The following is a 57,671-nucleotide window of genomic DNA, read 5'->3' as shown; positions in this document are numbered from 1 at the left end:
GCGGGCCGCCAGCTGATCGACGGCGCGCCGGGCGGATTCGGTGCGGCGTTGCAGGTCGGCCAGCAGCTGGGCGGCCTGCTCGGCCGCGGCGGCGGCGGTTTGCGCTTCGGCTTTGGCGGCGGCATGCGCCTCTTCGGCCTGTTGCGCCTCGGCCGCGGCGGCGGCGACGGCTGCTGTGCGGCTTTGGATTTCGGCGAGCAGGCGCGCGCGCCCGTCGTGCGCGGCGGCGGACGCGGCACCGGTCGCGGCGGCCGCCTCGGCGACCAGCCCGGCCTCGCGCGCCTGGTTGGTGAGCTCGGCGATCCTTTTCGCGGCGGCCTGCGCGGCGAGCAGCCGGGGGCCGACGGCGGCCCGCTGCTGCGACAGCTCGGCGACCTGCTCGGTCAGCTCGGCGTGGCGGCGCACCCGGTCGTCGACCTCGGCAACCGCCGCAACGCATTGCGCCACCGCGGCCTCGGCGTCGGCCAGCCGCGCAATGGCGGCGGCCCACTCGCCGGTGGGGCGCCCCGTGGGGGTGAAGTAGCGGCCGTACTCGGCGTCGATGCGCTCGATCAGCAGCGGCTCGGTGCCCTGCAGCGCGGCGGCGGCCTGGGAGCTCGAGGCCGCGACGTCGAGCGCGCGCGACAGCGCGTCGCATCCGGACAGATCCACCGCCGCCGTCGACGTGGCCTGCAGCACCCGCTGGGCGTGCCACAGGTCGTTGTCCACCGTCTCGGCCAGCATCGCGCGGACCCGTTCGTGGGCCTCGTCGCCGGTCAGCTGTTCGCGCCGCGGCGCCAGCACCGTCAGCTCCGTCTCGCATTTCTTGTGGAACCGTTTGCGATAGACGAAACGATAAGGTCCGCAACTCATTTCGGCGCTGACCTCGGAACCCACGTCGCTGTGGGTGGGCTTGACCTGCTTGACTTCCTTCTTGGTGGAGCGGTCCCGCGATTCCAGGAGCAAATCGAGCGCCTCGATCATCGACGTCTTGCCGATCTCGTTGGCGCCGCTGACCACCACCACACCGTGGTCGGGAAACTCGATCTCGCGGTGCGCGATGCCCCGGTAGTTCCTCAGGGCGAGGCGGTGCAGCTTCACGCGGCCCCCCGATCGGCCAGCCGCAGCAGCAGCGCCAGCGCGGCCTGTGCGTCGGCGGCGGACGCGGCGTCGCCCTCCCGCGCGGTGACCACCAGCTCGTCGACGGCCGCGGCGGCGAACCCGCCGATGCCGAGGTCGGTGAACTCGCCGTCGGCGGGCACGACCGCCAGGTCGGTGTGGCTGTCCCAGGTGCGCAGGTGGGCGAACAGGCGCGCGTACCGGTCCAGGCACGCGTCCAGCGCCGCGCGGTCGGTGACCGTCAGCGAGCCGGTCAGCGCCAACCGCACCACGGTCCGGTCCTTGTCGGTCATTAGGTCCAGGTTCATGTCGAGGTCGGCGATGTCGCGGCTCGTGTCGACCTGGCGGTGCAGCGTGACAAACCGCCAGCGGCCGACGTGCCGGGATTGCACGGTGACGTTGCCGCCGTCGACGTCGACGACGAGCACGTGACCGGGGTCCGATTCGACGTCGTCGAAGTTGGTGACCTCCGGTGAGCCCGAGTACCAAACCCGGCCGCTCTCGCCGACCTGCGTGCGAGAATGCTTGTCTCCCAAGGCCACATAGTGCACCAGGCCGCGGTGGAGTGCGTCCTCGAGCGTGGCGAGCCGGATCAGTGAGGGCTTGTCGCGGTCGGGATCCAGGACGTCGACGCCGCCGTGGGCGACGAGGATCCGGGTGACCGGGCCCGCGGTGAGGCCGTCGAGCACATCGGCCACCAGGTCGGTGGTCGGCGCCTTGGACCGCCATGGCGCCGCGACGATCTCGAGCCCCGGCCCGACTTCGTGGACCCCGGCCCGGTCGAGCACGACGACGTTGTCGGGCCGTTCGGCGGTGAACAGGGCGCTGGTGTACACCGACGACGCGTCGAGCGGGTCATGGTTGCCCGGCAGCAGGTAGACCGGAATCCCGATGGCGCGCATGGCTTCCAGGGACTGGCCGATCACCTGCGGGGCGAGTTGATTGTGTTCGAAGACGTCCCCGGCGACGACGACGAACTCGGCGCCGACCTCGGCCGCCAGCGCGCCGAGACCGGCCACCGCGTCGCGGCGGGCGGCCGAATACCGCGGCTGGGCGTCGCCGGCGAGAAAGTGCCGGGTCATGCCCAGCTGCCAGTCGGCGGTGTGCAGGAAACGCATCCCGGCGGCCCCCTTTCGAATTCGTGGGTATCAGGGCACCGGGAAGTCTAGGTTCGGGTGCCGACAAGACGCGGGACGTCGCCCGGCACGTCTCGTGGCGCCGGGAATCTTTAAGAAAGTTAAGCAAACAGGGGCTCGGCTGAGTAGCTTCGGTAACTGTCCTGGGGATGTCGGGGGCGAGCGAGGATGGAGCCGCGGATGTCGCTGGTGATTGCAGCGCCCGACGCCGTTGCCGCAGCGTCGGCGGATTTGACCGGTATCGAGCAGGCCATCAAGGAAGCCTCCGCGGCGGCGGCTCCCTCGACGACGGGCATTGCCGCCGCGGCCGGCGACGAGGTGTCGGCGGCCGTCGCGAACCTCTTCGGCGACGTCGCCGAGGAATTTCATGCGCTGACCGCGCAGACGACGCTGTTTCATTCGCAGTTTGCGGGCACGTTGGGCGCGGCCGGAGCCAGCTACGCCGCCGGCGAGCTCACGAATGTGTCCCTGCTGATCAAGGGGCTGGAGCAGCAGTTCTTCGACGTGGGGTTCTTCTCACCGTTCACCTACCTGACCGGGCGTCCGCTGTTCGGTGAAGGCGCCGTCGGGCCCGCCGTCACCGGGAGCTCGGGGCCGGGTTTCCTCGGCAGGCTGCTCACCGAGTTCTTCAACGGAACCCTGGCGAGCCAGAGCGCCGGCGTGTATCAGGGGACGGGAACGCCCGGCCCGGTCACCGGGGTCCGGGAGGGCTTCTCCTACCTCAACCTCGCGGTGGGTCCCAACGGGTATGACGCCCCGGCGCGCTGGTATTTCCCGACGCAGGCGGACGGCACGGTCAACGCTCGCGGCGTCATCTACCTGCAGCACGGCTTCCTGGGGACGGGCGGCTGGTACGGCACTCTGGCCACCGCCCTCGCGTACGGCACCGACAGCATCGTGGTCGTCCCGACCGTGTCGTCGATTCCGTTGCCGATGGGCGCCTGGCTGGGCGGCACCCAGATGCACCAGGCAGTGGGCTCGTTGTTCCTGGGTAACGAGGCCGCGCTGAACCTCAGCGCAAACCAGGCCGGCTATCACGGCACGCTGCCGCAAAACTTCATGATCACCGGGCATTCCGCCGGCGGCGGCCTTGCCACGCTCGCCGCCGGCGACTACGTCGCGGACCTCGGGACGAACACCGCCAACAACCACCTTCTCGGTGTGATCATGTTCGACGGGGTGGCAAATGACTCGTCGGCCTTCGCGGCGGCGATCGCCAACCTGAAGACGTTGCACATCCCCGACTATGTGGTGGCCTCGCCGCCGCAGCCGTGGAACGCCTACGGCGCCACCACGAATCAGCTGGTCGGTCTGTACCCGGGGCAGTTCACCGGCGTCGAACTGCTCAACGGTTCGCATGTCGACTCGCTGCTGGGCAACAAGCCCCTGATCGACTTCGTTTCGCAGCTGGCCACGTCCTTCTCGCCGGCCGGCGACACCCAGGCCGTCTACACCCTGTCCACGGGCTGGATCAACGACATCTATTCGGGGCATGGCCCGCTGAACCCGCTCTACGGCCTCTACGGGACCACCGGCGGCTACGTGCCCCCCGGCGGTCAACTTATCGGTCTGGGCCCGGCCACCGGGACCGTGCTGCCCGTGTAGGGACCACTGCAACCTTCAAATCCCCTGTGTCCGTTCACGTCTGACGGTGCCGGCCACCTCTACTCGGTGTCAACCTTCCAATCCGGGCAGGCCGTTCGCCCCCAAGAGCAGCGCTTTCCCGCCGGCCCCGCCGGCGGCGATGAGAAGGGCGGCGCTGTTCCCGCCGTTCCCGCCGTTCCCACCGTTGCCCACCAGTCCGGAGGCGCCCCCGTTGCCGCCGATCCCGCCGGCCCCGCCGCCGGTGTCGCCACCGGCGCCACCGGAGCCGCCGAAGCCGAAAAGGATGCCGGCATTGCCGCCGGCCCCGCCGACGAGGCCGAACCCGCCGGCGCCGCCGGCACCACCCGCGCCATGCAGGAAACCGCCGTGACCCCCGGCCCCGCCGTCGCCGCCGTTGGTGGTCGTGCTCGCTCCGCCGACGCCCCCGGTGCCGCCGTTGCCGAGCAGTCCGGCAGCCCCGCCGGCGCCGCCGTTGCCGGTGTGGCCGCCGCTACCGAATCCTCCGGCCCCACCGGTGCCGCCGTGGCCGACCAGCAATCCGCCGGCGCCGCCGGCACCGCCGGTGCCGCCGACGAGACCGGTGCCGCCACCGCCACCGACCTGGCCGAACCCGCCGGCGCCCCCGGCGCCGCCGACGCCGAACAGCCCGGCAGCCCCGCCGGCGCCGCCGGCCCCAGTCATGGCCGACTCTGTCTCCGAGCCGGTGCCACCGGCACCGCCGATGCCGAAGAGCAATCCGCCGGTCCCGCCGTTACCGCCGTTGTTGCCTCCCGTCCCGGTACCACCGGCTCCCCCGATGCCGAACAACCCCGCGGGCCCGCCACTTCCGCCGACACCACCGAGATCCGCCCCGGCGTGGCCGCCGGGGCCGCCGGGGCCGCCGTTGCCGAACAGCAACCCGCCGGCCCCACCGTTACCACCGGCCAGGTGGGTCCCGCCGCCGGCCGCGCCGGCGCCGCCGTCGCCGATCAGCCACCCGCCCGGCGCGCCGTTTGCCCCACTCAGCGGCGCCGCGTTGGCGCCATTTCCGATCAGCGGGCGTCCCGTCAGCGACAGGAAAGGCGCATTGATCAGACCGAGCAGATCCTGCACCACCGCCGCGGCCGGATTGGCTGCAACGGCGCCGACATTGGCGGCCTCCGCGCCGACGTAGGAGCCGGCCCCTGCGGTCAACGCCTGCACAAACTGCCCCTGAAACGCCGCCGCCTGCGCACCCAGCGCCTGAAAGCTCTCACCGTGGGCGGAGAACACCGCTGCGATGGCCGCCGACACCTCATCCTCAGCCGCGGCCACGATCCCCGTCGTCGGGAAGGCCGCGACCGCGCCGGCCGCCTTGAGTGCGGAGCCGATGGCTGCCAAATCCGTTGCGGCCGAACCCATTACGTCCGGCGCGGCGATCACATACGACACGTCGGTCCACCTCCTAGCTAGCTCGTGGTTATCACTAGCCCGGCGGACCCTCCACCCGTCAGAACACTAAGCATTCTAGGCAGTCTTGGCTTGCGATGCAGCCCGCCTTCGCTTGATATGGGCCGCGACGCAGGACGCGGCGTAGCGATCAGGGTTGCGCATTGATTAGCGTGAATCCGTGAAGCGCACTCTGCTGCTGATGCGGCACGCGAAGTCGGACTATCCGGCGGGGGTCGCCGACCACGACCGGCCGTTGGCGTCGCGCGGCATCAGGGAGGCCGGCCTGGCCGGAGATTGGCTGCGCGCCAACGTGCCACCCGTCGACGCGGTGCTGTGCTCGACCGCGACGCGGGCGCGGCAGACCCTGGAAAACACCCGCGTCGCCGCGCCGGTGCGCTACAGCGAGCGGCTCTACGGCGCGTCCCCGGGCACGGTGATCGAGGAGATCAACGCGACGGCCGAGGACATCGGCACGCTGCTGGTCGTCGGTCACGAGCCGACGACGTCGGAGCTGGCGCTCATCCTGGCCGACGACGACGGCACGGATGACGCTGTGGTGGAACGCATTTCGACGAAATTCCCGACGTCGGCGATCGCGGTGCTCAGCGTGCCGTGGGCGTGGGCGCAACTGGAGCCGGGCCGGGCCGCGCTGACGGGTTTCGAAGTCCCGCGCTAGTCCCTACGAGTTCGTCGCGAGCGTCAGCTCCATCAGCTTGATGGCCTGCCCGCAGGCGTCGATGCCGGGCGCCTGGGGGTTGACCCACCAGCCGACCACGCCCGCCGCGTTGCTGGCCACGCCGCAGGCGCCGTTCGGGTCGTCCGGGCGCATCACGATCGACTCGATGCCCGCGATCGAACGGTTCTCCACCTTGTACTTCAGGAAGTCGGCCACCTTGCGCTCGTTGCCCAGGCTGCCCTGCTCGAACCAGAACCGGGTGATGTCGATCAGGCCGGCCGGATTGGCGGCCTGCCACCGGCAGATCGCGCCGACGAAGGTGCTCTGGATGTCGAGCGGGTCCGCGCCCACGGTCTTGGCCAGGATGTCGCTGGTCAACACCTCGCACTCCTTGAGCAGGTTCGGATACTGCTGCTGGGAGTTGTTGTTGCGCGGCACGTTGCCGCCCGCCTTGACGGCGTTGCCGCCGATGGACCGCGAACAGCCCGTCAGGACCAGCAGCGCAGCGAGCAGCACGGCCGCGCCGGCGCGGGCGGTTCTGATCATTTCGAGTTCGCAATCGATTGACGGGCCAGTTCCTTGGCTATGTCGCAGGGCGGCGGGAACGGCTTCTGGCTGAAGCTGACCGACCATTCGATGAAGTCGTCCTGAAACTGGATGCCCACCTCGCACAGCGAGTCACCCAGGTTGGGCTCGTTGCCCACGGCGATGAAGCCGCCGTGGCCGTTGATGTTGATGTCGTCGACGCTGGCGCGCGACAGCTCCTCGGTCTTGCGCTCGCGGCCGATCGGGCTGCCGCGATACCAGGAGAAGGAAAAGTGCGGGCCCAGAATGCCGCCGCCCGCTAACCACTGACACCCCACGGAGTTGCGGGCGGTGTTCACCAGCCCCGTCACCTTGGTCAGGTCCGACACCGTCTGATCGCTGATGCCGCCGCATTGCGGGAACATCGGCCCGTGGTGACCCTCCCCGCTTCCGGGCGTCGACGATGCCGTCGCCCCGGGCTTGTTGTCGCCGGAACCAGAGCATCCCGCAAGGATCAGGATCGTCAGAGCCGACGCCGCCAGAGCCAGCGCCCTCGCGCCTCGCCTACTGCTGGTCACACGATGCACTGTAGCGGCAGGCGGGGGGTCAACCGCGGACGCGGCGTGTGAGCAGGCATTTCAGCGCGGTGGTCACGACCGCGGCGCCGCCCGTGTGCGACAGTTACGACATGCTCCTGGCACTGCTGCGCCAGTACATCCGGCCGTACCGCCGGCTGGTTGCGGTGCTGACCGCGCTCCAGGTGACCAGCACCCTGGCGTCGCTGTACCTGCCGACGGTCAACGCCGCGATCATCGACGAGGGCGTGGCCAAGGGCGACGCGGCCACCATCGTCAGGCTCGGCATAGTGATGCTCGCCGTCACCGGCTTGCAGGTGCTGTGCGCCGTCGGCGCCGTCTACGTCGGCTCACGGACCGGCATGGGCTTCGGGCGCGACCTGCGCCGGGCGATTTTCGACCACGTCACGACGTTCTCCGAGCGCGAGACCGCCCGGTTCGGCGCGCCCACCCTGCTGACGCGCAGCACCAACGACGTCCGGCAGATCCAGTACCTGGTCCAGATCTCCGGCACCGTGCTGATCACCGCGCCGATCATGTGCGCCGGCGGCATCGTCATGGCCATCCACGTCGACGCCGCATTGACTTGGCTGCTGCTGGTCAGCGTGCCGGTCATGGCCGTGGCCAACTACCTGATCATGTCGCGCATGCTGCCGCTGCTGCGCCGGATGCAGGGCCTGATCGACGGCATCAACCGGGTGCTGCGCGACCAGCTGTCGGGGGTCCGGGTGGTGCGGGCGTTCGCGCGCGAGGACTACGAGCGCGACCGGTTCGCGCGCGCCAACGCCGCGCTCTCGGGCACGGCGCTGGCGACGGGCAATCTGCAGGCGCTGATGCTGCCGGTGACCACGCTGACCATCAACGTGTCCAGCGTGGCGCTGATCTGGTTCGGCGGGCTGCGCATCGATCGGGGCCAGATGCAGGTCGGCTCGCTGACCGCCTTTTTGGCCTACTTCACCCAGATCCTGATGGCGGTGCTGATGGCGACGATGACGCTGGTGGTGCTGCCGCGCGCGTCGGTGTGCGCCGAACGGATCACCGAGGTGCTGTCCACCACCGCCGCGGTGCAGAACCCACCTGATCCCCGATTTCCGCCGACCGGGATCACCGGCGTCGTGCGGCTGGACGGCGCGAGCTTCAGCTATCCGGGCGCGGACCGGCCGGTGCTGCAGGACATTTCGCTGACGGCGCGGCCCGGCACCACCACCGCGGTCGTCGGCAGCACCGGTTCGGGCAAGTCGACGCTGGTGTCGCTGATGTGCCGGCTCTACGACGTGACTTCTGGCGCCGTCCTGGTCGACGACGTCGACGTCCGCGACTACGACACCGAGCGGCTGTGGGCGGCGATCGGGCTGGTCCCCCAGCGCGGCTACCTGTTCACCGGCACGGTCGCGGATAACTTGCGCTACGGCGCGGTCCCGGGTCAGGTAGTGACCGAAGACGAGATGTGGGAAGCCCTGCGGGTGGCCGACGCCGACGGATTCGTCCGCGCCCACGACGACGCGCTGAACATGCGGGTGGCCCAGGGCGGCATCAACTTTTCGGGCGGCCAGCGCCAGCGGCTGGCGATCGCGCGGGCGGTGATCCGCCGGCCGGCCATCTACCTGTTCGACGATTCGTTCGCCGCGCTCGACGTGCACACCGACGCGCGGGTGCGCGCGTCGCTGGCGCAGACGTCCGGTGGCTCCACGATCATCGTTGTCACGCAGCGTGTTTCGACCGCCGCCCAGGCCGACCAGGTCGTCGTCGTCGACGGCGGGAAGCTGGTGGGTGCGGGCACCCACGAATCGCTGCTGGCCGACTGCCCCACCTACGCCGAATTCGCCGACTCGCAGTCGGTGGGCGCCTTGCAATGACGGTGGCGCCCGTGGCACCGACGACGGGCCGATCCCGGGACTTCTGGGGCTCGGCGGCCCGGCTGGTGAAACGGCTTGCGCCGCAACGGTCTCTGAGCGTCGCGGTCATCGCTTTGGGCATCACGGGCACGGTGATCGGGGTCGTCGTTCCGCGGATCCTCGGCCACGCCACCGACCTGCTGTTCAACGGCGTCATCGGGCGGCGGCTGCCCGCAGGAATCAGCAAGGCGCAGGCCGTCGCGGCGGCGCGGGCCCGCGGCGACACCGCCTTCGCCGACCTGCTGTCCGGGATGGACGTGGTGCCCGGCCGGGGTGTGGACTTCGGCGCGGTGGGCAGGACCCTGGCGCTGGCGCTGGCCCTGTATGCCGTTGCCGCGCTGCTGATCTGGGCCCAGGCCCGGCTGCTCAACCTCACCGTGCAGCGCACCATGGTCGCGCTGCGCCGCGACGTCGAGGACAAGATTCACCGGCTGCCGCTGTCCTACTTCGACGGGCGCCAGCGGGGCGAGCTGCTGAGCCGGGTGACCAACGACATCGACAACGTCCAGTCGTCGCTGTCGATGACGATCAGCCAGCTGGTGACGGCGACGCTGACGGTGGTGGCCGTGCTGGCCATGATGGTGTCCATTTCGCCGCTGCTGGCCCTGATCACCCTGCTGGCGGTGCCGGTCTCGCTGCTGGCGACCCGCGCGATCGCGCGGCGCTCGCAGCGCCTGTTCGTGGCGCAGTGGAGAAGCACCGGGCGCCTCAACGCCCACATCGAGGAGACCTACAGCGGATTCACGGTGGTCAAGACGTTCGGCCACCAGGCCGCGGCGCGCGAGCAGTTCCGCCGCCTCAACGACGACCTGTACCAGGCCAGCTTCGGCGCCCAGTTCTTCTCCGGGCTGGTGGCGCCGGCGACGACGTTCGTCGGCAACATCGGCTACGTCGCCGTCGCCGTCGTCGGCGGCCTGCAGGTGGCGACCGGCCAGATCACGCTGGGCAGCATCCAGGCCTTCATCCAGTACGTCCGGCAGTTCAACGCGCCGGTGGGCCAGGTGGCCGGGATGTACAACACGCTGCAATCCGGGGTGGCCAGCGCCGAGCGGGTGTTCGACCTGCTCGACGAGCCCGAGGAACCGCCCGCCCCCGAGCGCGCCCTGCCGCGGTCCAACGGCGGCCGGGTCGAGTTCCAGCAGGTGAACTTCGCCTACCGGCCGGGCACACCGGTGATCCACGACCTGTCGCTGGTGGCCGAGCCCGGCAGCACCGTGGCGATCGTCGGACCGACCGGGGCGGGCAAGACGACCATGGTGAACCTGCTGATGCGGTTCTACGACGTCGATTCCGGCCGGATCCTGATCGACGGGGTCGACATCACCACCGTGAGCCGGCAGTCGCTGCGGTCGCGGATCGGCATGGTGCTGCAGGACACCTGGCTGTTCGACGGGACGATCGCCGAGAACATCGCCTACGGGCGGCCGGAGGCCACCGAGGAGGAGGTGGTGGCCGCGGCCAGGGCGGCCTATGTCGACCGGTTCGTGCACACGCTGCCGGCCGGCTACCAGACCCGCGTCAGCGGGGACGGCGCCAACATCAGCGCCGGCGAGAAGCAACTCATCACCATCGCCCGCGCCTTCCTCGCGCGCCCGCAGCTGCTGATCCTGGACGAGGCCACCAGCTCCGTCGACACCCGCACCGAGGCCCTCGTCGCGCGCGCCACCCGCGAACTCCGCCGTGACCGCACGAGTTTCATCATCGCGCATCGCCTTTCGACGATCCGGGATGCCGATCGCATCCTGGTCGTGGAAGACGGCCGCATCGTGGAACAGGGCAGCCACATCCAGCTGCTGGCCCGGCGCGGCGCCTATTACGCGATGACCCGGGCCTAGTCGCCCGGGACACCAAGAATTCGTTCAGGATCCCCCAAGGGGCCGGCCCGAGGCTGAGCGCAGCCAAGGCCGAACCCGAAAGGACCCCAACGATGTTCAGCACCCGCATCACCGCAGCCGTAGCCACCGCCCTGGGCACCGCCGCCGTCGGGCTCGCCGTCGCGACCGCCGGCGCCGCCGGGGCGACCACGTTCAGCGCGAACCAGGACGCGATCCAGGCGGGCCACCAGGTGTGCAGCGAGCTGGCCGCGGGCAAGAGCAAGGCGGCCGTCGCGCTCATGCTGACGACGCAGGCCAGGATGTCACCCCGGCAGGCCGGTCACTTCGTGGCCGCCGCGACGAAGTTCTACTGCCCGCAATTCGCCGGCCAGGCGGCCTAGCAATCACCCACCGCGACGGGGGATTCCGATGACGGAATCCCCCGTCCGCCGCTGGAGAAGGGGTGCGCCGGGCGTTCCAAGAATTCGTGGAGATACCGACAAGGCCGGCATCGGAACCTTTTCTCAACGCCCCGCACCACGCGAGAGCGAGAACGGAAAGGACACACCATGAAGGCCACCACCATCGCCGCCGTCGCTAGGACCGTCACCTTCGCGGTGTTCGCCGGCGCGGTGGCGCTCGGCGTGGCCGCCCCGGCGAACGCGGCGTCGGAACTGATGTACGGCGACCCGGTGGCCGCCGCCGAGTACTGGCACGAGCAGCGCTACGACGACTGCGTCCTGATGTCGAGCGCCGACGTCATCGGCCAGCTGACCGGCGAGGCGCCCTCGGAGCAGGCCATCATCGCCAAGGCCCACTCGACCCCCAGCGTCGCGCACGCTGGCCCGATCTACACCAAGCCGGCCGATCCCGACAACCCCAATTCCGGCGACGGCGCCAGCTTCGCCGACGTCCCGGCGCTGCTCGCCCAATACCACGTCACCGCCATCGTCATCGACCGCGACGACACCGCCCGCAGCGGCATCCGCCCGGGCCTCGCGGGGCTGAAGCAGGCCCTGGGCAGCGGTCACAAGGTGATCGTGGGCGTCAACGGTGAACTCATCTGGCACCAGCCCGTCGAGGCGAAGGACAAGTACGGCAACCCGGAGTCCGACCACGCGGTGGTGGTGACCGGCGTCGATGCCACCCACGGCGTCGTTCACCTCAACGACAGCGGCACCTCCGACGGCCGCGACGAGCAGATTCCCCTGCAGCTGTTCGTCCAGTCCTGGGAGACGAGCAACGAGCTGATGGTCGTCACGCTCTGACGCGTGTTCCGCTGCGCCGTAACCTGATTCGCGCAGGAGGTCCAAGATCACGTTGCCGGGGAGCGCATTTGCGCAACGCGAGCGATCCCCGGGTTCTCACCGAATTGGCCGAGTTGGTATCACAATCACTACAAGGCACCTCAATGACACGCGGAGGGTGTTACGCGCGATGGTGGACAAACGTCTCGAGTTCGGTCTACTGGGACCGCTGGAAATGAGCGTCGACGGCGCCCTGGTGCCCGCGGGCACCCCCAAGCAGCGGGCCGTGCTGGCCCTGCTGCTGATGAACCGCAACAGCCCGGTGGGCGTCGACCGGCTCACCACGGCGCTCTGGGACGAATCGCCGCCGTCGGGTGCCCGGGCCAGCATCCACTCCTACGTGTCCAACCTGCGCAAGCTCCTCGGCGGCTTCGGGGTGGACTCGCGAGTGGTGTTGGCGGCGGCGCCCCCGGGCTACCGCCTCAGCATCCCCGACGACGCTTGCGACATCGGGCGATTCATCGCCGAGAAGACCGCGGGCGTGCAGGCCGCCGCCGGCGGCCGGTTCGAACAAGCCAGCAAGCACCTTTCGGCGGCCCTGGCGGAGTGGCGCGGGCAGGTGCTCGAGGACCTGCGCGACTTTCAGTTCGTCGACACCTTCGCCACCTCCCTGGTCGAGGAGAAGATCCTCGTCCACACGGCGAAGGCCGAGGCCGAAATCGCTTGCGGACGCGCCTCTGCCGTGATCACCGAGCTCGAGGCCCTGACCGCGGAGCATCCCTACCGCGAGCCGCTGTGGGCGCAGCTGATCACCGCCTACTACCTCACCGACCGCCAATCCGACGCCTTGGCCGCCTACCGCCGCGTCAAGGAAACGCTCGCCGAGGACCTCGGCATCGACCCGGGCCACAACCTGCGCGAGCTGAACGACCGGATCCTGCGCCAGGAACCGTTGGACGTCAAGAAGAACGCCGTCACCACCGCGGCGGTCACGCTCACGGTCATGGACCAGTACACGATGGTGTCCGACCGGGACGCCGTCGCGTACCTGCGCGAGGACTCCGGCGAACGCCACGCGCTGGACGAGGCCGCGACCCGCATCGGGCGGCTCAGCGACAACGACATCGTCCTGGCCACCCCCAAGGTCAGCCGCCACCACGCCGTGATCGTCGACACGGGCAGCAGCTTCGTCATCAACGACCTGCGCTCGTCGAACGGCGTGTACGTGCAGGAGGAGCGGATCCGCAGGGCGACCCCGCTGCACGACGGCGACCACATCCGCATCGGCGAGCACGAGTTCACCTTCGAGATCGCGGCGGGAAACAAGGCCGGCGCCGACTAGGGCGTCGAGAGCGGACTTCGCCGAGAACTTATTGAGAATCCTTCCGCGGCGCCGGGGTTGATATGGTCGGCGGGTCTGGGTTGATTGGGAGGATCGATGAGCGGGGCGCCGGGCTCGCGTTCGGGGTCGAGGTTCGGACCCTACGAGCTCAAACGGGCCCTGGGCCACGGCGGGATGGGCGAGGTCTACGAGGCCGAGCACACCGTCAAGGGCTGGACGGTCGCCCTCAAGCTGATGTCGGAATCCGTGAGCAAGGATCCCGTGTTTCGCGAGCGGATGAGGCGCGAGGCCCGCATCACCGGCCGCTTGCAGGAACCGCACGTGGTGCCGATCCACGACTACGGCGAAATCGACGGCCAGATGTACCTGGAGATGCGCCTCATCGAGGGCACCGACCTGGATTCGCTGCTCAAGCGGTACGGCCCGCTGAGCCCGCCACGGGCGGTGGCCATCATCACCCAGATCGCCTCGGCCCTGGACGCCGCCCACGCCGCCGGGGTGATGCACCGCGACGTCAAGCCGCCCAACATCCTGGTCACCCGCGACGACTTCGCCTACCTGGTCGACTTCGGCATCGCCAGCGCCACCACCGACGAGAAGCTCACCCAGCTCGGCACCGCCGTGGGCACCTGGAAATACATGGCGCCCGAACGCTTTTCGAACGACGAGGTGACCTACCGCGCCGACATCTACTCCTTGGCGTGCGTGCTCTACGAATGCTTGACGGGGTCCCCGCCGTACGCGTCGGACAGCGCGGGCACCCTGGTCACCGCCCACCTGTTGGAGCCCATCCCCCAGCCCAGCGCCAAACGGTCCGGCATCCCCCGGGCGTTCGACACCGTGATCGCGCGCGGCATGGCCAAAAAGCCGGAGGACCGCTACGCCAGCGCGGGTGACCTGGCGCGCGCCGCCCACGACGCGCTCACCGATCCGGACCAGACCCAGGCCGTCAACATCCTGCGCCAGAGTGAGCAATCCGCCCCTTCCGTGCCGCGGGGTGCCGTCGGGCCCGTGCCGCGGCCCATGCCCGGCGCCGGCCCGCCCCCACCGAATCCTCCGCGCTACCAACCCCCGTTCGGCGGCCCGCCACCGCAATTCGCCGGCCCGGCGCCGTGGGGCCCCGGGCACCCGCCGGTGCCGCCGCGCAAACGCAGCCCGTGGGTCATCGTCGCCGCGGCGGCGGCCGTCGTGGTGGTCCTCGTGGCCGCCGCCGTCGGCATCTCGATCGCGGTCGGCAACGACGACAGCGAAACCCCCACCGCGGCCAGCACTACCACGACGGCGTCCACCCGCAGCACCACCAGGACCACGCCTCGCACCACCCCGCCGCCCGCCACGCCGCCGCCCGGCGCCACCAACCGTCTGCTGAGCCTGCTGCCGGCCGGCTACCCACCCGGCACCTGCGCGCCGGACCCCCAACCGATGCCGGGGGCGATCGTCTCCGTCTCGTGCGGGCCCAACACCGACCCCAACGGCCCCACGATCTCGGCCTATGCGCTGTTCTCGGACCTGCAGGGGGTGCAGGCGGCGTTCAACCGCTACACGGGAACCGATTCGCTCGTTAAGTGCCCGGGAGACAAGGCCTCACCCGGCACCTGGTGGCACAACAAAGACCCGAACACCGTCCTCGGTCAAATCGCCTGCGGGACCTATACGGGCGACGAGCCGAAGGTGATGTGGACGAACCAGCAGAACCTGGTGTTCGCGGTCGTCGGGGGAAATGCGCAGGGCCCGAACCTCGATCAGCTGTACAAGTGGTGGGCGTCGCACTCGTAGCCTTTTATGACGCCGCCCTGGGACCACAACGCGTACTACCAGCGAGTGCTGTTGCGGCAGTTGCCGCCGCGATGCGAGCGGGTGCTCGACGTCGGTTGCGGGCGGGGGCATTCGCCGCGCGACTGGCCGCCCGCGCCGATCACGTCGACGCGATCGACAAGTCGGCGGCGACGATCGAGGCGGCCCGCCGGCGCGCACCGGCCAACGTCACCTGCACCCTCGCCGACGTGCTGGAGACGCCCTTACCCGCAGCGCATTACGACGCGATCGTGTCGGTCACCGCGCTGCACCAGCTGCCGCTCGCCGACGCCCTGCGGCGGCTGGCGCCGGCGCTGCGCCCGGGCGGTGTGCTGGCCGCGGTGGCGTTGCCGCGCGTCGACCTGCCTCGCGAGGCGCCCACCGAAATGGTTGCGGCGGCTGCCAATCGGGCGCTCGGCGCCGCGTTCGCCGCGCTGCGGGCGGCCGGCCGCGGCGGCTGGTACGGACCGGACCCGGTCAACGAGGCCATGCCGAAAGTCTTCGATCCGCCGCTGACCACCCGGCAGGCCCGCGAAATCGCCGCCGCGATCCTGCCCGGCGCCCGCGTCCGTCGGCTGCTGTTCTGGCGTTATCTCCTGCTGTGGCGGCGCCCCGTTTAACAATGTCGCGTTGAATGCCGGATTGTCCTGCGGCGGGGCCGCCGCGGGCTTACCGTCTTGATTGCTGAGTCGGGGCTCGCGGTTGGCCGTTGAGGTCGGACGATATTGATAGGGTCGGCGGGTCCGGGGTTGGTTTGGAGGGTCAGGAATGAGCGACGCGCAGGCCTCACGGGTGGGTTCGACGTTCGGGCCCTATCACCTAAAACGACTGCTGGGCCGCGGTGGGATGGGCGAGGTCTACGAGGCCGAGCACACCGTCAAGGAATGGACGGTCGCCCTCAAGCTGATGTCGGACACGTTCAGCAAGGACCCCGTGTTTCGCGAGCGGATGAAGCGCGAGGCCCGCATCGCCGGCCGTTTGCAGGAACCGCACGTGGTGCCGATCCACGACTACGGCGAGATCGACGGCCAGATGTACATGGAGATGCGCCTCATCGAGGGCACGGACCTGGACTCGGTGCTCAAGCGGTTCGGCCCGCTGACCCCGCCGCGCGCGGTGGCCATCGTCACCCAGATCGCCTCGGCCCTGGACGCCGCCCACGCCGCCGGGGTGATGCACCGCGACGTCAAGCCGCCCAACATCCTGGTCACCCGCGACGACTTCGCCTACCTGGTCGACTTCGGCATCGCCAGCGCCACCACCGACGAGAAGCTCACCCAGCTCGGCACCGCGGTCGGCACCTGGAAATACATGGCGCCCGAACGCTTTTCGAACGACGAGGTCACCTACCGCGCCGACATCTACGCGCTCGCCTGCGTGCTGCACGAGGCGTTGACCGGGTCGCCGCCCTACCGCGCCGACAGCGCCAGCACCCTGGTCACCGCCCACCTGATGGACCCGATCCCGAAGCCCAGCGCCGTGCGCCCGGGCGTTCCCAAGGCCTTCGACGCGGTGATCGCGCGCGGCATGGCCAAGAAGCCCGAAGACCGCTATGCCAGCGCCGGCGATCTGGCGCTGGCCGCCCACGAGGCCCTCAGCGACCCGGATCAGGACCACGCCAACAACATCGTGCGGCGCAGCCAGGAAGCCACCCTGCCCGCCACCGCCGAGGCGCACACCGCGGACAGCGGCGGTCCCACCCTGGCCGCCAGTGCCGTGGGCCCGCCGCAACCTCCGGCCACCACCCCACCGCCCGCGCCGGCGCAGGGTTCACCACCGCCCTACCCCACGGCGCCCAGCTCGGGGCCGATGCCGCAGGCCGCCCAGACCCCGCGGCCATGGGCCCCCGACAGCGGCCCCGTGCCGTCCGGACCGCAGGCCTACCAGGGCGGCAGCAGCAATTGGGGCGGGCCGCCGCCCCAGCAGTTCACCGGCCCGGCTTCCTGGAATCAGCCGGCGCCCAAGCCCAAACGCAGCCCGTGGCCGATCGTCGCCGCCGTCGTCGCCGTGCTGGTCCTGGCCGGCGGCGGCGTGGGGATCTGGCTGGTGACCCGGCCGGCGCCGGCCCCGCCGCCCCCGGATCCCGTACCGCCCGGCCGGCTCAGCGCCCTGCTGCTGGATCCGTCGGGCGTCAACACCATCATGGGCTCGTCCTCGATGACGCCCGGCAAGCCGATCACGTCGATGGACACCTCGACGGTGACGCTCTCGTCGCCGAACTGCCTGGGGTCGCTGTACACCAGCCAGGACCCGGTGTACGCCGGCACCGGTTACACCGGGATGAGCGGGCTGGTGTCCTCCGAACCGGGCGACGACTACGACCACTGGGTCAACCAGGCGGCCGTGGCATTTCCGTCCGCCGACAAGGCCAAGGCGTTCGTGCAGAGTTCGGCGGACAAGTGGAAGAACTGCGCGGGCAAGACGGTGACCGTGACGAACAAGAACAACAAGGTGTTCAGGTGGACGTTCGCTCAGGTCACCGGCGGCCCGCCGAAGATCACCATGCTGGAAACCCAGGAAGGCGCCGACGGCTGGGAGTGCCAGCGCGCCATGGGCGTTGCGAACAACGTGGTCGCCGACGTCAACGCGTGCGGCTACCACATCAGCGATCAGGGCGGGCAGGTCATCGACAAGATCCTCGCCAAGGTCGACAACGAATAGCCAAGGCGCGCTTCGTCATTGGGCTATGACTGGAGGTCGGGCCCCTCGGCGCGCAGGTCGTCGACGGCCGACATGGCGTCGCGCAGCTTGGCCAGCCACTCCTCGGTGTGCTCGCCGACCAGCTTGACCGTCCAGGCGAGCGCGTCGGCGCGGGACCGGGCGACCCCGGCGTCGACCAACGTGTCGAGCACCTGGCGCTCGGGCTGCTTGAGGCGCGTCATCACCGGTACGGCGATGTGGGTGAACAGGATTCGCTCGCCGTTTACTTCCACGCCCCAGGAAACCTTGCGGCCGTAGCGATCCTGCGCTTCGTCGGCGATGCGCATCCGCTCCGAGCGGGTCTCCTCGCGGAATCGGGACACCCGGCCCTCGGCGCGGGCCTCGCTCTCTTCCCCGGAGTTCTCGGGTTCGGCGAGCTTGCCGATGACGGTGATCTCTTCGCGGTCGACGATGACCGTGGGGTCGCCGTCGAACCAGGCTTCGGGGAGGCGTCCGGCGAACCATTCCGCCGCGCCGCTGGCGTCGGGCTGGTGGGCCTGCTGCCAGCCCCCGGGACGGCCGTAGCGCCGTCCGTGTGTGTGATGCGATTTCATGATTACATGATTACATCGTTACAACCGTATGGGAATGCCGTTCACCGGGGGCGAACAGTTGAGGGCGCCCGGTGCGCCGGGGACGCGCGGTCCGCACCCTTGTCCGGTGCTGTTCAGAGTTGTATTTTTGGTAGCGAAGCAGGCCCGGAAGCGACCGATTCGAAGCGCTGGGAAACGGGGTAGGAAACCAGCCGCGTGCGACCTAAGCGTCAAACGCCCCCTAGAGTCGCCCGGGCCTGCCTATGCGGAAGGGCCCTGCCCGCGGCGGATCCGAAAAAGCTTCACTTCGCTCTTGATGCCCTTGAGCCGGCGCGCGCCGGCGAACGATCCCTCAAAGTCCGCCGTTCCGTCGAGGGCGTCCAGGACGGAGTCGGCGGCCAGCACGGTGCCCGGGCGCGCCACGGCGGTCACCCGGCTGGCCACGTTGACCGGGCTGCCGAACCAGTCGCCGGCCCTGCTCACCGCCATGCCGGCCGCCACCCCCGCCCGCAACCGCGGGAAGTCGTTGTCGGTGTCGACGGCCTCCACCAGCTTCAGGACGACGTCCAACATGGGTTGCGGTTCGGGACAGACGAACATCACCGCGTCGCCGATCGTCTTGATGAACCGCACCGGCGGGACGGTCATGTCCCGGGCGAGGTGGGCCAGCCGGTTGGCCAGGTGCCCCAGCTCCTCGGCCGATACCGCCTCGCCGATCCGGGTGAAGCCGACGAGGTCGGCGAACGCGACGGTGATGTGGCGCGCACCCGGAAGCGGCTTGCCGGCGGCCCGCTCCGCGGCGTTGACCGCCTCGGTCTCCATCATGTGCCGCAGTTGCATGAACAGCATGTGCTGGATCATCGGGCCGAGCTCGGGCGCGATCCGGCTGACCAGCTCCTTGGACGCCTGGGCGATCTCCAGCTCGGTGGCCCCCGCCCGCATGATCGTCGACAGCGCGGTGTAGCGCATGACCTCCGCGGCGCGCGACAGGCCGTCGGCGAGCACCTGGACCACGAGCACCAATTGCTCGGGATCCAAGCCCAATTGCACGAACCGCTGGATGAACGCGGCGGCCTCACCGTCGGCCCGCATGTGCACGACCGCGTCGGGGTCGTCCACCCGGACCAGGCCGATCGCGCGCTGCACCCGCTGCAGCAGCGCCAGGTCGACGCCGTAGGTCTCGCTGATCTCCCGGGTGGACACGTACGTGCCGTCGTCGCCCATCAGGTGGCGGGTGGCCAACAGCAGCGGCGGGTTGGTGGCACGGATCTCGTCGGCGGTGACGCCCTGGTCCAGCAGCCACCGGACCAGTTCCGCCCGCTCGGCGCGCGCGGCGCCCTCGAGCCCCGAGAGCAGATCGTCGATGTCGTCGTCGGCGGCCACGTCGTCAAGGTACAACGCGCCCGAGGCGACGCTAGGACACCGGCGGTCGGCGGTGGGCCCACGGCCGGGCGGTCTCGATCTGCGCCGACAGCGACAGCAGGGTCGCTTCGTCGTAGGGCCGGCCCACCAGCTGCACCGCCAGCGGCAGGCCGTCGCCGTCGAAGTCCCAGGGCACGGACGCGGCGGGCTGCCCGGTGAGGTTCCAGACCTGTTGGTACGGAACCCGCTGGGCCACCGCCAGCAGCGTCCACACCGCGCCGCGGCGTTGGTAGGCGCCGATGCGGGAGGGGCCCGTCGCGTTGCCCGGCGTCACGACGACGTCGACGTCGTCGAAGATCGACTGGATCCGCGCGGTCACCTCGGCCTCGGCGTCGCGCAGGGCGGTCATCCGCCGGTCCGAGAACAGCGCACCGGCGCGCGCCAGGTTGCGGGTGCGGGCCTCGAGGCGCTCCGGGTGGGCCAGCGAGTCCGCGTCGTCGCTGATGCCGCGCAAGTATCGGGGCAGGTAGTTGGTGATGATGGCCGACGGCGGATATTCGGGGTCACGGGCGATGACCTCGTGGCCCAGATCGCGCAGCAACGCGCCGGCCTCGCGGACCGCCGCCAGCTGCGCCTTGCCGACCCGGACGGGCAGCGGCGTCGGGCCCCTCGTGCTCAAGGCGATTCGCAGCCGGCCGGGGTGGCGGGCGGCGGCGGCCGCGAACTCGCCACTCGGGCCGGGCACTTGAGAAACCGTGTCCGTCGCGTCGAGGAACAGCGCCGCGTCCAGCACCGAGCGGGCCAGCGGGCCGTTGACGCTCAGCCCGTACCAGGCATCGTCGTGCGGCTCCAGCGACACCCGATCGCGTTGCGGCTTGAGACCGAACACGCCGCACCACGCCGCCGGGATGCGTATCGAGCCGCCACCGTCGGACCCGAGAGCCAGCGGGGCCAGCCCGGCGGCCACCGCGGCGGCGCTACCCCCGCTGCTGCCGCCCGGCGTGCGCTTGAGGTTCCACGGGTTGCGGGTGGCACCGAACGTCAGCGACTCGGTGTAGGGGAACATCATCGGCTCGGGCACGTTGGTCTTGCCGATGATCACCGCGCCGGCCGCGCGCAGCCGGCGGACCGCCTCCCCATCGGAGGTCACCGCGGGACGGTGCCCGCCGCTGCCGTACGTGGTCACCTCGCCGGCGACGTCGACGTCGTCCTTGATCGCGACCGGCACGCCCAGCAACGGCAGCCGCTCCCCCGCGTCGAGGCGGTCCTGCGCCTCGGCCGCCTCGTAACGCGCGCTGTCGGACAGCACCACCCGGTAGCAGCGCAGCTCGCTGTCCAGGCGCGCGATCCGCTCTAAATAGATTTCCAGCAGGTCCGGTGCGGTCAGTTCACCGTCGGCAAGCATCCGCGCCTGCGCGGCCGCGCCGGCGAAGGCCACGTCGCGAGCGTCCACTGCGGCAGCGTATCCCGCGGCTCGCGGCAGTCAGTACCGTGGGCGACATGCCCTGTGTGTTCTGCGCGGTCGTCGCCGGCGAGGCCCCGGCCTTGAAGATCCACGAAGACGACGACTACCTCGCCATCCTCGACATCCGCCCGTTCACCCGGGGCCACACGCTGGTGATCCCCAAGCGGCACACCGTCGACCTGACCGACACCCCGCCCGAAACGCTGGCCGGCATGGTGAGCGTCGGCCAGCGGATCGCCCGGGCCGCCCGCGCGACGGAGCTGGCCGACGCGACCAACATCGCCATCAACGATGGCCGCGCCGCCTTCCAGACGGTGTTCCACATCCACCTGCACGTGCTGCCGCGGCGCAACGGCGACAAGCTCTCGGTGGCCAAGGGGATGCTGGTGCGTCGGGACCCGGATCGGGAGGCCACCGCGCAGATCCTGCGGGACGCCGTGGCGCGCATCGACGCGAGTCAGCAAGACTGAGCACATGAGCAACCTGACCCCCGTGGAGCAGTTCGTGCTGATCCCGTTCCTGCGCCTGCACGACACGATCTACCGCAAGACCGACGGCAGGATCGGTCACCGGATACCGGGGATGCCGCCCAGCTTGCTGTTGCACACGACCGGCGCGAAGACCGGTCGACCACGCACCACGACGCTGACGTACGCCAAGGACGGCGACTCCTACCTGATCGTCGCCTCCAAGGGCGGCGACGACCGCAACCCGGCCTGGTACCACAACCTGCGCAAGAGCCCCGACTGCGAAATCAGCGCCGGGCCAAGGCGGATCGCGGTGACCGCCCGGCAGGTCGGGCCCGACGACCCCGACTACGCCAGGCTGTGGGACATCGTCAACAAGAACAACGGCAACCGCTACAACGGCTATCAAAGCCGGACAACTCGGCCCATCCCCATCTTCGTCTTGAAGCCGCTGAAAAAGTAGCAAGCATATTGCCAGGTAGAGCCCCCGACAGGCCGCCGCGGGCTATTCTCCTGTAGCGCGCGGTGAACGCTCACCGCAAAGCGCGGATCGGCTTGGAGCGGCTATGACACGCTGGGCGGGGAATCCGTGGCGGCGGTTCGGGCTGTCCGGCCGCGCGGGTTGGCTCCTGGTCTCCGTTTACGCTGTCGCGGCGCTGCTGGTGGTGGCCTCGTCGCTGTTTCGGTGGCGCGGCGCCTACGGGGCGCGGCCGGTCGACGAGGCCGCCTTCGCGCTGTGCCTGCTGGTGGCGGGCGCAAGCGCCGGCTACGCGGCCCGCTTCTCGACGGGGCGCCGCAGATTCGGCTGGCTGGCGCTGCTGATCGGGCTGGTGGGCTGGGCCGCGGGCGAGGTCCTTTGGTCCGGGTACGAGGCGCGCCCGGAGATCGAGCACGCCACCCACCCGGCCGTGGCCGAGGTCGTGTTCAGCTTGTACCCGCTCGGCGCCATGGTGTCGCTGGCGCTGCTGTCGCACCTGTCGCGCCACAGCCCCCGGCGGCTGGTGCTGGACGGCCTCATCGTGGCGACCTCGCTGTTCGTCATCTCGTGGGTGTTCGTTCTGGACCAGCAGCTGCGCGAGGACAGTGGCTCTCGGCTCGCCACCCTCGTCGAGGTCTTCGCCGACGTCGTCATCTTGACGACGGCGATCCTGATGCTGTCGCGGGTCCGCTCCAACGATTTGCCGAGCCGCGGTCTGCTGGCCGGCGGCATCGGGACGATCGCCGCCGCGGACATCGCGATGGTTTTTCAGACCGGGGTGGGCAGCTACCACCTGGGCGACGTGACCGACCTGGGACGGGTGGCGGGGTTCGCCCTGCTCGCGCTGGCGGGACTGGCCAGCGTCCACGAAACCGGCACCGACCACCCCCGGACCGAGATCATGTCCCCCGCCCTGCTGTGGCTGCCCTACCTGCCGCTCATGCTGGCCGCCGCGGTCGGCCTGGGCCAGGCGGTGGGCCTGATGGCGCACGGGCCGTTGCTCGCCGCGCTGGGGATCCTCGTCGCCGCGGTGCTCGCCCGGCAGTTCATCGTGCTCGTCGAAAACCAGGGCCTGCTCACCGAGGTCGCCCGGGAAGCGTTCCGCGACAGCCTGACCGGCCTCGCCAACCGGGCGTACTTCCTGCATCGCCTGGAACAGGCGGTCGCCCGGCAGCGCCGCGCCGGCGGGCCCATCGCCGTGCTGTGCCTCGACCTCGACAACTTCAAAGCGGTCAACGACGCCCTGGGCCACCCGGCGGGCGACGAGCTTCTCGTCCGGGTGGCCGGCCGGCTCACCGCCGCGCTGGGTGACACCGGCATCGTGGCCCGCCTCGGCGGCGACGAATTCGCCGTCCTCATCGAGGCCTCGGTCGACGAATCCCAGGCCGCCGCGGACCGGGTTCTCGACGCGTTCGGCACGGCGATCGTGATCGACGGCGTCCCCATCGAGGTCCGGCCCAGCATCGGCTTCACCGTGGCCGACGCCGCGTCGAACTGCACCGTCGACCAGCTCCTGCAGCGCGCCGACCTGGCCATGTACGCCGCCAAACGCGAAGGCGGCCAATGCATTCGAGGCTTCGTGCCCGACCTGCCCTTCCCCTACGCGTTCTCCGAATCCGCGGAGTCGCCGGGATCGGCCGCGGCGGGGGTGGACCGGGCGGCCACCCCGGCTCCGGCGGGCGCGTTCGGCACCCACACGAGGCTGGCGCGATCGCTGGCGCCGATCGCCGAGGCCGCGACCTCACCGCGGGAGCGCACGCACGACACCCCGCCGGGGATGCGGTGGCCGCCGGCGTACATCCGGATCGCCTTGGCCGCGTTGGGGATCGGCGTGGCGGCGTTCGCCCTGACGAGCGTGGTGGATCCCGGCGCCGCGCGCAACGCGTTCTTCGCAAAATTCCTCTATCCCACGCTGAACCTGTCGGCCGCGGCGCTGATCGGCGTTAGGGCATACCGCGTCACGGCCGACCGGCTCGCCTGGCTGTTGATCGCGGTCGGCATGGCGGTGTCGGCGATCGGTGACATCGTCTACGTCACGTGGGTGCCGGAGGGCCAGTCACCCTCGGCGGCCGATCCGGAGTACCTGTTGTTCTACCCCTTCGTGTACGCCGGGCTGCTGCTGCTCATGCGGTCGCGGCTGAGGTCGGTGCCGCTGCCGATCCGGCTCGATGCGCTGGTGTGCGCGTTGGCCGCGGCCGCGGTGGGCGTGTCGCTGCGGGCGGGGCCGATCCATGCGGCCGCGGTCCGCGCACCGGCGACCGTGCTGGTGGGGCTGATCTATCCGTGGGGGGATCTGATCCTGTTGGCGGTGACCGCGGGCATGCTGCCGATCCTGGGCTGGCGCAAGGGATTGCGCTGGGGGCTGCTGGTCGTGGGGTTCGTCGCCTTTGCCGTCGCCGACACGGCGTATCTCTTCGAGACGGCCGAGGGCACCTACCGGGTCGGCACGACGCTCGACGCGCTGTGGCCCGCCGCGTCGCTCCTGGTGGCCATGGCGAGCTGGGCGCCCTGGACGTCGACCGCGCCCGCCCCGAAACGCGGGGTGGGCTCCTACGCCGTGCCCGTGGTGTGCACCGTCGTGGCGCTCGCGGTCGCCGTCGTCGGGCACAACTCAAGGCTGGCAACGGCTTTGGCCGCGTTGAGCCTGATCGCGGTCGCGGCGCGATTCTCGGCGACGTTCCGCGACGTGAGCATGCTGGCCGAACGGCACAAGCAGGCCATGACCGACGAGCTGACCGCCCTGCCCAACCGGCGGTCGCTGGCGACCGCCCTGACGGGACTGTCCGACTCGGCGCCGGCGGGGCCCCTGTCGGTCCCCGGGGCGCCGTCGCGCCGGGCGCTGCTGCTGTTGCACCTCTACGAGTTCGACGAGATCAGCGACTCGATCGGCGCCCGGTTCGGCGATGAGCTGTTGTGCCACGTAGCAAACCGCCTGGCGCACTGCGTGCGTCACGACGATCTGCTGGCGCGCGTGAACGACGACGAATTCGCCATCCTGCTGGCCGAGGGGTCGGACCTCATCGCCGCGCGCGCCCAGGCGGGCCGGTTGCTGGAGGCCCTGAGCGAACCGTTCGCGCTCGATCCGATCACCGTGCAGGTCGACGCCCGCATCGCCATCGCGCTGTGCCCCGACCACTGCGACCACCCGCAGGAACTGTTGAATCGCGCCGAGATCGCCATGCCCCACGCGAAATCCGCAATCAGCAAGATCGCGGTGTACGACCCGGCGTACGAGATGTACCGCGACAACGACCCGAACCTCGTCGAGGAATTGCGCGCCGCCCTGCTGGATGACGAGCAGCTGACGGTGTACTACCAGCCCAAGATCAACGCGAGCGACGGCAGCGTCCACAGCGTCGAGGCGCTGATGCGCTGGCGCCATCCTCACCGCGGGTTGCTGTTGCCGGAGGAATTCCTGTGCGCCGCCGAACGCGCCGGGCTGATGCGCCAGGTCGCCAACCGGGCGATCAACCTTGCCCTCAAGCAGGTCCGCTCGTGGCGCGACGAGGGCATGGCGCTGCCCGTCGCGGTGAACCTGTCGACGACGAACCTGCTCGACCTGGACCTGGTCAGCACCATCGAGGGGCTGCTACGTACCCACTGCCTGCCCGCCGACTCGCTCATCCTCGAGATCACCGAAAGCGCCCTCGTCGACTCGGCGCGCTCGCGCCACACCGTCGCCGCCCTGCAGGCCCTCGGCGTGCGGATCTCGCTGGACGACTACGGCACCGGATGGTCGTCGCTGGCCCGCCTGCAGGACGTCTCGGTCGACGAGCTGAAGCTCGACCGGGTCTTCGTGTCCCGGCTGGCCCACGACCCGCGGTCGGTTGCGATCGTGCGCTCCACCGTGGCGTTGGCCCGCAGCCTGGGCGCCGACCTGGTCGCCGAGGGGGTCGAAGACGAGGTCACCCTGCGCGCGCTGCGCCGCTACGGCTGCACCATCACCCAGGGCTTCGTGCACAGCCCGCCGTTGCCGCCGGATGACCTGCGCGACTGGATCGCCGTCCACGCGCCCACATCCCAGCGGAGCAAATCGCGCGTGACCGACTGACCGGTCAGAACAGCTCCTTGGCCAGCAGTTCCAAGGTTTTGACGCGCGCGGGTGCGGTGGCCGGGTCGGTGCCAAGGTGGGCCGAGGCGACCGGGTGGACCATGACCTCGTCGACGCCGAACCGGTCGGCGAGCGCCCGCACCTGCTCGGCGGCCTCGGCAGGCGTGTCGAGGACGGCCCGCTTGAGCCCGCTTTCCACGATGTGTTGCTGCTGTTGGGTCAGCTGCGCGACTTCGGCCTCCTCGACCAGCGGCACCGGCCCGAGCGGCTGCCCGGTCCTTAGTCTTGCCATCATCTGCAGGTTCGGCAGCATCAAAGCCGTTGCCTCGTCGCGGGTTTCGGCCACCGCGGCGTTGACGGTCAGGAACGTCACCGGCTCGGCGGTCAGCTTGCTCGGCTTGAACCGCGAGCGGTAGACCTCCAGCGCCTCCTCGGTCCCCTGGCCGGAGAAGTGGTGCGCGAACACGTACGGCAGGCCCTTGGCCGCGGCCAGGTGAGCCGAGTACATCGACGAGCCCAGCAGCCACAGCCGCGGCTCGCTCGCCGCGGCGGGGGTGGCCTTCAGCCGGTAGTCCCCCGACCGCAGCGGCACCACCACGCCGCGCGCGCTCATCAGCGCGGCCACGTCGTCGAGGTAGTCGGGGAAGCGCTCGATGTCCTCGTCGCCGCGGCTGCCGCGCAGGGCGTACGAGGTCACCGGGTCGGAGCCGGGCGCCCGCCCGATGCCCAGGTCGATGCGGCCGGGGGCGGCCGCCTCCAGCAGCGCGAACTGCTCGGCGACCGCGAGCGGCGCGTGGTTGGGCAGCATCACGCCGCCCGACCCCAGCCGCAGCTGCGACGTCTGCGCGGCCAGGTAGGCGATCAGCACCGGCGGGCTGGTGGCGCCCACGGACGGCATGTTGTGGTGCTCGGCGACCCAATAGCGGGTGAAGCCCAGCCGGTCGGCGGCCTGGGCGAGCTCGACGGTGGCCGCCAGCGCGTCGCCGGTGGTCTGGTCGCTGCGCACCGGGACGAGGTCAAGGACGGAAAGTCGCACGATGGCGTCAACGCCTTTCGGCATTCGAACGTTCCCGGCGAGTGTGCGCTCACGGCTTTCGGTGTGAACACAGGGCCGGATTTGGGCCGATTTCTCGCCCAGGCTTCACACGCAAAGCCGAGGATTCACACTCAAAGCCGGCTCAGTAGTCCTTGAGGGCGATCGAGTTGACGATGCGGTCGAACACCTCCTGGGGGATCGGCGCACCCCCCGGGATGTTGTCGATCACCAGCCATTGGTTGCGCTTGACGTAGTCCTGAAATTCCTTCTGGTAGTTGGCGAAACCGGCTTCGTAGTCGTCGCCGGCCGCGGCGAGTTCGCCCGCCAGAATGTAGGCGCCCAGCAGCGCGACGCTGGTGCCCTGGCCGGACAGCGGCGAACAGCAATAGCCGGCGTCGCCGACGAGGCCGACTCGGCCCTTCGACCAGCGGTCCATCTTGATCTGCGACATCTCGTCGAAGTAGAAGTCGGGCGCGGTGCGCATGTACTCCACCAGCTGCGGGCGGACCCAGCCGTCGTCGGCCATGCGCCGCTCCAGCTCGGCGAACTGTGCCTCGGTGTCGCGGTAGTCGATGCGCAGGTCGGCCTCCATGAACCCGACCATCGCCCGGGCCTCGGTGTTGTTGCGGGCGCTGTAGACGCCGACCATGGTGTTGTCGCCGTAATGCCAGGTTTGCCAGTAGTCCAGGTCGAGGAAGTTCGGCACCGTGAAGATCGCCGCGTAGGTGCCCAGCCGCTCGACGAACTGCGCCTCGGGGCCGAAGACCAGCCGGCGCACGTTGGAGTGCAGGCCGTCGGCGCCGATCACCAGGTCGAAGTTGCGCGCGGCAGCGCGCTCAAACGTCACCTTGACCGAGCTGCCGTCGTCCTCCAGCGCGGCGATGCTGTCGTCGAACACGAATTCGGTGTTGAGTTTGGTTGCGTCGTAAAGCAATTCGACGAGGTCGTCGCGCAGTAGCTCGATGTCGGGGTTGGCGATAGGGCCCCCAGAGGGCCCGGACAGCGCAGCGTCGGCGTCCTCCGAGAGCTCGTTGCCGTCGCGGTCCACCACGGACGCACCGCGGATCCGGGTCCGCACGTGGTCGGCGGCCGACCGCAGCATCATGCGCTCGAGCACCGTCAGCGCCGGGCCCCGCACGTCGATGGCCTGCCCGCCCGGCCGCAGCCCGGGATGGCGCTCCACCACGGTCACCGAATAGCCATGGCGGGCAAGCCAATACGCGACCGTCGTGCCGGCCACGCTGGCGCCGGAAACCAGGATATCGGTCACGTGACTCCTGCCAGTTTCTTCGCCTCGGTGAAGACGTCGTCGAGCATTTCCGGAGTCAACCTACCGGTGAACATATTTTGCTGGCTGGGGTGGTAGCAGCCCAGCAGTCGCACCCCGGTTTCCAGCTCCACCGCGACCCCGTGGCCGAACCGTGGCTTGCGCATGCCGGACAGTCCCGGCAGCCGCAGCGCGATCTGCCAGCCGAACCCGCCCAGGGCCACGATCACGCGGACATGCTCGGACATCAGCCGCCATTCGGCCTGCAGCCAGGGCCAGCAGGTGTCCCGCTCCCCCGGCGTCGGCGCGTTGGCGGGCGGCGCGCAGCGCACCGGCGCGGAGATCCGAATCCCGTTGGCGTGCAAGCCGTCCGCCGCGTCGATGCTCGTCGGCTGGTTCACCAGCCCGGCGCGATACAGCGCCGCGTACAGCTGGTCGCCGGAGCGGTCGCCGGTGAACATGCGCCCGGTCCGGTTGGCGCCGTGCGCGGCGGGCGCCAGCCCGACGATCAGCAGCCAGGGCCGCTCGGATCCCCAGCCCGGCACCGGCCGTCCCCAATAGGGCTGGTCGGCGAACGCCCGGCGCTTGACGGCGGCGACCTCCTCGCGCCAGTCGACCAGCCGCGGGCAGGCCCGGCAGACGCTGATCGCGGCGTCCAGCTCCGGTATCGACGCGGCCCCGGCCGCCAGCGCGGCGACCTGGGTGGGGTCGGCGGCCACCGGCGTGTCCGGCGTCGCCGGGTCGCCCGGCCATCCGCTGCCGGGCAGCACCGGAGACGCGAACTCTTGGCCGGTATGTGGGTGGGCGAGCACACGAACATCCTGCACGAGCGGAGAAAAACCGGTCGCCGCAAACAGCGGTTTCGCGGTAGGTTCAGCCGCGATATCCGATGAAAAGCCGCGGACCAGTGTTTTTGATCCTGTTCGCCGCGCTGACGGCGACGGCGGGTACGGGCATATCGATCGTCGCGTTCCCGTGGCTGGCGTTGCAGCACGCCGACAGCGCCAAGGACGCATCCATCGTGGCCGCCGCCATGACGGTGCCGCTGGTGTTCTCCACACTGGTCGCGGGGACGGCGGTGGACTTCTTCGGGCGCCGCCGGGTTTCGCTGGTCTCCGATTCGCTGTCGGGCACCGCGGTGGCCGCGGTGCCGCTGACCGCGTGGTTCTTCGGCGCGCACGCCATCAACATCCTCGAGCTGGCCGTGCTGGCCTTCTGCTCGGCGGCTTTCGACCCCGCCGGGACGACGGCGCGCCAGTCGATGCTGCCCGAGGCCGCCGCCCGCGCGGGTTGGTCGCTGGACCGCACCAACAGCCTCTACGAGGCGGTGCTCAACCTGGCGTACATCTTGGGCCCGGGCATCGGTGGCTTGATGATCGCGACGGTGGGCGGCATCAACACGATGTGGGTCACGGCGGGATTGTTCGGGTTGTCGTTCCTGGCGATCGGGGCGCTGCGGCTCGAGGGCACCGGCACGCCACACCACGCCACCCGACCCGAGGGATTGTGGTCCGGCATCGCCGAGGGGCTGCGGTTTGTCTGGACGCTGCGGGTGCTGCGGACGCTCGGCCTGATCGACCTGGCCGTCACCGCGCTGTACCTGCCGATGGAAAGCGTGCTCTTTCCCAAGTACTTCTCCGACCATCACCAGCCCGCCCAGCTGGGCTGGGCGTTGATGGCGCTCGGGGTCGGCGGCGTGGCCGGGGCGCTGGGCTATGCCGTGCTGTCGAAACGCACGCGCCGGCGCACGGCGTTGCTGACCGCGACGCTGACCTTCGGGGCCGCGACGGTCGGCATCGCGTTCCTGCCGCCGCTGCCGGTGATCCTGGCGCTGTGCGGGATTACCGGCCTGGTCTACGGGCCGATCCAGCCGATCTACAACTACGTGATGCAGACCCGCGCCCCGCATCATCTGCGCGGCCGAGTGGTCGGGGTGATGACGGGGCTGATGTACACCGCCGGCCCGCTGGGCTTGCTGGTGGCCGGCCCGCTGGCCGACGCCGCCGGGCTGAGGGTCACGTTTCTGGCGTTGGCGGTGCCGATCCTCGTGATCGGCCTCGTCGCGTGCGGCCTGCCGTCGCTGCGCGAGCTGGACCGCGCGCCGGAGTTCGCCGCCGATTCGGGGGCCTAAAATCTGGGCGTGGACGTGTTGGCCGGGCTGATCGCCGAGTTGCCCGACGGGATGGTGGTCACCGACCCGACCGTTACCGAGGGCTACCGCCAGGACCGCGCGTTCGATCCGTCGGCGGGCAAGCCGCTGGCCGTGGTCCGGCCGCGCCGCACCGAGGAGGTGCAGACCGTGCTGCGCTGGGCCACGGCGAACCGGGTGCCGGTGGTGACCCGGGGCGCCGGCAGCGGACTCTCCGGCGGGGCGACCGCACTGGACGACGGCATCGTGCTGTCGACGGAGAAGATGCGCGATATCACGGTCGACCCGGTCACCCGCACCGCGGTGTGCCAGCCGGGGCTGTTCAACGCCGAGGTGAAGAAGGCCGTCGCCGAGCACGGCCTGTGGTATCCGCCCGACCCCTCGTCGTTCGAGATCTGCAGCATCGGGGGCAACATCGCCACCAACGCGGGCGGTCTGTGCTGCGTGAAGTACGGCGTCACAACGGATTACGTGCTGGGCATGCAGGTGGTGCTGGCCGACGGCACCGCGGTGCGCCTCGGTGGCCCGCGGCTGAAGGATGTCGCCGGGCTGTCGCTGACCAAGCTCTTCGTCGGCAGCGAGGGCACCTTGGGCGTCGTCACGGAGGTGACGCTGCGGCTGCTGCCCGCGCAGAACACGTCGAGCGTGGTGGTGGCGTCGTTCGCGTCGGTCTCCGAGGCGGTCGACGCGGTGCTGGGAACCGTTGCGCGCCTGCGGCCTTCGATGCTCGAGTTCATGGACTCGGTGGCGATCAACGCCGTCGAGGACACCCTGCGGATGGACCTGGATCGCGGGGCGGCCGCGATGCTGGTGGCCGGCTCCGACGAACGGGGACGCGCGGGGGCCGAGGATGCTGAGGTGATCGCCGCGGTGTTCGCGGAAAACGGTGCGACGGAAGTATTTTCGACCGACGATCGGGACGAAGGCGAGGCCTTCATCGCGGCGCGCCGGTTCTGCATCCCCGCGGTGGAGGCGAAGGGTTCGCTGCTGCTCGAGGACGTCGGGGTGCCGCTGCCGGCGCTCGGCGCGCTCGTCACCGGCATCGAGCGCATCGCCGCGGAGCGCGACCTGATGATCTCGGTGATCGCCCACGCCGGTGACGGCAACACCCACCCGCTGATCGTGTACGACCCCGCCGACGCCGCGATGACCGAGCGCGCGCACCTGGCGTTCGGCGAGATCATGGACCTGGCCGTCGGGCTGGGCGGCACCATCACCGGCGAGCACGGCGTGGGACGGCTGAAGCGGCCGTGGCTGGACGGCTACCTGGGGCCCGACGTGATGGAGCTGAACCAGCGCATCAAGCGCGCGCTGGATCCGCTGGGCATCCTGAATCCGGGCGCGGCGATCTAGGTCGTGCGGTCGAAGTCGGCTCGAGTGTGCGGTTGGCCGCACACTCGGGCTCGAACGTGCGGCTGGCCGCACACTCGGCGCTCCCGCCGGTTGACACACCGCACAACTTGTCGTACGAATGAGACATGGCTGCGGTTATGTCTCATGAGGCCCCGCCGGCGTTCCGGCTTGCCACCGCCGACACCTGGCCCGCCCCCTGGCCGATGTACCGCGTTTTGCGCGACCACGACCCGGTGCACCACGTGGTGCCCGACGGCCGGCCCGACCAGGACTACTACGTGCTGTCCCGGCACGCCGACGTCTGGGCGGCGGCGCGCGACCACGAGACCTTCTCCTCCGCGCAGGGTTTGACCGTCAACTACGGCGAGCTGGATCTCATTGGCCTGAAAGACAATCCGCCGTTCGTGATGCAGGATCCCCCGGTGCACACCGAGTTTCGCAAGCTCGTGTCGCGCGGCTTCGCCCCGCGGCAGGTCGAGGCCGTCGAGCCCAAGGTGCGCGACTTCGTCGTCGAGCGCATCGAGCGGCTGCGCGCCAATGGCGGCGGCGACATCGTCACCGAGCTGTTCAAGCCGCTGCCGTCGATGGTGGTGGCCCACTACCTGGGTGTGCCCGAGGAGGATCGGGCGCAGTTCGACGGCTGGACCGAGACCATCGTGGCGGGAAACACCGCCGACGGCGGGATCGGCGCGGCGCTGGAAACCGTCGGCGAGGCCATCGGGTCGATGATGGCCTACTTCACCGGGCTCATCGAGCGGCGCCGCAGCGAGCCCGAAGACGACACCATCTCGCACCTGGTCGCGGCCGGCGTGGGCGCCGACGGCGACATCGCCGGAACCCTGTCGGTGCTGGCGTTCACGTTCACCATGGTCACCGGCGGCAACGACACCGTCACCGGAATGCTCGGCGGCTCAATGCCTTTGCTGCACGAGCGCCCCGACCAGCGGCGGCGCCTGGTCGACGATCCGGGTTTGATTCCCGACGCGGTCGAGGAGCTGCTGCGGCTGACGTCGCCCGTGCAGGGGCTGGCGCGCACCGCCACCCGCGACGTGACGATCGGCGACACCACCATCCCGGCCGGCCGCAAGGTCCTGCTGCTGTACGGGTCGGGCAACCGGGACGAACGCCAATACGGGCCGGACGCCGGCGAACTCGACGTGACCCGCTGCCCCCGCAACATCCTGACGTTCAGCCACGGCGCCCATCACTGCCTGGGCGCGGCCGCGGCCCGCATGCAGTCGCGCGTCGCGCTCACCGAATTGCTCTCCCGCTGCCCGGATTTCGAGGTCGACGAGTCCGGCATCGTGTGGTCCGGCGGGAGCTATGTGCGGCGGCCGCTGTCGGTGCCGATCCGGACGAACGCCTGATGCCCGACTGGTTGACCGCGACCCGCGGCGAGGCTGCCGTCGACCGGATCCTCGACGCGGCCGAGTACCTCTACACCCAGCGGGATCAAGCATCGATCGGCATGAACGAAATCGCCAGGGCCGCAGGGTGTTCCCGCGCGACGCTGTACCGCTACTTCGAGAACCGCGAGGCGCTGCGGACGGCCTACGTGCACCGCGAGACCCGCCGGCTCGGCCGCGCGATCGCCGACGAGATCGACCGCATCGAGGATCCGCGCGCGCGGCTGGTCGCCGGCATGACCGCCACGCTGCGGATGGTCCGCGAAAGCCCGGCGCTGTCAGCGTGGTTCGCGGTCAGCCGCCCGCCGCTTGGCGGCGAGCTGGCGCAGTCGGAGGTGATCACGGCGCTGGCCGCGGCCTTTGTCGGTTCGCTCGCCCCGGAAGACCCGGCCGTCGTCGAACGCCGGGCCCGCTGGGTGGTGCGGGTGATCACGTCGCTGCTGCTGTACCCCGGCGCGGACGAGGCCGACGAGCGCGCGATGCTCGAGGAGTTCGTCGTCCCGATCGTGGCCCCGGTTTCCGCGCGCGGCCGCTAGGGGATGTTGGCCGCATCGGTGCCGGGCGTTCCGATCGAACCGTTGGCGCCACCGGGGCCGCCGGGGCCGCCGTTGCCGGCGACGTAGTCGCCGAACGTGGTGTTGGTCGGCGTGGACTCGCCGCCGAGCCCACCCAGGCCGCCGGTGCCGGGGTCGGCTGCATCGACGTAGGTACCGCCCTGGCCGCCCGCACCGCCGGCGCCGCCCTGGGCGATGGTTCCGGACGAGGTGCCGCCGCTGTCGGCATAAACCTTGCCCCAACCGCCGTTACCACCGTCACCCCCGACCGCGCCGTTCGTGCCGTTGAGGCCGCCATCACCGCCGTTGCCACCGAACGCTTGGCCCTGCGAAACCTCTCCAGTGGGATCGGCGGCATCAGCATTGATGGATGTCCACGCGTCACCGCCTCTACCGCCGTCACCGCCGTAACCAATCCCACCGTCACCAGCGGTCGCGTCGCCCTGGACTGTCGAGTTCACACCTGTGACCTGGGCGCCGCCGCCATCACCGCCCGTGGCACCGGTGACGGTCGCCGCGCCACCGTTGCCACCGTGGACGACGCCGTCGGCAAAGCCGTTCCCCGTCGAGAGGACCACCGCGTAGTTGCCGTCACCGCCGTGGCCGCCGCCAGTCGCGTTGCCGCCGTTGCCACCGTAAGCCTCGCCAGTGGAGGTGCCACCGGGATTGCCGGAGTAGCCCACCTGCACCTCACCAGAGCCTCCATTGCCTCCGACGCTGCCGATGCCGGTGGCGTCGCCGCCGGCGCCGCCGGTGCCGGTCCCGCTGGCGGTGCCTCCCACATAGGCGTTCGAGTCGCCCAGGCCGCCGTTGCCCCCGACGCCCCCGTTGATGCCATCGCCGCCGTGGCCGCCGACGCCGCCGCCGGTGGCGATGCCGGCACTGCCCCAGGCAACCAACGCACCCTGTCCGCCGTTACCGCCGGTGCCGGTACCGAAGGCGTTGCCGCCGTCCCCGCCGGTGGCGGTGCCGTCGGCGGTGCTGTTCGCGGCATCGGCCAGGATCGATGCGGCGCCACCGGTCCCGCCGTCGTTGCCCGCCGCGGTGATGCTGCCGTTGCCACCGTGGCCCCCGTTGCCGCCGGTGGCCGATCCGCCGACGGTGCCGCCGTTAGAACCTTGGATGAGGGAGCCGCCGCCACCGCCGCCACCGCCGCCGCCGTAGCCGGCGTGGGCGTGGGTGCCCGCGGCGCCGAAGCCGCCGGCACCGCCGGTGCCCGCGGTCGCCCCGGTACCGCTGCTGTATCCGCTTCCGCCGGCGCCCCCCTTGCCACCGGACCCGAACGCGCCGCCGTCGGTGCCGTTACCGCCCAGGCCACCCGTCCCTCCGGTACCGCCCGCCTGCGCCTGGCCCTGCGCCACCCCGAAGTCCTGGTTGGTGACCAGGCTCTGGCCGGCGCCACCTTGACCTCCGTGGCCGCCCGTCCCGCCGGCGCCGCCGCGGGTGCCACCCACGCCGACACCACCGGTGCCTCCGGTGCCGCCCCCACCGCCCTGGCCGGCGACCAATGCGGTGCCGCCGCCCGCGCCGTCGCCACCGGTCCCGCCGGTGCCGCCCGTGCCGCCGTGGCCGGCGCTGCCGCCGAAGCCGCCCGTGCCGGCCAGCCCGGGGGCGCCGCCGTTGCCGCCGTTGCCGCCGAGGCCACCGTTGTACGCCGAGGTCGCATCGCCGGTGCCGCCCTGGCCGCCCTGGCCGCCGTGCCCGCCGTTGCCGCCGTTGCCGTTGATGCCGAGCGGTCCGGCAGTGCCGCCCGCGCCGCCGTGCCCGCCATTGCCACCGGTAAAGCCGGTGCCACCGGCTGCGGCCGCCGACGCACCGTTGCCGCCGGTGCCGCCAGCCCCGCCCGTGCCGGCGGCAAAGCCCAGCGCCCGGTCGGCGCCGCCGACCCCGCCGTCGCCTCCGGTGCCGGCCGCGAAGGTGGTCCCGCCGACACCGCCGGTGCCACCCATGCCGCCGGCCCCGCCGAAGCCCGCCAGCTGCCCGCCGGCCCCGCCGTTGCCGCCGAGGCCGCCGCTCGCGCCCGCACCGCCCGTGCCGCCGGCGCCACCCATGCCGCCGTTGCCGAACAGACCCGCCGCGCCACCGTTGCCGCCCTTCCCCCCGGCCACGCCGGCCGCGGTGCCGTTGGAGCCGGAGCCGCCGTTGCCGCCGTTGCCGATCAGCAGCCCGCCCGGGCCGCCGTCTTGCCCGCTGCCCGGGGCGCCGTTGGTGCCGTTGCCGATCAGCGGGCGCCCCATCAGCGCCTGGGTCGGCGCGTTGATCGCGCCCAGGACGTCCTGCTCGAGCGTCTGCAGCGGCGACGCGTTGGCGGCTTCGCTTGCCGCGTACGCGAACCCGCCGCCGTTCAGCGCCTGCACGAACTCGCCGTGGAATGCCGCGGCCTGCGCGCTCAGCGCCTGGAACTCCTGGCCGACGTTGCCGAATACCGCCGAGATCGCCGCCGACACCTCATCGGAAGCCGCCGTCGCGATCTGCGTCGTCGAGCCCGCCGCCGCCGCATGGGCCTGCTGCAGCGACGAGCCGAGGCTGGTCAGGTTCGCGGAAGCCGCGGCAAGGTTTTCCGGGACTGCGAGGACGAAAGACGACATCTGGGCTCCCTCACGACGGGTGGGTTCGGCGCCGAAGGACGCCCGAGGTCCTCAGTCGATTAGGGACACTATGTCCATAGGCTCAAATCGCAGCCGAAAACATCTAGTCTCGATTGGATCTATTGAACGCTGATCAAAGGGCTGATCACGCGGAGGCGGCGTGTGGCCGACGCCGCCGGCGCGCCTCGAACGCGGTGACGATTTCCCCGGCGCGCACCGCCACGTTGGACAGCAGCGACGACGACAGGCCGTGGGTGTGCTCGACGCCGCCGTTGAGGTAGATGTCGCCCGGGGCCCCCGCCTTCGGTATCAATCGATAGTCCCGGGTGACGGCGGGCCGCCCGCCTGGGTCGAATTCGTAGCGGCCGGCCAACTCGCCCAGGAGGCACCGCACGTCCATCGGGGCGTAGCCCGTCGCGTAAATCACCGCGTCGCAGTCCAGCGTGGCGCGGGAGTAATCGATCAGGCGGGATATCGTCAGGCGCACTTTGTCCGGAAACTCTTGGGCGGCAATGACTTCGGAGGCGTTGTGCATGAACAGCCGGCGGGCGCCGGACACCAGCTCGGCGTACTCGCGCGAATAGAGGTCGTCGATCAACGGCGGATCGACCGCCGAATAGTTGGTCGAGCGATGGTAATCGAGCAGTCGTTCGCGCACGTGCGGGTCGGCGCGATAGAAGTCGTCCATCGCCGACGGGTCGAAAATCCGGTTCGCATACGGGGTGTCGTCGGCGCTGCTGTATCCGTATCGGGCGAAAACCGCGTGCACCTCGGCCTGCGGATAGGTCTCGTGCAGGTGGGCGACCACCTCGGCCGCGCTTTGACCCGCGCCGACCACGGCGAATCGCCTTGGGGCAGGCGGGTTCAGCGTGGGGAGGTTCCCGAGCAGCCGGTGGCTGTGCCACTGCCGGGGAGTTTCGACGACGCCCGCGGGCAGCTCGGGGTGCAGCCCCGTCGCCAAGACCAACGTCTCGGCATGGATGACGCGGTCGGGGTCGGTGCGCACCACGAACCCCGTTTCGCCCGGGGAGATTTCGACGACGCGGTGGCCGTAGCGGACGTCGGCGGCCACCCGCGCCGCGGCCCACTCGAGATAGTCGTGAAACTCCATCCGGCTGGGAAACAACGTGTGCTGGCCGATGAATTCGACCAGCCGGCCGCGCTCGCCGAGGTAATTCAGGAAGGTGAAGTCGCTCTGCAGGTTTCGCAAAGTGACCAAGTCCTTGAGGAAAGGGATCTGCATGCGCGCATGCGGCAGCAGCATGCCCAGATGCCAACCGAACTTGGGCTGCTGCTCGAGGAACACCGCGGCCAAGCCGCGCTCGCCCAAGGCGATCGCCAGGGCCAGGTTCGACGGCCCGAAGCCGACGCCCAGCAGGCCGGTCTTCTCAGGAATGGGCATAGGAGCGCGCCAATCGTTCCAGATAGCGTTCGCGGACCATGGTCCTGTTGATCAGCACGACGAAATCGGCCATGTCGAAGTCGGGATCGTAGGAGGGTTCGCCGCAGATCATCCCGCCGATCCGCAGCGATCCCTGCACCATCGGTGGGATGCGTACGCGTCCCGGATCGGGTAGCTCGGAAAGGCTCAATCCGTTGACGGTGACGGGGTTTCGCGGGTAGACCCGGTATTGGTCGGGGGCCCGGTGCCCGCTCAGGGCCGCGTCGCGCACACCCCGCACGAGTGCGCCGCGCGGCCCGCCGTCCTCCATCTGGACCGAGAGCGACCCGATTCCCCACTGATAGCCGCTGATCTCCTGATAGCGCAGGATTCCGGCCCACAACAGGCCCATCACCGCCCCGCTGCGGTGGTCGGCATGCACGGTCGCCCGGCCGAGTTCAACGAGCTCGTCGCGCAGCTCGTTCAGGCCACCGATGTCGAAGGTGGTGTCGGCGAACAGGCCGCCGGCGGCCCGGGCGCCGTCGGGCGGCAGCAGTCGGTAACACCCAACAATCTGTCCGGTCGTCTCGTCCCGGGCCAGCAGGTGATCGCTGTACACATCGAACTGGTCGACGTCGATCATGTCCCCGGTCAGCGGCCCGCGGATGGCCCGCGGAAGCGCCGCACCCATCTCTTCGGCAAACGTCTGATAACGCAGCCGCTGCGCGGCTTCGATGTTTGCCGGGTCGGTGGAGATCAGCACGCTGTAACGGCTGTTGTCCGTCGCCGGGATGAGGACCGCATCGCCCAACATACTTTCGAACGTTACACGGACATGCCCTCAGCAAACGGTATCTCGGGCTCGCCGGGGCGGCGCGCGCCGACGGCGATCAAGATCACGGCCACCACCGCGGCGGCGGTGGCGGCGACGGCCGCGGCCACCAGGGCGGCCTGCATTCCGGCGGCGCTGGCCTGACGGGCGGCCCGCGCGATCGCCGGCAGCGCGGGACGGTAGTCGGCGGGCAGGAAGTCGAGCACCCGCAGGCCGGCGCCGGCGGACACGCTGTCGATCAGGCGGCGTGCGGCGCCGGGGCCGAGGACGCCGAGCTGAGCCAGTTCGTGTGTGGCGCTGTCGGATGCCCTGGGACCGAACAACGCTCCCAGCCCGGCGACGCCGGCCAGGATGCCGACCTGGCGTACCGTGCTCACCGCGCCCGTCGCCATTCCGGCGTCGGCGACCGGCACGAATTGCAGCGCGATGTCGGACGTCAACGCGAACAGACCGCCCAGGCCGAGCCCGGCCACGACGGAACCCGCGATGAAGTGCGTCCATTGGGTGTCCGCGGTGACCCCGGTCATCAGCCACAGCCCCACCGCGATCAAGGCCACACCACCCGGGATCGACGTCCACGCCGGGAAATAGCGTGCGGCGGTCATGGCCAGCGGGGCGCCCAGCACGCAGGCGGCGGTCAGCGGGAGCGCCCGCAGCCCCGACTGAAATGGGCTGTACCCCAACGTGTTCATGAAATACAGGGCCAGGTAGTTGGTCGCGGCGATCAGCGTCCCCGCGGCGGCGAACGCCGCGAGGGACACCCCGGCAAAACCCGGACGGCGCACCACCCGCAGGTCGAGCATCGGCGCGCCGTACCGCGATTCCCACCACCCGAATGCCGCCAGGCCCAACACCGAGAACGCACTCAGCGCCAGGATCACCCCGTCGGTCCAGCCGCGGCGATTTCCCTCGATCAACGCGTACACCCCCGCGAAGAGTGCGGCCGACAACACGGCGGTGCCGATCAAGTCGAGCGGACGATCCTGCGCGGCACGGGTTTCCGGGACGAACCGCACGGCGAGACCCAGGGCCAGTACCCCGATCGGCACGTTGATCAGAAAGATCGACTCCCAGCCGAAGGCCCCGACCAGCGCCCCGCCCAGCAGCGGCCCGACGGCGGCGCCCGCGCCCATCACGGCGCCGTAGATCGCGATCGCGATGCCCCGGCGGCGCTGTTCGGGGAAGGCCGCGGCCACCATCGGCAGCGAGACGCCCAGCAGGACCGCCCCACCCGCGCCCTGCAGCGCGCGGCACGCGTTGAGCGTCTCGATGCCGCGGGCCAGCGCGCAGCCGGCCGACGCCAGCGTGAACACCGTCATCCCGACCAGGTAGAGCCGTCGCCGCCCGAGCCGGTCACCCAGCGTGGCGGCGGTCAGCAGCAGCCCGGCCATGGGCAGTGCGTACGCGTCGACCACCCATTGCAAGCCGCTGAGGTCGGCGTCCAGGGTGGCCTGGATGTTGGCGAGCGCGGCCGAGACGATGGTCATGTCGAGCAACAGCATGAACACCGCGAGGCAGACCGCGAGCAGCGTCAGCCGAGGATGAAGCGCGCTCCCCCCATCCCCGTCGTCGCCGGCCACCTAGCCGTCCTTGACCCGGGTGAAACGGTGCAGCAGCCAGGCCAGCGGGATGGTGACGACAATCGTCGCGACGAACAGGTACAGCATCGAGCCGGTGTAGACGTGCGCGCGGACGATGTACACCATCGCGAATTCCATCGTGATGAGGTGGATCAAGAAGATCTCGTAGGAGATCTCGCCGAGCCACACCATCGGCCGGCTGGCCAGCAGCCGCGAATACGCACCCTGATTGCCCAGCGCCAGCGGCGCCACCGCCAGCGCGGCGATCACGGCGTAGAACACGGTCTTGAAGATGGCCTGGCTCAGCGTCGCGGGCGAGGTGGTGGGCGCGCCGGCGATGGGTGTCGAGGCGATGAAATAGCAGATGATCGCCAGCGGGATGGCCATGAAGGCATAGCAGTGCACCTTCATCGCCTGCAGCACGGCCAGCGCCATGCCGGCGAGGAACCACGCCAGGTAGGTGGGCAGCCACAGCCGTGCCCCGTCGGGAAACCAGTGATCGGTGTGCACCAGCACCAGCCACCCCGGGCTGATCAGCGTCATCGCTGCCAGGGCGGCCAGCATCGCCCTGGGCTGCCAGCGCCGCCGGGCGATCAGCACCAGCAGCAGGTACGCCAGCAGCGGCAGCACGACGTAGAACGAGGCCTCCACCGCCAGGCTCCACATCTGCGTCAGGCCCTGGTGCAGGTACTTGCCGAGGTAGCCGTTGCAGTAGATCTGCGTCAACGTCAGGTTGCGCACCAGCCCCAGCCACGTGTGCCCGGGGTTCGGGCCGGCCTCGCGGAAGTGGTAGAGCACGTAGGCGAACAGGACGGTGATGAGGTAGGCGGGCATGATGCGCCGAACCCGGTGCCGCGCATAGCGACTCACCGACGGCCACGGCCCCCCGGTGGCCGCCGCTTTCACCCACGGGCGAAACAGCAGGAAGCCCGACAGCACGAAGAAGATCGGCACGCCGATCTCCAGCCGGGAGCCGACGAGGCCCCAGTAGCCGTGGGTGTACTTGCCGGTGGTGTAGGCCGCGTGGGTGCCGACGACGGTGAGCGCCGCGACCGCGCGGATGCCGGTCAGCGACGCCACCCGGTCGACGTGGGAGACCTGCTCGAGTCCGCCCTGGGCGTCCCGTTCCTCGGACAGCGTCATCCGGCGTGTTTCCGGCGTGGTTTGGTCTTGCCGGGTGAGCGGTCCGGCCGCAGGTCGATCAGCACGCCCGAGATGCGGGTCTGCTCAAGCTTCTTCAGCGTCGCCTTGGGCAGTTTGGCCGGCAGCTCCACCAGCGAGAAGTCCGGCCCGATGGCGATGTGGCCGAAATCGCTGCGATGCAGGCCGCCCTCGTTGGCGATGGCGCCGACGATCGCGCCGGGGCCGATCTTGTGCCGCTTGCCCACCGAGATCCGGTAGGTGGCGAAGTTCCTTGGCTGCTTGGGTCTTTCGGGACGTTCCGGGCGCTCCCGGTGTTCGCGTCGTTCGGGCGGCGGTTCGGGCGCCATCAGGAACGCCTCGCCGTCGCGCGACTGCACCGCCAGCGCCGCGGCGATGTCGGCCATCGGGACGTCGTGCTCGCGCTCGTAGTCCTGCACCAGCTTGCGGAACAGGTCGATCCCCGGGCTGGCAAGCGCGTCGGTAATGGAGTCGCCGAACTTCGCGACGCGCTGGGCGTTGACGTCCTCGACGGTGGGCAGCTCGGCCTCGGTGAGCGTTTGCCGCGTCGCCTTTTCGATCGCCTTGAGCAGGTGGCGCTCCCGCGGGGACACGAACAAGACCGCGGTGCCCGATCGCCCGGCGCGGCCGGTGCGCCCGATGCGGTGCACGTAGGACTCGGTGTCGTGCGGGATGTCGTAGTTGAGGACGTGCGAGATGCGTTCGACGTCAAGGCCCCTGGCGGCGACGTCGGTGGCGACCAGGATGTCGATGCCACCGCTCTTGAGCGCCGCGACGGTGCGCTCCCGTTGCGCCTGCGGGATGTCGCCGTTGATGGCGGCCGCGGAAAACCCACGCGCCCGCAGCTTTTCGGCGACCTCCTCGGTGGCTTGCTTGGTGCGCACGAAGACGATCATCGCCTCGAACGGCTCGACCTCGAGGACCCGGGTGAGCGCGTCCATCTTGCGGGGTCCGGCGACCTGAATGTAGCGCTGCGAAATGTTCTCGGCGGTGGCGGTTTTCGCCTTCGCGGTGACCTCGAACGGGTCGTGCAGGTATTCCTTGGTGAGCTTGCGGATCGCCGGCGGCATGGTCGCCGAGAACAGGGCGACCTGCTTGTACTCCGGGGTTTCGGACAGGATGCGCTCGACGTCCTCGGCGAAGCCCATGGTGAGCATCTCGTCGGCCTCGTCGAGCACCAGGTAGTCGACGCGGGACAGGTCCAGGGTGCCGCGTTCCAGGTGGTCGATCACCCGGCCCGGGGTGCCGACCACCACCTGCGCGCCGCGCCGCAGCCCGGCCAGCTGCACGCCGTAGGACGACCCGCCGTAGATCGGCAGCACGTGGATCTGCGGCAGGTGCGCCCCGTAGCGGCTGAACGCCTCGGCCACCTGCAGGGCCAGCTCGCGGGTGGGGGCGAGCACCAGCGCCTGGGTCGCGGTGCTCTTGACGTCGATCTTGGACAGGATCGGGATCGCGAACGCCGCCGTCTTGCCGGTGCCGGTCTGGGCCAGCCCGACGACGTCGGAGCCGGCCATGAGCGGCGGGATCGTCGCCGCCTGGATGGCCGTGGGCGTCTCGTAGCCGACGTCGGCGGTCGCCTTCAGGACCGCAGGGTGAATCTGCAGGTCGGCGAACGTGGGAGAGGCAGCCTCGGGCGGGCTGTCCGGGAGAGTCATCGTGCTAAGAGTCTAGTGGTGATCGCGAGCCCGGCGGAGCCGAGCGCGGCAGGTCGCCGCGGTCCTACCGAATCGCGAGCGCCGGCGAGCGCCCGTGGCACCGAAGCGGGCCCCCGCGCCGCGGCACGCGGGCACGCTTGCCGCACGTGAGCGACGGATAACGGTACGGTTTCGCGATGTGTATTCGCTGACTCATCGCGCGCTGACGGCCCTCGCCGTTGTCGTGTCTTCGGTCCTGACAGCCTGCGGTTCCGGCGATTCCACCGTCGCCAAGACGCCGCAGTCGACGACGACCAGCGAGACCGCGTCGATCACCGCCCCGGCCACCCCGACCCCGGCCGCCGCCCCGCCCGGCGGTAGCCCGGCGCCGGCCGATCCGTGTGCCGTCAACCTCGCCTCGCCCACGATCGCGAAAGTGGTCTCCGAGCTGCCGCGCGACCCCCGCAGTCAGCAGGCCTGGAACCCCGAGCCGTTGGCCGGCAACTACAACGAGTGCGCCCAGCTGTCGGCGGTGATCATCAAGGCCAACACGAACGCCGGCAACCCGTCGACCCGGGCGGTGCTCTTTCACCTCGGCCAGTTCATCCCGCAGGGCGTGCCCGACACCTACGGGTTCAACGGGATCGACGCGGCACAGACAACCGGCGACACCGTCGCGCTGACCTATCCCTCCGGCATCACGGGTCTGAGCACCGACGTGCGGTTCCACTGGGACGGCAACGGCGTCCAGCTGATCGGCAACGCCCCCGGCCGCTGAGCCGACCGGCGGCCTTCGTCAGCTGCCGACGACGAGCGGAAGCGAGATCACCCCGGGCCCGCCGGCGACGACGATCACCCACCGGCCGTCGACGGGCAAGCTCACCTCGACGGGGAAGAAGGCGAAGCCGATTTCGCCGACCGTGGCCTCCGCGGGCATCTGGAAGGCCAGTCGCCGCGGCTCGTCGCCCGTCGGGGGCCAAATCTCGGCGTTGACCCGGCCGTCCGCGTCGTCGGCCTCGGATTGCGTGAGCACGACAAGCAAAAAGCGGGCCAACCGGTCGGGCCCCACCATGAACCGGGACAGCACGCCACCATGCACGTCCAGCTTGTTGTCGACCACCGCGGCCGACTCGGCAAGAAAGGCCCCGGTAACGATCACCCGGTGACGCTACCGCCTGGGTGGGCGGCGGTAGCAGGCACCCCTGCGACCCGTCCACTTTTCCTGCCGCACAGAAGGTTTCGCCGCCGAGCCAGGTCCCGACCCAAAAGTTCGGCCTTTATGTCGGTCCCCTCGCCTAGAGTTGCAGCTGTGTTCGTCACCGGCGACAGGATCGTCTACAGCGCGTCGGATCTCGCGGCGGCCGCCCGCTGCGAGTACGCCCTGCTGCGGGATTTCGACGCCAAACTCGGCTGGGGTCCCCCGGTCAGCGTCGAGGACGAACTGTTCGCGCGAATCGCCTCCCTCGGCACCGAACACGAGCGGCGCCGCCTCGACCGATTCCGCGACGAGTTCGGCGATGGCGTCGCGATCATCGGCCGTCCGGCATACACCGTCGCCGGGCTGGCCGCCGCGGCCGAGGCCACCCGGCGCGCCGTCGCCGGCCGCGCGCCCGTGGTCTATCAGGCCGCGATGTTCGACGGGCGCTTCGTCGGCTTCGCCGACTTCCTGGTGCTCGACGGCGACCGCTACCGGGTCACCGACACCAAGCTGGCGCGCTCGCCCAAGGTCACCGCGTTGCTGCAGCTGGCGGCCTACGCCGACGCGCTCGCCGACTCGGGCGTCGCGGTGGCGCCTGAGGCGGAACTGGAGCTGGGCGACGGCACGGTCGTGCGCTACCGGGTCGGTGACCTCATTCCCGTCTACCGTTCGCAGCGCGCGCATCTACAGCGGCTGCTCGACGAGCATCACGCCGCGGGTGCCCCGGTGCGCTGGGACGACGACGGCGTGGCCGCCTGCTTTCGCTGCCCGCTGTGCACCGAGCAGCTGCGCGCCACCGATGACCTGCTGCTGGTCGCCGGCATGCGAATCACCCAGCGGGACAGGCTGATCGATGCCGGCATCACCACCATCTCCGCGCTGGCCGACCACAGCGGCGCGGTGCCCGACCTGGCGCCCTCGGCGCTCGCCAAGCTGACGGCGCAGGCCAAACTGCAACTGCGCCAGCGCGACACCCAAATCCCGCAATTCGAGATAGTCGACCCGCAGCCGCTGACCCTGCTGCCCGAGCCGGACCCCGGTGACCTGTTCTTCGACTTCGAGGGCGACCCGCTGTGGACGGCCGACGCACACGACTGGGGCCTCGAGTATCTCTTCGGCGTTCTGGACGCCACGGGAAACTTCCAGGCGCTGTGGGCGCACGACCGGGTGGACGAGCGCGCCGCGCTCATCGACTTCCTGGCGATGGTCAAGAAGCGCCGCAAGCGCCGGCCCAACCTGCACATCTACCACTACGCCCCCTACGAAAAGACGGCGCTGCTGCGGCTCGCCGGGCGGTACGGGGTCGGCGAGGACGACGTGGACGAGCTGCTGCGCAGCGGTACCCTCGTCGACCTTTATCCCCTGGTGCGCAAGAGCATTCGGGTGGGCGCGGAGTCGTTCAGCCTCAAGGCGCTCGAGCCGCTCTACATGGGGGCGCAGCTGCGCGCCGGTGACGTCACCACGGCCGCCGAGTCGATCACCTCCTACGCCCGCTACTGCGAGCTGCGCGCCGCGGGCCGGCACGACGACGCCGCGTCCGTGCTCAAGGAGATCGAGGACTACAACCACTACGATTGCCGCTCCACCCGTGAGCTGCGCAACTGGCTGATGCTGCGCGCGTACGAGTCCGGCGTCGTACCGATTGGCGCCCAACCCGTTCCGGAGGGCAACACCGTCGAGGACCGCGACCGGCTGGCGGTGACACTGTCGGCGTTCACCGGCGACGCCGGAGTCGGCGCCCGCTCGCCCGAGCAGACTGCGGTGGCCCTGGTGTCGGCGGCCCGCGGCTACCACCGGCGCGAGGACAAGCCGTTCTGGTGGGCGCATTTCGACCGGCTGAACTTCCCGGTCGAGGAGTGGTCCGACGACACCGACGTCTTCCTGGCCGAGTCGGCGTCGGTCGACGCCGACTGGCACACCCCGCCGCGCGGGCGCAAGCCGCGGCGCCAGGTGCGGCTCCACGGGCAGCTGGCGCGCGGCGACCTGATGAAAAATGTCTTCGCGCTCTACGAGCCGCCGGCCCCGCCGGGCATGACCGACAACCCGGACCGGCGCGCGGCCGGCCGCGCCGAGGTCATCGCGTGCGACGACCCGGCGGTGCCCACGACGGTCACCATTGTGGAGCGAGTCGGCAACGACGGCAACACCTTTCACCAGCTGCCGTTCGCGCTCGCCCCGGGCCCACCGATCCCGACGACGGCGCTGCGGGAGTCGATCGAAACGACCGCCGCCGCGGTGGCGGCCGGGTTGCCACGCCTGCCGCGCAGCGCCGTGGCCGACATCCTGCTGCGCCGCGCGCCCCGGACCCGCAGCGCCGGCCCGCTGCCCCGCAGCGGGGACACGGTCGCCGACATCACCGCCGCGGCCCTCGATCTGGACTTGTCGTACCTGGCGGTGCACGGGCCGCCGGGCACTGGAAAGACGCACACCGCGGCCCGCGTCATCGAACGATTGGTCACCGGCCACGGCTGGCGCGTCGGCGTGGTGGCGCAATCCCACGCCACGGTGGAGAACCTGTTGGACTGCCTGATCGACGCCGGCCTGGACCCGGCGCGGGTTGCGAAGAAGCCCGCGGGCCGCGACGCGCCCCGCTGGCAGGAGATCGAGTCCAACGAGTACACGGCGTTCATCGCCGGCCCCGGTTGCGTGATCGGCGGCACCGCATGGGATTTCGCCAACGCCAGCCGGGTCCCGCCGGGCGCGCTGGACCTGCTGGTGATCGACGAGGCGGGCCAGTTCTGCCTGGCCAACACCATCGCGGTGGCGCCGGCGGCCGCCAACCTGCTGCTGCTCGGCGATCCCCAGCAGCTGCCGCAGGTCAGCCAGGGCACGCATCCGGAACCGGTCGACACGTCGGCGTTGGCCTGGCTGGTGGACGGCGGGCGCACGCTGCCCGACGAGCGCGGCTATTTCCTGGACCGCTCCTACCGCATGCACCCGGCCGTCTGCGCCGCCGTGTCCGCGCTGTCCTACGAGGGCAGGCTGCACTCCCACGAGTGCGCCGCGGCGCGCCACCTCGCCGGCTACCCGCCCGGCGTGCACGTCAGCGCCGTTGCCCACCAAGGCAACTCGACCGAGAGCCCCGAGGAGGCGGACGCGATCGTCGCGCAGATCGGGGAAATCCTCGGCCGGTCGTGGACCGACGAGCACGGCTGCCGGCCGTTGGCCGCCTCCGACGTGATGGTGCTGGCCCCCTACAACGCCCAGGTGACGCTGATCCGCCGGCGGCTGGCTTCCGCGAAGCTCGGCGCCGTCCGGGTCGGCACTGTCGACAAGTTTCAGGGCGGGCAGGCGCCGGTGGTCTTCGTGTCGATGACGGCGTCGTCGGTCGACGTGGTGCCACGCGGAATCTCGTTCCTGCTCAACAGGAACCGGCTCAACGTGGCGGTCAGCCGGGCGCAGTACGCCGCGGTGATCGTCCGCTCGCGGCTGCTCACCGAGTATCTGCCGGGCACCCCCGCGGGCCTGGTCGACCTGGGCGCATTTCTGGCGCTGACGCGCGACTAATCGGCCGACGAGTGCCGGCCGTAGCCGGTGGGGGCCTCGTCCGGATCGGGCCGGTAGCGGTGGCCCGGCGACACCATCGGGCGCGGCGGGTGCCCGCCCTCGACACGAGAACCCTTGTGGGCAAGGCCGATCGGCCCCAGCCGCGGCGCGGGGCCGACGTCCGGCTCGCGAAGCAGAATGAACTCGACGTACTCGTCGTCGTCATAGTCGTCGTCCGCGACGTCGCCCTCGTCGGCCGGATCCCAGGGCGTCACCGGAGAGCGGGCGAACCCAAGCAGGAACAGCGCGGCGATGATGCCGAACAGTGCGATGAACGCGGGCAACAGCACCGACTGCGCCATCGCGGTGGAAAACGGCGCGCGCAGGAACTCGGGCAGCTGCGCGGAGGCGGTGTCGTCGCCGACCGGGCCGGCCCACGGCATCTCGGCGCCGATCCGCCACGTCATGAACGCGGCCATGCCCGCGCTGCCCAGCACCGCGCCGAGCTGGCGCACCGCGTTGTACACGCCCGAGCCCGTCCCGGCCAGGTCGTCGGGCAGGTTGCGCGTGGCGGTGGCCGTCAGCGGCGCCCACACGAACGCGCTCCCGACGCCGATGATCGCGAACGGCAGCAGCAGCCGCCAGATAGGCGTCGACGGGGACATCTCGAACGAAAGCCAGGTCAGCCCGATCGCCATCATCGAAAACCCGAATCCGAGCACCGGGCGCGGGTGGTAGCGGTCGACGATCATGCCCGCGAACGGCGCCAGCACGCCGCCGGTGACCGCCATCGGCGCGATCACCAGGGCCGAGCGCGTCGGCGACAGGCCGCAGCCGGCCTGCAAGAAGAACGGCACCGGCAGCATCATCGCGGTCGTCGCGAACGCGGTGACGGCGACCCCGGCGTTGCAAACGGTGAAGTCGCGGTCGGCGAAGACCTGCAGCGGGATCAGCGGCTCGCGGGAGTTGACGGCCTGCCAGTAGACGAACACCGACATGAACCCGAGGCCGGCAACGATCATCGCCCACACCCAGGGCTGCCAGTGGCCGGCCTGCCCCTCCTGCAGGCCGAACACGATCAAGAACATGCCCAGCGCGGACAGCCCGACACCGACCAGGTCGAACCGGTGCGCCTGGGTGGGCAGCACGGGAATTCCCCACACGGCCAACGCCAGCCCGACGACGCCGATGGGGACGTTGACGAAGAAGATCCATTGCCAGCCCAACCCGTCGACCAGCGCGCCGCCGGCCAGCGGGCCGACCAGGGTGGCCACGCCGGCGGTGGAGCCCCACAGGCTCACCGCCACCCCGCGCCGCTCGGGCGGAAAGATCCTGGTGATCGTCGACAGGGTCTGCGGGGTGAGCACCCCGGCCCCCACGCCCTGGACCACCCGGGCCGCGATAAGCATGGCGGCGCTGCCCGACAACCCGCACCACATCGATGCGGCGGTGAAGACCGCCAGCCCGATCAGGTAGAGGTTCTTGGTGCCGAACCGGTCGCCGAGCCGGCCGGCCACCAGCAGCACGACGCCGTATCCCAACAGGTAGGCGCTGGTCACCCAGACCACGGTGGCGTAGCCGGTGTGCAGGTCGGACTTGATGGTCGGGTTGGCGATCACGACGATGGTCGAGTCGACCATGATCATGAAGAAGCCGACCATCATCGCCCAGAGCGCGTTCCAGGGATTCCCGGCGCCGCGCGCATTCGAAGCCATCGCGGAGTTCCACCGCGTCATGAAGTCGGCGCGACTCGACGTCGCCCTGGTCATGTGGCCTCCCCCTGGAAACGAACGGCCCGAAACCTCACCCTGCCCGCATTATCCCGATGCGGCAATCGACTAACACCTCGGGCATCGCGACCGACCTACGTATTGGCAAAGCCGGGTTAGCCTGGAAAGGACGCTATGCGGCGGGGAAAGGCCAGGAGAGGCAGTATGCGAGCCCGACGGAACAGAGCTTCACATATGTCCAAGCTGGACCAGACGCCGGACGACGGGGGTCGGCCCAAGGCATCGGCGCGCGCATTGGCGCAGGTCATCGAGCGCAGCACGCGCATCCACGGCCCCGCGGCGGAGGCCTACGTCACGCGGCTGCGGCGGGCGCACCCGGGAGCCAGCCCGGCCGAGATCGACGCCAAGCTGGAAAAGCGCTACCTGGCCGCGCTGACGGCCAGCGGGGCCGCGGTCGGGTCGGCAGCGACGTTCCCCGGGGTCGGCACGCTGACGGCGGTGTCCGCGGGCGCCGGGGAGACCGTGTTCTTCGTCGAGGCCACCGCCCTGTTCGTGCTGGCGAAGGCCGCGGTGTACAACATCCCGGCCGACCACCGCGAACGACGCCGCGCGCTGGTGCTGGCCGTCCTGGTCGGGGACGACAGCCGTCGCGCGATCGGCGAGTTGATCGGCCCGGGCCGCACCCAGGGTGGCTGGCTGGCCGAGGGCATGGCGTCGGTGCCATTGCCGACGCTGGGCCGGTTGAACACGCGGATGCTCAAGTACTTCGTCAAGCGGTACACGGTGCGCAAGGGTGCGCTGATGTTCGGCAAGGCGCTGCCGGTGGGCATCGGGGCGGTGATCGGCGGCGCCGGCAACCGGATGGTCGGCAAAAAGATCGTCAGCAACGCCCGCCACGCGTTCGGGTCCCCGCCCGCCCGTTGGCCGAGCACGCTGCGGCTGTTGCCCCCGGTCCACGAGGCGGGGTGACCGGGCGCCGCGGTTATCCGCAGCGCCGGGCCACCCCGACTCTTCTAGTAACGGGTGTTAGGGGTTGCCGGTCCAGTCCGGGTACGTCCCGGGGCGGCCCTCGGCGCCGCTGACAATCCCGCCGAAGGACAGGCCGCCTTGGCCACCGTTGCCGACGGTGCCGCCGGCGCCGCCGGAGTTGTTCTGGCCGATGCCGACGCCGCCTGCGCCTCCGGCCACACCATCGTCGCCGGGTAAACCGTCGCCGGTCAGTCCGAGGTCCGGGATGTTGGAGGCGCCGCCGCCGCCACCACCACCCGTGCCGGTGCCGGTGGCGCCGCCTGGGTCACCGGCGCCGCCCGGGCCGCCGTTGGTCGTGGTGGTGATTGCGTTGCCAGCGAAGGACGTTGCCTGCCCGCCGGCGCCGCCGTTACCGGCGGTTCCGCTCGCGGATGCGGCCCCACCGCCGCCGCCACCGCCGCCGCCTGCGGCGTTACCGGCCGCCACGGTACCGCCCGCGCCGCCACCGCCACCGCCGCCGCCTGCGCCGCCGGTAGTGCCGGAGGCGAGGTCACCGGAACCGCCGGTGCCGCCGAAGCCGCCGGAACCGATTGCCAGGTCGTTGCCGCCGGAGGTGCTGAGGGCTTCGCTGCCGGTGCCGCCGGTGCCGCCGGTGCCGCCGGTGCCACCGGTGCCGCCGCTGCCCACGCCGGTGCCGGCGTCGCCGCCGGACCCGCCGATACCGCCGCCGCCACCGCCGCCGCCGGTGATCAAGTTGCCGACGTCACTCGAGTTGAAGCCGCCGGTGCCGCCGGCACCACCGGTGCCACCGCCGCCGCCGGTGCCGTTGGTCCCGCCGTTAGGCGTGCCACCGCCGGCGCCGCCGGAGCCGCCTGGTCCACCGTTGCCGCCGAAGCCGCCGTAGCTCCCTCCGTAACCGGGGCTGGTGCCGCCGGTACCGCCGATACCGCCGGTGCCGCCGGTGCCGCCGGTGCCGCCGGTGCCGGTCGCGCCGCCGGCGTCGCCGCCGGCGCCGCCCTTGCCACCGCCGCCGCCGCTGCCGCCGGAAGGCGAGTCAACGCCGCTGGGCCGCGACGGGTCGGCTTGCGCAGCGCCCGGGCCGCCCTGGCCGCCGTGGCCGCCGTCGCCGCCGTTGCCGCCGGTGCCGCCATTGCCATCGGTCCCGCCGGTGCCGCCGGCGCCGACCGCCCCGCCGGCGCCCGCGGCGCCGCCGTCGCCGCCCTTGCCGCCGATGCCGCCGTGGTCGAGGTCGTTACCCGTCGCGGTCATGTCAGCGCCGGTACCGCCGTTGCCACCCTGACCGCCGGCGCCGCCCTGGCCGCCAGAACCGTTGGTCCCGCCGGCTGCGCTGTTGCCGCCGTGACCGCCCGCACCGCCGGCCCCGCCGCCGAAGCCGTCACTACCCAGGCCGCCGTTGACGCCCTCCGCGCCGGCCGTCCCGACATCCCCGTCGCCACCGGCGCCGCCCTGGCCGCCGTTACCGCCGGTGCCCACGTGGCCCGCGGTGCCCGCGGCACCCGCACCGGTGCCGGCCGCCCCGGCGCCACCCGCGGCGCCGCCGGTACCGCCGTCGCCGCCTTTGCCGCCGGCCACGCCGGAGCCCACACCGCTGGCACCCTCACCACCGTTGCCGCCCAGGCCGCCATGCCCGCCGACGCCACCGCTGCCGTTGGTGCCGCCGACACCCGCGCTGCCGCCGGTGCCGCCCGCACCGCCGGCCCCACCGGCGAAGCCCTGACTGCCCTGGCCGTTGCTGACGCCCACCGTGCCGATCGCGCCGGCATCACCCTCGCCGCCGTTACCGCCCAAACCGCCTTGGCCGCCGGTGCCCGCGTGGCCCGCCGCGCCGGCGTTCCCGAACATCAAGCCGTGGTTGGCGCCACCGGCGCCACCGGCCCCGGCGCTACCGCCGGTCCCGCCGGTACCACCATCGCCGCCGGCCACGCCGGAGCCCACACCGCTCGCCCCGGCCCCGCCAGTGCCGCCCATGCCGCCCTGACCGCCGACTCCGCCGGCCCCGCCGGTTCCACCGAATAGCGCCTGGTTGGCCCCACCGGCTCCGCCGGCCCCGCCTGCCCCGCCGGTCAGGCCCTGAACGCCGTGGCCGTTGTTGACGCCCACCGCGCCGGTCGGCCCGACAGCGCCCTGGCCACCCATGCCGCCTATACCGCCGGCCCCGCCGTTGCCGCCGCCGAGAAGCCCATTGGCCCCGCCTGCCCCACCGTTGCCACCGGTTCCGCCGGCGCCGGTCGCGTTGCCGCCGGCACCGCCGGCACCGCCGTGGCCCCACAGCCCCGCCGACCCGCCGGCACCGCCATTGCCACCGTTGGGGCCGTTTGCGCCCGACCCGCCGTTGCCGCCGTTGCCGAACAGCCACCCGCCGGCGCCACCGGCCTGCCCGGTGCCGGGCGCGCCGTTGGCGCCGTCACCGAACAACGGGCGTCCGGTGAGGTCCTTCACCGGCGAGAACGGGTTCGCCGCGAGGGCCTGCAGATCCTGCTGCAACGTCCCCAGCGGTGAGGAGTTAGCGGCCTCGGCAGCCGCATACGCGATCCCCCCCGAAGACAACAACTGGACGAACTGGGCATGAAAGGCCGCCGACTGCGCGCTCAGCGCCTGGAACTCCTGCCCGAAACTGCCGAACAGCTGCGTCAGCGCCGCGGACACCTCGTCGAGGGCTGCGGGGGCGATCCCCGTCGTCGACGGCGCCGCCACCGCGGCCGCTTCCCTGAGCGCCTCCCCGATCGCGCTCAAGTCGGTGGACGCACTGGCGAAGGCCGCAGGTGTTGCGACTAGGTAAGACGACATCTCACACTCCCGTCGAGGAACTACTGATGAGGTGTTTTGGTTCGAAACCGTACCATACGCATGTTTAGATCGAAATCAAACGACTTTAGGTATTTTCATATAGAGGGCATCGCTCGGCCCGGCCCGCGCGCAGGCCGGCCGGCTGAGGGCATGGAATCCCTGCGCGGCGACACGATGATGATCGGCAAGGCGCGGCGGGCCGCGTCGCCGTGCTCGGCCCACCACGCGCGTCGCGCCCGGCCGTGGGCCGAGCACCCTGCGGCTGTTGCCCCCGGTCCACGAGGCCGGCTAGCGGTTCGCCCACCGGTCGCACTCGCGGATCGCCGGCAAAAGGTTAGCCTTTATTGGGGCGGCAACGTCCTGATGACCGGCGCGGGTGTGAGGTGCCCCACCATCGGGGCGCGGGAGAGGCGCAGGCGCGCGGAAAGCGCTTGCAGAGCAAAAGAATTGAGGCGAACAGCGGCCGTGAGCAACATTTCGCCATTCGGGCAAAACGAATGGCTGGTCGAGGAGATGTACCGCAAGTTCCGCGACGACCCCTCTTCGGTCGACCCGAGCTGGCACGAATTCCTGGTCGACTACAACCCCGAGCCCACCACCGACGCCAGTGACGGGCAGGCGATGGAAGCAAAGGCCCCCGCCCCGGACGCCAGGCCCGCCCCGGACGCCAGGCCCGTCCCGGACGCCAAGCCCGCCGCGCCCGCGGCCCCGCCGCCGCCCAAGCCCACCGGCGGCAACGGCGCCGCGGCGCCGGCCCCAGCGGCCCCGGCACCCCCCACACCCCCGGCCGCCCCGGCGGCGCCCACGCGGGCCGCGGCCCCCCCACCGGCCGACGGCGACGAGCTGCAGGTGTTGCGGGGCGCGGCCGCGGCCGTCGTCAAGAACATGTCCGCGTCGCTGGACGTGCCGACGGCGACCAGCGTCCGGGCGATTCCCGCCAAGCTGATGATCGACAACCGCATCGTCATCAACAACCAGCTCAAGCGCACCCGCGGCGGCAAGATCTCCTTCACCCACCTCCTGGGCTACGCGCTGGTGCAGGCGCTCAAGCAGTTCCCGAACATGAACCGGCACTACGCCGAGGTCGACGGCAAGCCCACGGCCGTCACCCCGGCCCACACCAACCTTGGCCTGGCCATCGACCTGCAGGGCAAGGACGGCAAGCGCTCCCTGGTGGTGGCCGGCATCAAGCGCTGCGAGACCATGCGTTTCGCGGAATTCGTCTCCGCCTACGAGGACATCGTCCGCCGCGCCCGCGACGGCAAGCTGACCGCCGAAGACTTTGCGGGCGTGACGATTTCGCTGACCAACCCCGGCACCATCGGCACCGTGCACTCGGTGCCCCGGCTGATGGCCGGCCAGGGCGCGATCATCGGTGTCGGCGCCATGGAGTACCCCGCCGAGTTCCAGGGGGCCAGCGAGGAGCGCATCGCCGAGCTGGGCATCGGGAAGCTGATCACGCTGACGTCGACGTATGACCACCGCATCATCCAGGGCGCGGAGTCCGGCGATTTCCTGCGCGTCATCCACGAGATGCTGCTCTCGGACGCCTTCTGGGACGAGATCTTCCGCGAGCTGGGCAACCCGTACCTGCCGGTGCGCTGGAGCACCGACAACCCGGACTCGATCGTCGACAAGAACGCCCGGGTGATGGAGCTCATCGCGGCCTACCGCAACCGTGGGCACCTGATGGCCGACATCGACCCGCTGCGGCTGGACGGCAGCCGCTTCCGCAGCCACCCCGACCTGGAGATTCTCAACCACGGCCTGACGCTGTGGGACCTCGACCGCGTGTTCAAGGTCAACGGCTTCGCCGGTTGCGAGTACAAGAAGCTGCGCGACGTGCTCGGCCTGCTGCGCGACGCCTACTGCCGCCACATCGGCGTGGAGTACACCCACATCCTCGAACCCGAACAACAGGCGTGGTTGCAGGAGCGGGTGGAGACCAAGCACGTCAAACCCACTGTGGCCGAACAGAAGTTCATCCTGAGCAAGCTGAACGCCGCCGAGGCCTTCGAGACGTTTCTGCAAACCAAATACGTTGGGCAGAAACGCTTCTCGCTGGAGGGCGCCGAGAGCGTGATCCCGATGATGGACGCGGCCATCGACCAGTGCGCCGAGTACGGCCTCGACGAGGTGGTCATCGGGATGCCGCACCGCGGCCGGCTCAACGTGCTGGCCAACATCGTCGGCAAGCCCTACTCGCAGATCTTCTCCGAGTTCGAGGGCAACCTCAACCCGTCGCAGGCGCACGGCTCGGGTGACGTGAAATACCACCTCGGCGCGACCGGCGTGTACCTACAGATGTTCGGCGACAACGACATTCAGGTCTCGCTGACCGCCAACCCGTCGCACCTGGAGGCGGTGGACCCGGTGCTGGAGGGCCTGGTGCGGGCCAAGCAGGACCTGCTGGACCGCGGTTCCCAGGACGACGGTGACGACAAGGCCTTCTCCGTGGTGCCGATGATGCTGCACGGCGACGCCGCGTTCGCCGGCCAGGGGGTGGTGGCCGAGACGCTGAACCTGGCGAACCTGCCCGGCTATCGCGTCGGCGGCACCATTCACATCATCGTCAACAACCAGATCGGCTTCACCACCGCGCCGGAGTACTCGCGGTCCAGCGAGTACTGCACCGACGTGGCGAAGATGGTGGGGGCGCCGATCTTTCACGTCAACGGCGACGACCCGGAGGCCTGCGCGTGGGTGGCGAAGCTGGCCGTCGACTTCCGGCAGCGGTTCCACAAGGACGTCGTCATCGACATGCTGTGCTACCGGCGTCGCGGCCACAACGAGGGCGACGACCCGTCGATGACCAACCCCTACATGTACGACGTCGTCGACACCAAGCGCGGGGCCCGCAAGAGCTACACCGAGGCGCTGATCGGCCGCGGCGACATCTCGCTCAAGGAGGCCGAGGACGCGCTGCGCGACTACCAGGGCCAGCTGGAGCGGGTGTTCAACGAGGTCCGCGACCTGGAGAAGCACGGGGTGCAGCCCAGTGCGTCGGTCGAGGCGGACCAGCCCGTGCCCGCGGGGCTGGCCACGGCGGTGGACAAGTCGCTGCTGGCCCGCATCGGCGACGCGTTCCTGGCGGTGCCCGACGGGTTCACCGCGCACCCACGCGTGCAGCCGGTGCTGGAAAAGCGCCGGGAAATGGCCTACGAGGGCAAGATCGACTGGGCGTTCGGCGAGCTGCTCGCGCTGGGTTCGCTGGTGTCCGAGGGCAAGCTGGTGCGGCTGTCCGGGCAGGACACCCGGCGCGGCACCTTCTCCCAGCGGCATTCGGTGATCATCGACCGCCACACCGGCGAGGAGTTCACGCCGCTGCAGCTGCTGGCGACGAACCTCGATGGCACCCCCACCGGGGGCAAGTTCCTGGTGTACGACTCGCCGCTGTCGGAGTACGCGGCCGTCGGCTTCGAGTACGGCTACACCGTGGGCAACCCGGACGCGCTCGTGTTGTGGGAGGCGCAGTTCGGGGACTTCGTCAACGGAGCGCAGTCGATCATCGACGAGTTCATCAGCTCCGGTGAGGCCAAGTGGGGCCAGCTGTCCAACGTGGTGCTGCTGCTGCCGCACGGCCACGAGGGGCAGGGCCCCGACCACACCTCGGCCCGCATCGAACGCTTCCTGCAGCTGTGGGCGGAGGGTTCGATGACCATCGCGATGCCCTCGACGCCGTCCAACTACTTCCACCTGCTGCGCCGCCACGCCCTCGACGGCATCCAGCGGCCGCTGATCGTGTTCACGCCGAAGTCCATGCTGCGCAACAAGGCCGCCGTCAGCGACATCAAGGACTTCACCGAGATCAAGTTCCGCTCGGTGCTGGAGGAACCCACCTACGAGGACGGCGTCGGCGACCGCAGCAAGGTCAGGCGGATCCTGCTGACCAGCGGCAAGATCTACTACGAGCTGGCGGCCCGCAAGGCCAAGGACAACCGCGACGACGTCGCGATCGTGCGCATCGAGCAGCTCGCCCCGCTGCCCAAGCGCCGGCTGGGCGAGACGCTGGACCGCTACCCGGCCGCCGACGAGTTCTTCTGGGTGCAGGAGGAGCCGGCCAACCAGGGCGCGTGGCCACGGTTCGGCCTGGAGCTGCCAGAACTGTTGCCGGACAAGCTGACCGGGCTCAAGCGCATCTCGCGCCGCGCGATGTCGGCCCCGTCGTCGGGGTCGTCGAAGGTGCACGCCGTCGAGCAGCAGGAGATCCTGGACACGGCGTTCCGCTGAGCCGCCGAACGTCGACCAGTTGTCGCCGAAAGACGCGTTCTCGCACCACAACTCGACGCTGGGCGCGACGTCAGGTGTGCGTCGCGCCGTTGTTGCCGGTGGCGCCGGCGGAGGCGGCGGAGCGGGCGGCGAC

Annotated in this window: 41 protein-coding genes (1 of these 41 running past the window's edge); 21 read left to right on the top strand and 20 right to left on the bottom strand. The window is 70.7% G+C overall.

Translation table 11 applies throughout. The annotated features are described in order from the left end of the window. Positions 1–1,080: the start of an AAA family ATPase gene (locus AWB89_RS11405; RefSeq protein WP_085173649.1), read on the bottom strand. The gene continues 1,545 nt to the left of window position 1, outside the view; the window shows 1,080 of its 2,625 coding nt (coding positions 1–1,080); its start codon is at positions 1,078–1,080; its stop codon lies beyond the left edge, outside the window. After that, positions 1,077–2,216: a metallophosphoesterase family protein gene (locus AWB89_RS11400; protein ID WP_085173647.1), complete on the bottom strand. Its 1,140-nt coding sequence runs from the start codon at positions 2,214–2,216 to the stop codon at positions 1,077–1,079. Before AWB89_RS11400 ends, AWB89_RS11405 begins: the two co-directional genes overlap by 4 nt. A gap of 198 nt (positions 2,217–2,414) precedes the next feature. On the opposite strand from AWB89_RS11400, the gene AWB89_RS11395 reads away from it, so the two are divergent. After that, a complete protein-coding gene (locus AWB89_RS11395; RefSeq protein WP_085173673.1) occupies positions 2,415–3,839 on the top strand; it encodes a PE domain-containing protein in 1,425 nt (474 codons plus the stop codon). Between the two features lie 69 nt (positions 3,840–3,908). Here the strand turns inward: AWB89_RS11395 and AWB89_RS11390 are convergent, their stop codons facing one another. Beyond that, complete coding sequence (locus tag AWB89_RS11390) at positions 3,909–5,249, bottom strand: PE family protein (protein WP_085173645.1); 1,341 nt, start codon at positions 5,247–5,249, stop codon at positions 3,909–3,911. 199 nt (positions 5,250–5,448) lie between these two features. Here AWB89_RS11390 and AWB89_RS11385 point away from each other — a divergent pair, with 199 nt between their 5' ends. After that, the gene (locus AWB89_RS11385; protein WP_085173671.1) at positions 5,449–5,925 is read left to right on the top strand and encodes a SixA phosphatase family protein; all 477 of its coding nucleotides are present in this window, start codon (positions 5,449–5,451) and stop codon (positions 5,923–5,925) included. 3 nt (positions 5,926–5,928) lie between these two features. Here AWB89_RS11385 and AWB89_RS11380 read toward each other — a convergent pair whose 3' ends face one another. Next, positions 5,929–6,471, bottom strand: a complete 543-nt coding sequence (locus tag AWB89_RS11380; protein ID WP_085173643.1) for a DUF3558 domain-containing protein — start codon at positions 6,469–6,471, stop codon at positions 5,929–5,931. Further along, entirely contained in the window at positions 6,468–7,028 is a 561-nt protein-coding gene (locus AWB89_RS11375; protein WP_139830893.1) for a DUF3558 domain-containing protein, read from the bottom strand. The genes AWB89_RS11380 and AWB89_RS11375 overlap by 4 nt, the downstream gene beginning before the upstream one ends. 110 nt (positions 7,029–7,138) lie before the next feature. Here AWB89_RS11375 and AWB89_RS11370 point away from each other — a divergent pair, with 110 nt between their 5' ends. The 8 genes from AWB89_RS11370 (at position 7,139) to AWB89_RS11335 (ending at position 17,778) form a co-directional block, all read left to right on the top strand. Continuing rightward, a complete protein-coding gene (locus AWB89_RS11370) occupies positions 7,139–8,881 on the top strand; it encodes an ABC transporter ATP-binding protein (RefSeq protein WP_085173669.1) in 1,743 nt (580 codons plus the stop codon). After that, positions 8,878–10,755, top strand: a complete 1,878-nt coding sequence (locus AWB89_RS11365) for an ABC transporter ATP-binding protein (protein WP_085173641.1) — start codon at positions 8,878–8,880, stop codon at positions 10,753–10,755. The genes AWB89_RS11370 and AWB89_RS11365 overlap by 4 nt, the downstream gene beginning before the upstream one ends. A 92-nt stretch (positions 10,756–10,847) precedes the next feature. Then, positions 10,848–11,135: a DUF732 domain-containing protein gene (locus AWB89_RS11360; RefSeq protein ID WP_085104284.1), complete on the top strand. Its 288-nt coding sequence runs from the start codon at positions 10,848–10,850 to the stop codon at positions 11,133–11,135. A 168-nt stretch (positions 11,136–11,303) separates the two neighbouring features. Beyond that, positions 11,304–12,002: a cysteine peptidase family C39 domain-containing protein gene (locus tag AWB89_RS11355; RefSeq protein ID WP_085173639.1), complete on the top strand. Its 699-nt coding sequence runs from the start codon at positions 11,304–11,306 to the stop codon at positions 12,000–12,002. Positions 12,003–12,171: 169 nt separating this feature from the next. After that, positions 12,172–13,323, top strand: a complete 1,152-nt coding sequence (locus AWB89_RS11350) for a BTAD domain-containing putative transcriptional regulator (protein WP_085173637.1) — start codon at positions 12,172–12,174, stop codon at positions 13,321–13,323. Positions 13,324–13,419: 96 nt separating this feature from the next. Next, positions 13,420–15,099, top strand: coding sequence for a serine/threonine-protein kinase (locus tag AWB89_RS11345; RefSeq protein ID WP_085173635.1), 1,680 nt, complete (start codon positions 13,420–13,422; stop codon positions 15,097–15,099). Positions 15,100–15,194: 95 nt separating this feature from the next. Continuing rightward, positions 15,195–15,737 (top strand): class I SAM-dependent methyltransferase, encoded by a 543-nt coding sequence (locus AWB89_RS11340; protein ID WP_241520471.1) that lies wholly within the window; start codon positions 15,195–15,197, stop codon positions 15,735–15,737. A gap of 148 nt (positions 15,738–15,885) precedes the next feature. Continuing rightward, entirely contained in the window at positions 15,886–17,778 is a 1,893-nt protein-coding gene (locus AWB89_RS11335) for a serine/threonine-protein kinase PknH/PknJ (RefSeq protein ID WP_085173632.1), read from the top strand. A 23-nt stretch (positions 17,779–17,801) separates the two neighbouring features. Here the strand turns inward: AWB89_RS11335 and AWB89_RS11330 are convergent, their stop codons facing one another. From AWB89_RS11330 to AWB89_RS11320, 3 genes are all read right to left on the bottom strand, one after another. Further along, the gene (locus AWB89_RS11330) at positions 17,802–18,371 is read right to left on the bottom strand and encodes a hypothetical protein (protein WP_085104271.1); all 570 of its coding nucleotides are present in this window, start codon (positions 18,369–18,371) and stop codon (positions 17,802–17,804) included. 240 nt (positions 18,372–18,611) lie between these two features. Beyond that, the gene (locus AWB89_RS11325) at positions 18,612–19,748 is read right to left on the bottom strand and encodes an adenylate cyclase regulatory domain-containing protein (RefSeq protein WP_085173630.1); all 1,137 of its coding nucleotides are present in this window, start codon (positions 19,746–19,748) and stop codon (positions 18,612–18,614) included. 16 nt (positions 19,749–19,764) lie between these two features. Continuing rightward, positions 19,765–21,165, bottom strand: a complete 1,401-nt coding sequence (locus tag AWB89_RS11320; protein ID WP_085173628.1) for an amidase — start codon at positions 21,163–21,165, stop codon at positions 19,765–19,767. Positions 21,166–21,212: 47 nt separating this feature from the next. On the opposite strand from AWB89_RS11320, the gene AWB89_RS11315 reads away from it, so the two are divergent. From AWB89_RS11315 to AWB89_RS11305, 3 genes are all read left to right on the top strand, one after another. Continuing rightward, complete coding sequence (locus tag AWB89_RS11315) at positions 21,213–21,647, top strand: HIT family protein (protein WP_085104304.1); 435 nt, start codon at positions 21,213–21,215, stop codon at positions 21,645–21,647. 4 nt (positions 21,648–21,651) lie between these two features. Beyond that, positions 21,652–22,107, top strand: a complete 456-nt coding sequence (locus AWB89_RS11310; RefSeq protein ID WP_085173625.1) for a nitroreductase family deazaflavin-dependent oxidoreductase — start codon at positions 21,652–21,654, stop codon at positions 22,105–22,107. Positions 22,108–22,210: 103 nt separating this feature from the next. Continuing rightward, entirely contained in the window at positions 22,211–26,173 is a 3,963-nt protein-coding gene (locus AWB89_RS11305; protein ID WP_085104265.1) for a bifunctional diguanylate cyclase/phosphodiesterase, read from the top strand. A gap of 4 nt (positions 26,174–26,177) precedes the next feature. Here AWB89_RS11305 and AWB89_RS11300 read toward each other — a convergent pair whose 3' ends face one another. From AWB89_RS11300 to AWB89_RS11290, 3 genes are all read right to left on the bottom strand, one after another. Beyond that, positions 26,178–27,209, bottom strand: a complete 1,032-nt coding sequence (locus AWB89_RS11300; protein ID WP_085173667.1) for an LLM class flavin-dependent oxidoreductase — start codon at positions 27,207–27,209, stop codon at positions 26,178–26,180. 142 nt (positions 27,210–27,351) lie between these two features. Next, entirely contained in the window at positions 27,352–28,479 is a 1,128-nt protein-coding gene (locus tag AWB89_RS11295; RefSeq protein WP_085173623.1) for an FAD-binding protein, read from the bottom strand. Continuing rightward, positions 28,476–29,303 (bottom strand): uracil-DNA glycosylase, encoded by an 828-nt coding sequence (locus tag AWB89_RS11290; protein WP_085104261.1) that lies wholly within the window; start codon positions 29,301–29,303, stop codon positions 28,476–28,478. Before AWB89_RS11290 ends, AWB89_RS11295 begins: the two co-directional genes overlap by 4 nt. 62 nt (positions 29,304–29,365) lie before the next feature. Here AWB89_RS11290 and tap point away from each other — a divergent pair, with 62 nt between their 5' ends. The 4 genes from tap (at position 29,366) to AWB89_RS11270 (ending at position 33,920) form a co-directional block, all read left to right on the top strand. Beyond that, the gene (tap, locus tag AWB89_RS11285) at positions 29,366–30,607 is read left to right on the top strand and encodes a multidrug efflux MFS transporter Tap (RefSeq protein WP_169716593.1); all 1,242 of its coding nucleotides are present in this window, start codon (positions 29,366–29,368) and stop codon (positions 30,605–30,607) included. 3 nt (positions 30,608–30,610) lie between these two features. Further along, positions 30,611–31,978 carry an FAD-binding oxidoreductase gene (locus AWB89_RS11280; protein ID WP_142282508.1) on the top strand — a complete coding sequence of 456 codons (1,368 nt, stop codon included), beginning with the start codon at positions 30,611–30,613 and terminating at the stop codon, positions 31,976–31,978. Positions 31,979–32,103: 125 nt separating this feature from the next. Then, on the top strand, positions 32,104–33,345 hold the full coding sequence (locus AWB89_RS11275; protein WP_162293306.1) for a cytochrome P450: 1,242 nt from the start codon (positions 32,104–32,106) through the stop codon (positions 33,343–33,345). Beyond that, positions 33,345–33,920 carry a TetR/AcrR family transcriptional regulator gene (locus AWB89_RS11270; RefSeq protein ID WP_085173619.1) on the top strand — a complete coding sequence of 192 codons (576 nt, stop codon included), beginning with the start codon at positions 33,345–33,347 and terminating at the stop codon, positions 33,918–33,920. Before AWB89_RS11275 ends, AWB89_RS11270 begins: the two co-directional genes overlap by 1 nt. On the opposite strand, the gene AWB89_RS27955 is transcribed toward AWB89_RS11270, so the two are convergent. The 6 genes from AWB89_RS27955 to AWB89_RS11230 all read right to left on the bottom strand — a co-directional run bounded on the left by AWB89_RS27955 (position 33,917) and on the right by AWB89_RS11230 (position 43,138). Then, positions 33,917–36,526 (bottom strand): PE family protein, encoded by a 2,610-nt coding sequence (locus AWB89_RS27955; RefSeq protein WP_241520470.1) that lies wholly within the window; start codon positions 36,524–36,526, stop codon positions 33,917–33,919. The genes AWB89_RS11270 and AWB89_RS27955 overlap by 4 nt on opposite strands. Before the next feature lie 145 nt (positions 36,527–36,671). Continuing rightward, positions 36,672–37,928 carry a lysine N(6)-hydroxylase/L-ornithine N(5)-oxygenase family protein gene (locus AWB89_RS11250; protein WP_443677810.1) on the bottom strand — a complete coding sequence of 419 codons (1,257 nt, stop codon included), beginning with the start codon at positions 37,926–37,928 and terminating at the stop codon, positions 36,672–36,674. Continuing rightward, positions 37,915–38,721 carry a GNAT family N-acetyltransferase gene (locus AWB89_RS11245; RefSeq protein ID WP_085173613.1) on the bottom strand — a complete coding sequence of 269 codons (807 nt, stop codon included), beginning with the start codon at positions 38,719–38,721 and terminating at the stop codon, positions 37,915–37,917. Before AWB89_RS11245 ends, AWB89_RS11250 begins: the two co-directional genes overlap by 14 nt. 11 nt (positions 38,722–38,732) lie before the next feature. Next, complete coding sequence (locus AWB89_RS11240; protein WP_085173661.1) at positions 38,733–40,274, bottom strand: MFS transporter; 1,542 nt, start codon at positions 40,272–40,274, stop codon at positions 38,733–38,735. Positions 40,275–40,319: 45 nt separating this feature from the next. Continuing rightward, a complete protein-coding gene (locus tag AWB89_RS11235; RefSeq protein ID WP_085173611.1) occupies positions 40,320–41,462 on the bottom strand; it encodes an acyltransferase family protein in 1,143 nt (380 codons plus the stop codon). Next, a complete protein-coding gene (locus tag AWB89_RS11230) occupies positions 41,459–43,138 on the bottom strand; it encodes a DEAD/DEAH box helicase (protein WP_085173609.1) in 1,680 nt (559 codons plus the stop codon). Before AWB89_RS11230 ends, AWB89_RS11235 begins: the two co-directional genes overlap by 4 nt. A 178-nt stretch (positions 43,139–43,316) precedes the next feature. Between AWB89_RS11230 and AWB89_RS11225 the strand changes: the two genes are divergently transcribed. Further along, the gene (locus AWB89_RS11225; RefSeq protein ID WP_085104251.1) at positions 43,317–43,895 is read left to right on the top strand and encodes an LppP/LprE family lipoprotein; all 579 of its coding nucleotides are present in this window, start codon (positions 43,317–43,319) and stop codon (positions 43,893–43,895) included. Positions 43,896–43,913: 18 nt separating this feature from the next. On the opposite strand, the gene AWB89_RS11220 is transcribed toward AWB89_RS11225, so the two are convergent. Next, positions 43,914–44,276 carry a hypothetical protein gene (locus tag AWB89_RS11220; RefSeq protein WP_085173607.1) on the bottom strand — a complete coding sequence of 121 codons (363 nt, stop codon included), beginning with the start codon at positions 44,274–44,276 and terminating at the stop codon, positions 43,914–43,916. 150 nt (positions 44,277–44,426) lie between these two features. On the opposite strand from AWB89_RS11220, the gene AWB89_RS11215 reads away from it, so the two are divergent. Continuing rightward, on the top strand, positions 44,427–47,822 hold the full coding sequence (locus tag AWB89_RS11215; RefSeq protein ID WP_085173605.1) for a TM0106 family RecB-like putative nuclease: 3,396 nt from the start codon (positions 44,427–44,429) through the stop codon (positions 47,820–47,822). Here the strand turns inward: AWB89_RS11215 and AWB89_RS11210 are convergent. Further along, a complete protein-coding gene (locus AWB89_RS11210; RefSeq protein ID WP_085173659.1) occupies positions 47,819–49,537 on the bottom strand; it encodes an MFS transporter in 1,719 nt (572 codons plus the stop codon). The genes AWB89_RS11215 and AWB89_RS11210 overlap by 4 nt on opposite strands. Before the next feature lie 198 nt (positions 49,538–49,735). On the opposite strand from AWB89_RS11210, the gene AWB89_RS11205 reads away from it, so the two are divergent. Then, positions 49,736–50,500, top strand: a complete 765-nt coding sequence (locus AWB89_RS11205; RefSeq protein WP_241520469.1) for a hypothetical protein — start codon at positions 49,736–49,738, stop codon at positions 50,498–50,500. Positions 50,501–50,557: 57 nt separating this feature from the next. On the opposite strand, the gene AWB89_RS11200 is transcribed toward AWB89_RS11205, so the two are convergent. Further along, on the bottom strand, positions 50,558–53,308 hold the full coding sequence (locus AWB89_RS11200) for a PE family protein (RefSeq protein ID WP_085173601.1): 2,751 nt from the start codon (positions 53,306–53,308) through the stop codon (positions 50,558–50,560). Between the two features lie 465 nt (positions 53,309–53,773). On the opposite strand from AWB89_RS11200, the gene AWB89_RS11195 reads away from it, so the two are divergent. Then, positions 53,774–57,538: a multifunctional oxoglutarate decarboxylase/oxoglutarate dehydrogenase thiamine pyrophosphate-binding subunit/dihydrolipoyllysine-residue succinyltransferase subunit gene (locus AWB89_RS11195; RefSeq protein ID WP_085173599.1), complete on the top strand. Its 3,765-nt coding sequence runs from the start codon at positions 53,774–53,776 to the stop codon at positions 57,536–57,538. Positions 57,539–57,671 lie beyond the last annotated feature (133 nt).

Origin of the sequence: Mycobacterium paraense (assembly GCF_002101815.1) — a bacterium.
Taxonomy (GTDB): domain Bacteria; phylum Actinomycetota; class Actinomycetes; order Mycobacteriales; family Mycobacteriaceae; genus Mycobacterium; species Mycobacterium paraense.
The sequence above is the reverse complement of the archived record's forward strand: the minus strand, read 5'-3'. Positions and strand labels throughout refer to the sequence as shown.

Coding starts and splice junctions, on each gene's coding strand:
- AWB89_RS11400 (WP_085173647.1), bottom strand. CDS start 2,216: ATGCGTTTCCTGCACACCGCCGACTGGCAGCTGGGCATGACCCGGCAC.
- AWB89_RS11395 (WP_085173673.1), top strand. CDS start 2,415: ATGTCGCTGGTGATTGCAGCGCCCGACGCCGTTGCCGCAGCGTCGGCG.
- AWB89_RS11385 (WP_085173671.1), top strand. CDS start 5,449: ATGCGGCACGCGAAGTCGGACTATCCGGCGGGGGTCGCCGACCACGAC.
- AWB89_RS11380 (WP_085173643.1), bottom strand. CDS start 6,471: ATGATCAGAACCGCCCGCGCCGGCGCGGCCGTGCTGCTCGCTGCGCTG.
- AWB89_RS11370 (WP_085173669.1), top strand. CDS start 7,139: ATGCTCCTGGCACTGCTGCGCCAGTACATCCGGCCGTACCGCCGGCTG.
- AWB89_RS11365 (WP_085173641.1), top strand. CDS start 8,878: ATGACGGTGGCGCCCGTGGCACCGACGACGGGCCGATCCCGGGACTTC.
- AWB89_RS11360 (WP_085104284.1), top strand. CDS start 10,848: ATGTTCAGCACCCGCATCACCGCAGCCGTAGCCACCGCCCTGGGCACC.
- AWB89_RS11355 (WP_085173639.1), top strand. CDS start 11,304: ATGAAGGCCACCACCATCGCCGCCGTCGCTAGGACCGTCACCTTCGCG.
- AWB89_RS11350 (WP_085173637.1), top strand. CDS start 12,172: ATGGTGGACAAACGTCTCGAGTTCGGTCTACTGGGACCGCTGGAAATG.
- AWB89_RS11345 (WP_085173635.1), top strand. CDS start 13,420: ATGAGCGGGGCGCCGGGCTCGCGTTCGGGGTCGAGGTTCGGACCCTAC.
- AWB89_RS11335 (WP_085173632.1), top strand. CDS start 15,886: ATGAGCGACGCGCAGGCCTCACGGGTGGGTTCGACGTTCGGGCCCTAT.
- AWB89_RS11330 (WP_085104271.1), bottom strand. CDS start 18,371: ATGAAATCGCATCACACACACGGACGGCGCTACGGCCGTCCCGGGGGC.
- AWB89_RS11315 (WP_085104304.1), top strand. CDS start 21,213: ATGCCCTGTGTGTTCTGCGCGGTCGTCGCCGGCGAGGCCCCGGCCTTG.
- AWB89_RS11310 (WP_085173625.1), top strand. CDS start 21,652: ATGAGCAACCTGACCCCCGTGGAGCAGTTCGTGCTGATCCCGTTCCTG.
- AWB89_RS11305 (WP_085104265.1), top strand. CDS start 22,211: ATGACACGCTGGGCGGGGAATCCGTGGCGGCGGTTCGGGCTGTCCGGC.
- tap (WP_169716593.1), top strand. CDS start 29,366: ATGAAAAGCCGCGGACCAGTGTTTTTGATCCTGTTCGCCGCGCTGACG.
- AWB89_RS11275 (WP_162293306.1), top strand. CDS start 32,104: ATGGCTGCGGTTATGTCTCATGAGGCCCCGCCGGCGTTCCGGCTTGCC.
- AWB89_RS11270 (WP_085173619.1), top strand. CDS start 33,345: ATGCCCGACTGGTTGACCGCGACCCGCGGCGAGGCTGCCGTCGACCGG.
- AWB89_RS27955 (WP_241520470.1), bottom strand. CDS start 36,526: ATGTCGTCTTTCGTCCTCGCAGTCCCGGAAAACCTTGCCGCGGCTTCC.
- AWB89_RS11250 (WP_443677810.1), bottom strand. CDS start 37,928: ATGCCCATTCCTGAGAAGACCGGCCTGCTGGGCGTCGGCTTCGGGCCG.
- AWB89_RS11245 (WP_085173613.1), bottom strand. CDS start 38,721: ATGTTGGGCGATGCGGTCCTCATCCCGGCGACGGACAACAGCCGTTAC.
- AWB89_RS11235 (WP_085173611.1), bottom strand. CDS start 41,462: ATGACGCTGTCCGAGGAACGGGACGCCCAGGGCGGACTCGAGCAGGTC.
- AWB89_RS11230 (WP_085173609.1), bottom strand. CDS start 43,138: ATGACTCTCCCGGACAGCCCGCCCGAGGCTGCCTCTCCCACGTTCGCC.
- AWB89_RS11210 (WP_085173659.1), bottom strand. CDS start 49,537: ATGACGCGGTGGAACTCCGCGATGGCTTCGAATGCGCGCGGCGCCGGG.
- AWB89_RS11205 (WP_241520469.1), top strand. CDS start 49,736: ATGCGAGCCCGACGGAACAGAGCTTCACATATGTCCAAGCTGGACCAG.
- AWB89_RS11200 (WP_085173601.1), bottom strand. CDS start 53,308: ATGTCGTCTTACCTAGTCGCAACACCTGCGGCCTTCGCCAGTGCGTCC.